The sequence below is a fragment of the Streptomyces sp. WI03-4A genome (genome assembly GCF_033792105.1).
Classification (GTDB): domain Bacteria; phylum Actinomycetota; class Actinomycetes; order Streptomycetales; family Streptomycetaceae; genus Streptomyces; species Streptomyces collinus_A.
Map to the genome: position 1 here is coordinate 54,949 of NZ_JARAUO010000001.1, position 56,867 is coordinate 111,815.

The 56,867-nt window shown below is 73.8% G+C and carries 50 protein-coding genes and 2 pseudogenes (2 of these 52 only partly in view); 17 read left to right on the forward strand and 35 right to left on the reverse strand.

All coding sequences use genetic code 11. The features are described from left to right. A protein-coding gene (locus PV343_RS00290; RefSeq protein WP_319144666.1) for a PadR family transcriptional regulator crosses the window boundary here: on the reverse strand, positions 1-249 show its start. It extends 321 nt beyond the left edge of the window; the window shows 249 of its 570 coding nt (coding positions 1-249); it begins with the start codon at positions 247-249; the stop codon falls past the left edge of the window. Positions 250-321: 72 nt separating this feature from the next. On the opposite strand from PV343_RS00290, the gene PV343_RS00295 reads away from it, so the two are divergent. Then, complete coding sequence (locus tag PV343_RS00295; protein WP_319144667.1) at positions 322-720, forward strand: nuclear transport factor 2 family protein; 399 nt, start codon at positions 322-324, stop codon at positions 718-720. 26 nt (positions 721-746) lie between these two features. Here the strand turns inward: PV343_RS00295 and PV343_RS00300 are convergent, their stop codons facing one another. Then, positions 747-1,787, reverse strand: coding sequence for a hypothetical protein (locus PV343_RS00300; RefSeq protein WP_319144668.1), 1,041 nt, complete (start codon positions 1,785-1,787; stop codon positions 747-749). Between the two features lie 427 nt (positions 1,788-2,214). Here PV343_RS00300 and rho point away from each other — a divergent pair, with 427 nt between their 5' ends. Then, entirely contained in the window at positions 2,215-3,360 is a 1,146-nt protein-coding gene (rho, locus tag PV343_RS00305) for a transcription termination factor Rho (protein ID WP_319144669.1), read from the forward strand. 174 nt (positions 3,361-3,534) lie between these two features. Beyond that, positions 3,535-4,416 (forward strand): annotated as a pseudogene (locus PV343_RS00310) (D-alanyl-D-alanine carboxypeptidase family protein); the annotation flags it as partial. 50 nt (positions 4,417-4,466) lie between these two features. Here PV343_RS00310 and PV343_RS00315 read toward each other — a convergent pair. The 12 genes from PV343_RS00315 to PV343_RS00370 form a co-directional block, all read right to left on the reverse strand. After that, positions 4,467-5,819, reverse strand: a complete 1,353-nt coding sequence (locus PV343_RS00315; protein WP_319144670.1) for a glycosyltransferase 87 family protein — start codon at positions 5,817-5,819, stop codon at positions 4,467-4,469. Next, positions 5,816-7,231, reverse strand: coding sequence for a polyprenol phosphomannose-dependent alpha 1,6 mannosyltransferase MptB (gene mptB / locus PV343_RS00320; RefSeq protein ID WP_319144671.1), 1,416 nt, complete (start codon positions 7,229-7,231; stop codon positions 5,816-5,818). The genes PV343_RS00315 and mptB overlap by 4 nt, the downstream gene beginning before the upstream one ends. 180 nt (positions 7,232-7,411) lie before the next feature. Beyond that, positions 7,412-8,350: a glutaminase gene (locus PV343_RS00325; RefSeq protein ID WP_319144672.1), complete on the reverse strand. Its 939-nt coding sequence runs from the start codon at positions 8,348-8,350 to the stop codon at positions 7,412-7,414. Positions 8,351-8,398: 48 nt separating this feature from the next. Further along, on the reverse strand, positions 8,399-9,808 hold the full coding sequence (aspA, locus tag PV343_RS00330) for an aspartate ammonia-lyase (RefSeq protein ID WP_319144673.1): 1,410 nt from the start codon (positions 9,806-9,808) through the stop codon (positions 8,399-8,401). An 85-nt stretch (positions 9,809-9,893) separates the two neighbouring features. Beyond that, the gene (locus PV343_RS00335) at positions 9,894-10,910 is read right to left on the reverse strand and encodes an asparaginase (protein ID WP_319144674.1); all 1,017 of its coding nucleotides are present in this window, start codon (positions 10,908-10,910) and stop codon (positions 9,894-9,896) included. Between the two features lie 865 nt (positions 10,911-11,775). After that, on the reverse strand, positions 11,776-12,450 hold the full coding sequence (locus PV343_RS00340) for a FadR/GntR family transcriptional regulator (RefSeq protein WP_319145155.1): 675 nt from the start codon (positions 12,448-12,450) through the stop codon (positions 11,776-11,778). Between the two features lie 171 nt (positions 12,451-12,621). Continuing rightward, positions 12,622-13,458 (reverse strand): undecaprenyl-diphosphate phosphatase, encoded by an 837-nt coding sequence (locus PV343_RS00345; RefSeq protein WP_319144675.1) that lies wholly within the window; start codon positions 13,456-13,458, stop codon positions 12,622-12,624. A 75-nt stretch (positions 13,459-13,533) separates the two neighbouring features. Next, complete coding sequence (gene crcB / locus PV343_RS00350; RefSeq protein WP_319144676.1) at positions 13,534-13,908, reverse strand: fluoride efflux transporter CrcB; 375 nt, start codon at positions 13,906-13,908, stop codon at positions 13,534-13,536. Beyond that, the gene (locus PV343_RS00355; protein WP_319144677.1) at positions 13,905-14,312 is read right to left on the reverse strand and encodes a DUF190 domain-containing protein; all 408 of its coding nucleotides are present in this window, start codon (positions 14,310-14,312) and stop codon (positions 13,905-13,907) included. Before PV343_RS00355 ends, crcB (PV343_RS00350) begins: the two co-directional genes overlap by 4 nt. Continuing rightward, a complete protein-coding gene (gene crcB, locus PV343_RS00360; protein WP_319144678.1) occupies positions 14,309-14,770 on the reverse strand; it encodes a fluoride efflux transporter CrcB in 462 nt (153 codons plus the stop codon). Before crcB (PV343_RS00360) ends, PV343_RS00355 begins: the two co-directional genes overlap by 4 nt. A gap of 66 nt (positions 14,771-14,836) precedes the next feature. Next, a complete protein-coding gene (locus PV343_RS00365) occupies positions 14,837-15,787 on the reverse strand; it encodes an SMP-30/gluconolactonase/LRE family protein (RefSeq protein WP_319144679.1) in 951 nt (316 codons plus the stop codon). 88 nt (positions 15,788-15,875) lie between these two features. Beyond that, positions 15,876-16,163 (reverse strand): helix-turn-helix domain-containing protein, encoded by a 288-nt coding sequence (locus tag PV343_RS00370; RefSeq protein WP_319144680.1) that lies wholly within the window; start codon positions 16,161-16,163, stop codon positions 15,876-15,878. Positions 16,164-16,632: 469 nt separating this feature from the next. Between PV343_RS00370 and PV343_RS00375 the strand changes: the two genes are divergently transcribed. After that, positions 16,633-16,983: a VOC family protein gene (locus PV343_RS00375; RefSeq protein WP_319144681.1), complete on the forward strand. Its 351-nt coding sequence runs from the start codon at positions 16,633-16,635 to the stop codon at positions 16,981-16,983. 72 nt (positions 16,984-17,055) lie between these two features. Next, entirely contained in the window at positions 17,056-17,478 is a 423-nt protein-coding gene (locus tag PV343_RS00380; RefSeq protein WP_319144682.1) for a MarR family winged helix-turn-helix transcriptional regulator, read from the forward strand. On the opposite strand, the gene pqqB is transcribed toward PV343_RS00380, so the two are convergent. The 4 genes from pqqB to PV343_RS00400 all read right to left on the reverse strand — a co-directional run bounded on the left by pqqB (position 17,475) and on the right by PV343_RS00400 (position 20,830). Then, positions 17,475-18,368 carry a pyrroloquinoline quinone biosynthesis protein PqqB gene (gene pqqB, locus PV343_RS00385; protein ID WP_319144683.1) on the reverse strand — a complete coding sequence of 298 codons (894 nt, stop codon included), beginning with the start codon at positions 18,366-18,368 and terminating at the stop codon, positions 17,475-17,477. The genes PV343_RS00380 and pqqB overlap by 4 nt on opposite strands. Positions 18,369-18,427: 59 nt before the next feature. Continuing rightward, entirely contained in the window at positions 18,428-19,549 is a 1,122-nt protein-coding gene (locus PV343_RS00390) for a hypothetical protein (RefSeq protein WP_319144684.1), read from the reverse strand. 37 nt (positions 19,550-19,586) lie between these two features. Then, complete coding sequence (locus tag PV343_RS00395) at positions 19,587-19,985, reverse strand: SseB family protein (protein ID WP_020938350.1); 399 nt, start codon at positions 19,983-19,985, stop codon at positions 19,587-19,589. 227 nt (positions 19,986-20,212) lie between these two features. Beyond that, positions 20,213-20,830 carry a phosphotransferase-like protein gene (locus PV343_RS00400; RefSeq protein ID WP_319144685.1) on the reverse strand — a complete coding sequence of 206 codons (618 nt, stop codon included), beginning with the start codon at positions 20,828-20,830 and terminating at the stop codon, positions 20,213-20,215. Between the two features lie 193 nt (positions 20,831-21,023). On the opposite strand from PV343_RS00400, the gene PV343_RS00405 reads away from it, so the two are divergent. The 3 genes from PV343_RS00405 to gap all read left to right on the forward strand — a co-directional run bounded on the left by PV343_RS00405 (position 21,024) and on the right by gap (position 23,897). Beyond that, on the forward strand, positions 21,024-21,791 hold the full coding sequence (locus PV343_RS00405; RefSeq protein WP_319144686.1) for an NPP1 family protein: 768 nt from the start codon (positions 21,024-21,026) through the stop codon (positions 21,789-21,791). A gap of 50 nt (positions 21,792-21,841) precedes the next feature. Next, a complete protein-coding gene (locus tag PV343_RS00410; protein ID WP_319144687.1) occupies positions 21,842-22,798 on the forward strand; it encodes a GlxA family transcriptional regulator in 957 nt (318 codons plus the stop codon). Between the two features lie 100 nt (positions 22,799-22,898). Then, positions 22,899-23,897, forward strand: coding sequence for a type I glyceraldehyde-3-phosphate dehydrogenase (gene gap / locus PV343_RS00415; protein WP_319144688.1), 999 nt, complete (start codon positions 22,899-22,901; stop codon positions 23,895-23,897). 71 nt (positions 23,898-23,968) lie between these two features. On the opposite strand, the gene PV343_RS00420 is transcribed toward gap, so the two are convergent. The 8 genes and pseudogenes from PV343_RS00420 to PV343_RS00455 all read right to left on the reverse strand — a co-directional run bounded on the left by PV343_RS00420 (position 23,969) and on the right by PV343_RS00455 (position 34,694). Then, complete coding sequence (locus tag PV343_RS00420) at positions 23,969-26,083, reverse strand: SpoIIE family protein phosphatase (protein ID WP_319144689.1); 2,115 nt, start codon at positions 26,081-26,083, stop codon at positions 23,969-23,971. Positions 26,084-26,328: 245 nt separating this feature from the next. Next, a complete protein-coding gene (locus PV343_RS00425; protein ID WP_319144690.1) occupies positions 26,329-27,516 on the reverse strand; it encodes a DUF2201 family putative metallopeptidase in 1,188 nt (395 codons plus the stop codon). A 10-nt stretch (positions 27,517-27,526) separates the two neighbouring features. Continuing rightward, complete coding sequence (locus PV343_RS00430; RefSeq protein ID WP_415923434.1) at positions 27,527-28,819, reverse strand: AAA family ATPase; 1,293 nt, start codon at positions 28,817-28,819, stop codon at positions 27,527-27,529. Continuing rightward, entirely contained in the window at positions 28,735-30,549 is a 1,815-nt protein-coding gene (locus tag PV343_RS00435; protein WP_319144691.1) for an ankyrin repeat domain-containing protein, read from the reverse strand. Before PV343_RS00435 ends, PV343_RS00430 begins: the two co-directional genes overlap by 85 nt. After that, positions 30,546-31,685: a gala protein gene (locus PV343_RS00440; RefSeq protein WP_319144692.1), complete on the reverse strand. Its 1,140-nt coding sequence runs from the start codon at positions 31,683-31,685 to the stop codon at positions 30,546-30,548. Before PV343_RS00440 ends, PV343_RS00435 begins: the two co-directional genes overlap by 4 nt. A gap of 109 nt (positions 31,686-31,794) precedes the next feature. After that, positions 31,795-31,867: pseudogene (locus tag PV343_RS00445) on the reverse strand. Between the two features lie 55 nt (positions 31,868-31,922). Beyond that, positions 31,923-32,573, reverse strand: coding sequence for a class I SAM-dependent methyltransferase (locus PV343_RS00450; RefSeq protein WP_319144693.1), 651 nt, complete (start codon positions 32,571-32,573; stop codon positions 31,923-31,925). An 84-nt stretch (positions 32,574-32,657) separates the two neighbouring features. Beyond that, on the reverse strand, positions 32,658-34,694 hold the full coding sequence (locus tag PV343_RS00455; RefSeq protein ID WP_319144694.1) for a SpoIIE family protein phosphatase: 2,037 nt from the start codon (positions 34,692-34,694) through the stop codon (positions 32,658-32,660). Between the two features lie 325 nt (positions 34,695-35,019). On the opposite strand from PV343_RS00455, the gene PV343_RS00460 reads away from it, so the two are divergent. After that, the gene (locus PV343_RS00460) at positions 35,020-37,392 is read left to right on the forward strand and encodes a SpoIIE family protein phosphatase (RefSeq protein ID WP_319144696.1); all 2,373 of its coding nucleotides are present in this window, start codon (positions 35,020-35,022) and stop codon (positions 37,390-37,392) included. 50 nt (positions 37,393-37,442) lie between these two features. On the opposite strand, the gene PV343_RS00465 is transcribed toward PV343_RS00460, so the two are convergent. The 5 genes from PV343_RS00465 to PV343_RS00485 form a co-directional block, all read right to left on the reverse strand. Continuing rightward, positions 37,443-38,423, reverse strand: coding sequence for an antibiotic biosynthesis monooxygenase (locus tag PV343_RS00465; RefSeq protein ID WP_319144697.1), 981 nt, complete (start codon positions 38,421-38,423; stop codon positions 37,443-37,445). Further along, positions 38,420-41,146, reverse strand: coding sequence for a molybdopterin-dependent oxidoreductase (locus PV343_RS00470; RefSeq protein ID WP_319144698.1), 2,727 nt, complete (start codon positions 41,144-41,146; stop codon positions 38,420-38,422). Before PV343_RS00470 ends, PV343_RS00465 begins: the two co-directional genes overlap by 4 nt. Next, positions 41,143-41,970, reverse strand: a complete 828-nt coding sequence (locus PV343_RS00475) for an FAD binding domain-containing protein (RefSeq protein WP_319144699.1) — start codon at positions 41,968-41,970, stop codon at positions 41,143-41,145. Before PV343_RS00475 ends, PV343_RS00470 begins: the two co-directional genes overlap by 4 nt. Positions 41,971-42,217: 247 nt before the next feature. Continuing rightward, positions 42,218-43,816, reverse strand: coding sequence for a M4 family metallopeptidase (locus PV343_RS00480; RefSeq protein ID WP_319144700.1), 1,599 nt, complete (start codon positions 43,814-43,816; stop codon positions 42,218-42,220). A 146-nt stretch (positions 43,817-43,962) separates the two neighbouring features. After that, positions 43,963-44,943, reverse strand: coding sequence for a LysR family transcriptional regulator (locus PV343_RS00485; protein WP_319144701.1), 981 nt, complete (start codon positions 44,941-44,943; stop codon positions 43,963-43,965). Positions 44,944-45,441: 498 nt separating this feature from the next. Here PV343_RS00485 and PV343_RS00490 point away from each other — a divergent pair, with 498 nt between their 5' ends. The 3 genes from PV343_RS00490 (at position 45,442) to PV343_RS00500 (ending at position 47,504) form a co-directional block, all read left to right on the forward strand. Further along, the gene (locus PV343_RS00490) at positions 45,442-46,101 is read left to right on the forward strand and encodes a CBS domain-containing protein (protein WP_319144702.1); all 660 of its coding nucleotides are present in this window, start codon (positions 45,442-45,444) and stop codon (positions 46,099-46,101) included. 167 nt (positions 46,102-46,268) lie between these two features. Continuing rightward, positions 46,269-47,147, forward strand: coding sequence for a universal stress protein (locus PV343_RS00495; RefSeq protein ID WP_319144703.1), 879 nt, complete (start codon positions 46,269-46,271; stop codon positions 47,145-47,147). A gap of 72 nt (positions 47,148-47,219) precedes the next feature. Beyond that, positions 47,220-47,504, forward strand: a complete 285-nt coding sequence (locus PV343_RS00500) for an SHOCT domain-containing protein (RefSeq protein ID WP_319144704.1) — start codon at positions 47,220-47,222, stop codon at positions 47,502-47,504. A 110-nt stretch (positions 47,505-47,614) separates the two neighbouring features. Here PV343_RS00500 and PV343_RS00505 read toward each other — a convergent pair whose 3' ends face one another. From PV343_RS00505 to PV343_RS00520, 4 genes are all read right to left on the reverse strand, one after another. Continuing rightward, a complete protein-coding gene (locus PV343_RS00505) occupies positions 47,615-49,339 on the reverse strand; it encodes an acyl-CoA dehydrogenase family protein (protein ID WP_319144705.1) in 1,725 nt (574 codons plus the stop codon). A gap of 62 nt (positions 49,340-49,401) precedes the next feature. Next, entirely contained in the window at positions 49,402-50,019 is a 618-nt protein-coding gene (locus PV343_RS00510; RefSeq protein WP_319144706.1) for a PadR family transcriptional regulator, read from the reverse strand. Between the two features lie 107 nt (positions 50,020-50,126). Continuing rightward, positions 50,127-50,933 carry an SDR family oxidoreductase gene (locus tag PV343_RS00515; RefSeq protein WP_319144707.1) on the reverse strand — a complete coding sequence of 269 codons (807 nt, stop codon included), beginning with the start codon at positions 50,931-50,933 and terminating at the stop codon, positions 50,127-50,129. Continuing rightward, entirely contained in the window at positions 50,930-51,937 is a 1,008-nt protein-coding gene (locus tag PV343_RS00520; protein ID WP_319144708.1) for an NADP-dependent oxidoreductase, read from the reverse strand. Before PV343_RS00520 ends, PV343_RS00515 begins: the two co-directional genes overlap by 4 nt. 296 nt (positions 51,938-52,233) lie before the next feature. Between PV343_RS00520 and PV343_RS00525 the strand changes: the two genes are divergently transcribed. The 5 genes from PV343_RS00525 to PV343_RS00545 all read left to right on the forward strand — a co-directional run. Further along, on the forward strand, positions 52,234-52,758 hold the full coding sequence (locus tag PV343_RS00525; protein ID WP_319144709.1) for a DUF485 domain-containing protein: 525 nt from the start codon (positions 52,234-52,236) through the stop codon (positions 52,756-52,758). Further along, positions 52,755-54,371, forward strand: coding sequence for a cation acetate symporter (locus PV343_RS00530; RefSeq protein ID WP_319144710.1), 1,617 nt, complete (start codon positions 52,755-52,757; stop codon positions 54,369-54,371). Before PV343_RS00525 ends, PV343_RS00530 begins: the two co-directional genes overlap by 4 nt. A 354-nt stretch (positions 54,372-54,725) precedes the next feature. Continuing rightward, complete coding sequence (locus PV343_RS00535; protein WP_319144711.1) at positions 54,726-55,607, forward strand: alpha/beta hydrolase; 882 nt, start codon at positions 54,726-54,728, stop codon at positions 55,605-55,607. A gap of 3 nt (positions 55,608-55,610) precedes the next feature. Continuing rightward, positions 55,611-56,432 carry an SCO6745 family protein gene (locus PV343_RS00540; RefSeq protein WP_319144712.1) on the forward strand — a complete coding sequence of 274 codons (822 nt, stop codon included), beginning with the start codon at positions 55,611-55,613 and terminating at the stop codon, positions 56,430-56,432. Positions 56,433-56,543: 111 nt separating this feature from the next. After that, positions 56,544-56,867: the 5' portion of a LuxR family transcriptional regulator gene (locus tag PV343_RS00545; RefSeq protein ID WP_319144713.1), read on the forward strand. 2,544 nt of this gene lie beyond the right edge of the window; the window shows 324 of its 2,868 coding nt (coding positions 1-324); its start codon is at positions 56,544-56,546; its stop codon lies off the right edge, out of view.

Sequence of the window (56,867 nt, forward strand, 5' to 3'; positions counted from 1 at the left end):
GGCGAAGGACCGCAACGCGGTCCGGCCGGTCTCGGTGAGGGTGAACATGCGCTTGTTGGGCCGGCGTTCCTGCTGCACCGTCCGGGCCTCGACGAGCCCGTCCTGCGCGAGGCGCTCCAGCTCCCGGTAGAGCTGCTGCGGGGTGGCCGGCCAGAAGTTCGCGAGCGAGACGTCGAACACCTTGGACAGTTCGTAGCCCGAGGCCTCGCCCTCCAGCAGGGCTGCCAGGACGGCGTACTTCAGCGACATGTGGACACGCTAGCAGCAGGCGACTAATCTCCTCCGCACCTATTCAATTTGTTGACTATGCGAGGTGATCCGATGCGCGCGTTCCGCGAGGCGGTCGAGGCGGGCGACCTGGACGCCGTCGAGGCGCTGCTGGCCGACGACGTCGTCTTCACCAGCCCGGTCGTCTTCAAGCCGTACCACGGCAAGGCGATCACCGCGGCGATACTGCGCGCGGTCTCCGAGGTGTTCCAGGACTTCCGGTACGTCCGTGAGATCGGCGTCCCGGACGGGCCGGAACACGCCCTGGTCTTCACGGCGCGGGTGGGCGACCGCGAGCTGACCGGCTGCGACTTCCTGCGGGTGAACGAGGCCGGTCTGATCGACGACTTCATGGTCATGGTGCGTCCGCTGTCGGGCGCCCACGCCCTCGCCGAGGCCATGGGCGCGCGGTTCGAGCGGATCGCCGAGGAGGCGGCGGCCCGGCCGGTGTGACCGGTGACGGGCCGCCGCCGTCGGCGTCAGTCCTTGAGCTGTTCGAGGGTGGCCCTGGTGTCCGTCTTCAGCCAGTCGGAGACGTCGCTGAGCCCGGGCGGGGTCTTGTCCTGGGAGTAGGTGCTGAGGTAGGCGCTGTAGCTCATCGTGTACGTCACCCAGCCGTCGCGCACGGCGAGGGTGGCGTAGCGCGAGCCGCTGGAGGACCCGCTGGTGGTGTCCTGGCTGACCAGGTACGCCTCGTCACCGATGCCCTTGACCTCGTTCACGTCGTAACCCGTGTGGCTGTCACCGTAGTTCTTCCAGGTGGCCGTGAACTCCGGCCCCGGGTCGGTGCTGCGGTGCAGGTCGACCTGGATGGACAGATAGGCGTCCGCGTAGGAGGAGCCGGTCTTCTTCAGGTTGACGCTGCAGAAACTCTCGTCCAGCGCCTTGTCCTTGAGGGAGTTGTGGGTCGGCGAGGAGTCGCTCTCGGGGTACTCGTCCTTGAAGGACGAGTAGTCGGCCCTCGAGCACATGTCGGCGGGCGCCGAGTAACCACGCAGGTCCGCGCTGTCGCCCCGGCCGCCGATCAGGAACACCCCGGCCGCCCAGGCGACGGAGGCCACGACCGCGCCGACGGCGACCCACAGCACGGCCCGCCCGGCCCCGCCGCCCGCGGACGGCGGGGCCGGCACCTGCGCGTACTGCGGCGGCTGCGCGTAGGGATTCCCCGGCACACCCACCTGCGGCTGACCGGGCTGACCCAGCTGACCCGGCTGCCCGACGAGCGTCGGCTGCGCGTAGAAGGCCCCCGCCGGGGGCGACTGCGGATGCGGGTAGGAGTAGGCCGCCGGCTGAGCCGGTATCGCGGGCTGGGGCGCGGGCTGCCCCGGCTGTGCGGCGGGGTGCCCCGGCTGCGGCGCGGGTTGCCCCGCCTGTGGTGCGGGCTGCGCCGTGGGCGGTACGGGCTGCGGCGCAGGCTCCGGTGTGGAGGGCCCCGGCTGCGGGGCGGGCTGCGGCGCGGACGCCCCGGGCTGCGGTGCGGGCTGGTCGGCCGGCTGCGGGGGCTGGGGTGGCGTGGACATGTCCTGACAATAGAGCAGGTCCACCGGTCAAGTCCCTTCCCGCCCGGGATCGTTATGGTGTGCGGACATCTGATGCGGACCGGTGACACCCCGGGACACGCGGCCCGGTAAAGCCGCCCCCTCGACGCCCCGGGAACAGGACGCGCACCAGCGGTGTTGACATGGTTCCAGCGGGGCCGTGCCGCGCAGTGGTACGGTGCTTGCGGTACTCGTGCTCGCCCCCTTGAGGGCGCCGGTGCCGTTCTCCTCTCTCCGCGTTGACCCGTCCGTCGTTCCGCGACCCGGCGCGTCAGCCGCTTCACACCACCTCGTCTCACGGGGTGCCGTTCCCGTGGCCGCCCGGAGGCGCGTACGCCCTCCCGTCGCGCGGCCCGCTTCCCTCCCCCCTTCTGCCTGCTTCCGTATCCGAGTCCGCGAAAGGACCACCATGACCACCACACTCGAACCCCCGCACGTACAGCGGGCACCGGCCGCGGCGCCCGTCGTCGGCGTCCTCGACGTCGACGCGCACGGGAAGGGGCACCTGCGGGCCGTGACCTGCCTGTCCTCCCCCGCCGACCCGCAGGTGCCGCCCGCGCTGATCCGCCGTCACGGCCTGCGCAAGGGCGACCTCGTCGAGGGCGTGCGCGGGGCGCAGCGCACGCTGACCGAGGTCACGCGCGTCAACGGGGGCGACCCGGACGGCTCGCGGGGCCGCCGCCGCTTCCAGGACCTCACCCCGCTCCACCCGCACGAGCGGATCCGCCTCGAACACCCCGCGTCCGGCGCGGCCGGCCGGGTCGCCGACCTGTTCGCGCCGGTCGGCAAGGGCCAGCGCGGGCTGATCGTGGCCCCGCCCAAGAGCGGCAAGACCGTGCTGCTCCAGCAACTGGCCGCCGCCGTGGCCGGCAACCACCCGGAGTGCCGGCTGATGGTCCTCCTGCTGGACGAGCGGCCCGAGGAGGTCACCGAGATGCGCCGCTCGGTGCGCGGCGAGGTGTACGCCTCCACCTTCGACCGGGCACCCAAGGAGCACATCGCCCTCGCGGAACTGGTCGTCGAGCGGGCCAAGCGATTCGTCGAGGCCGGTGAGGACGTCGTCGTCCTGCTGGACTCGCTGACCCGGCTGTGCCGGGCGCACAACAACGCGGCGGCCGCCGGCGGCCGCACCCTGAGCGGCGGTGTCGACGCGGGCGCGCTGCTCGGGCCCAAGCGGTTCTTCGGCGCCGCCCGCGCGGCCGAGGAGGGCGGCTCGCTCACCATCCTCGCCACCGTCCTGGTCGACACCGGCTCCCGCGCCGACGGCTACTTCTTCGAGGAGCTGAAGAGCACGGGCAACATGGAGCTGCGCCTGGACCGGGAGGCGGCAGCCCGGCGCCTGTTCCCGGCCGTGGACATCGACGCCACGGGCACCCGCCGTGAGGAACTCCTCCTCACCCCGGCGGAGTTGACGGCCACCCGGGGACTGCGCCGGGCGCTGCGCTCCCGGGACGGCGCGCCCGCCGCCCTGGAGACCCTGCTGGAGCGGATGCGGGAGACGCCCGGCAACGCCGCCTTCCTGCGTCGCGTCCAGCCGACGCTGCCCGCGGGCTGAGCCGCGCCCGGGGAGGCCCGCGTGCGGCGTCCCGCATCCGCATCCGGCGTCCGGCGTCCGGCGTCCGGCGTCCGGCGTCCGGGGAAGGTGCCGCGTGCGGCATCCGGGTTGCTCCACTGGGCCGTCCGGCCCGGGCAGCGCGCCACTTCACGCCACCCTTCTTAGGTTGATCGTATGATCACCGGAATCTCTCGTCGGACGGCCGTCTCCGCCTGTTCCCTGTGTGTGGCGGGCGTGCTGGCGCTCGCGCCGGCCGCCGCCGCGACCGCGCACCGTGCGGGGGATCCCGCACCCCCGCGCCCCCGGGCGGCGGTGCCGCAGCCGTCCTTGCTCTACCACTCGGGCCCCCAGGTCAGGGCGCGCCGCGGCGCCCCCGAGGTGCCGGAGGTCTCCGCGCTCTCCTGGGTGGTGGCCGACGCCGGCAGCGGCGAGGTGCTGGCCGCGAACTCCGCGCACCGCAGGCTGCCGCCCGCCAGCACCCTGAAGACCCTGTTCGCCCTCACCGTGCTGCCCGGCCTGCCCGCCACCCGGCAGCACACGGTCCGGTACGAGGAACTGGAGGACGTGGGCGAGGGCAGCAGCCTGGTCGGCGTCGAGGAGGGCCACACCTACCAGGTGGCCGACCTGTGGCGCGGCGTCTTCCTCAGCTCGGGCAACGACGCCGTCCACGTGCTCGCCTCCCTGGGCGGCGGCTGGCAGCGGACCGCCGCCAGGATGCAGACCAAGGCCCGCGCGCTGGGCGCCCTGGACACCCATGTGGTCTCCCCCGACGGCTACGACGCCGACGGACAGGTCTCCTCGGCCTACGACCTGGCGGTCTTCGGGCGCGAGGGGCTGCGCAACCCCGACTTCGCCCGGTACTGCTCCACCGCGCACGCCCAGTTCCCCGGCGACGGATGGCCGTACGCGATCGAGAACACCAACCGGCTGCTGACCGGCGAGGACGGCGTGGCGCCGTACCCGGGGCTGATCGGCATCAAGAACGGCTACACCAGCAACGCGGGCAACACCCTCGTCGCCGCCGCACGCCGGGACGGCCGCACCCTGGTCGTCACGGTGATGAACCCGCAGGACGGCGGCGGGTTCGAGGTCTACGAGGAGGCCCGTCAGCTGCTCGACTGGGGCTTCGCGGCGGCCGGGCGGGTGGACCCGGTCGGCTCGCTGGACGCGCTGCGCGCCGCCTCGGCCGCGCCCGCGTCCGCCGCGCCCGTGGCGGCGACCGCCGGCCCGGCGCCGGACGACGACTCGGACTGGCCGGGCACCGTGGCCGTCGCGGGGCTCGCCGGGCTCGGCGCATTCGCCGTGACACGGGCGCTCAGGGCCAAGAACGCCCGGGGCGCGGACGGCTGACCGGCCGGCAGGCCCAGCAGCAGGCCGAGCGTGATCCAGGTGTAGGCGTTGCTCCCGAGGAACCCGCCCGGTCCTGAGGCGTCGTCGAACCAGAGCCACACCACGCTGGTGCACAGCACCGCGTACAGGGCGCCCGCGAGCCGCGGGTGCCCGGCGCGCGCCAGGACCGTGAAGGCCGGCAGCAGCCACACCAGGTGGTGCACCCAGGTGATCGGGCTGACCAGGCAGGCCGCCGCGCCGGTGAGGGCGAAGGCCGCCGCCCAGTCCCCGGCCGCCACGGCCCGTCCGGCGCGCCACGCCCACAGGCCGAGCACCAGCAGGACCGCCGCGGCCCACGGCGCGCGGTCGGGTTCGCCGAGGCGGGCGAGGACGCCCTGCAGCGACTGGTTCGAGACGTAGTCGAGACGGCCGACCCGGCCGGTGTCCCACAGCGCCTCGGTCCAGTAGTAGCGCGACGCGCCCGGGTCCGCCCAGGCGGCGAGGCCGGTCGCGGCGAGCGCCACGACGGCCGCCACCGCCGCCGCGCGCCACCGACGGGCGAGCAGCAGGAGGCCGATGAAGAGCGCCGGCGTGAGCTTCACGGCCGCCGCGAGCCCGATCCCGGCCCCCGCCCAGCGGTCCCGCCCGGCCGCGAGCAGCCGGCAGTCGCCGAGGACCAGGGCGAGCAGCACCAGGTTCACCTGGCCGAAGCTGAAGGTGTCCCGCAGCGGCTCGAACAGGGCCAGCGCGCACAGGGCGAGCGACCACCGGTACCAGCCGTGGCGCCGCCACCCCGGCCCGGCCAGGATCCGCAGTACCACCGCCAGCGCGGCCAGGTTCACCAGCAGGGACGCGGCGATCGCGGCCGGCCTGCCCAGCGCGGCCAGCGGCAGCAGCGCGAGGGCGGCGAACGGCGGATAGGTGAAGCCGTACGCCGTCCCCGGCACCCGGTAGTCGTAGATACGGCCGCCGTGGGCCAGCCAGGTGTGCACGGTGCCGTAGTAGACGCGCAGGTCGAAGAAGCCACGCAGCAGCGGCACGGTCGCCGTGAACGCGGTGACGGCGGCGGCGAGCGCGAGGACGAGCAGCAGCCGTCCCCGGTCGGTGCGCGGCGCCGGACGGACGCTCACGCGGTGCGTCCCGGCGCGGGTGTGCGGGCGCTCTGGCGGGCCTGCCACAGGACGACCAGACCGAGCAGCGCGCCGGATACGGCGAGCACCAGCAGGCCGGGGTCGGCCGGTCCGCCGCTGGGCAGCACGGCGAGGGCGAGGACGCCGGCCAGGGCGGCCACCCGGTGCCGTACCGGGGCGCTGGGCCCGGCGGCCGCGATGAGGAACAGGCCCCAGAGCACGTACCAGGGGCGGATCGCCGGGCCGAGGACGGCGACGGCCAGCAGGCTCAGGCCGAGGGCGTACACCGGGTGCGGGCGCAGTTGCAGCCAGATCAGCGAGACGGCGGCCGCGGTGGCGGCCAGGCCGAGCAGGTGCCAGGCCGGGACGGCCAGCGGGGCCAGGCCGCTGCCGAGGTGTTCGAGCGCGGCGCGGGTGGCCCGGCCGAGCAGGCTGGTGAGGGCCCAGTTGTGCGGCGAGACGGGGGTGGTCAGGGCGTGGATCCAGCCGTACCCCGTGCCGGCCACGGCGGTCGCGGTGACCGTGGTGGCCGCGGCGGCGGCCGTGGTGAGCGCGATCGCGTGCGCCGGGCGGCGGCCGGAGCGGACCAGCAGGGCCACGACGGCGACCAGGCCGAGCGCGGCGGGCGCCTTGACCAGGGCCGCCGAGGTGACGAGCGCGGCCCCGAGGACGGGCCATCGGCCGCACGCGGCGACCAGGCCGAGCCCGAGCAGGCCGAGCATGAGCGCGTCGTTGTGGGCGCCCGCGACGAGGTGCAGCAGGACCAGCGGGTTGAGGGCGCCGAGCCACAGCGCGGCGGCCGGGTCGGCGCCGCTGTGCCGGGCGAGACGGGGCAGCGCCGCGGCCATGAGGGCCACGCCGAGCAGCGCGAGCAGGCGCATGCCGAGCAGTCCGGCGGGCAGCCGGCCGTGGGTCAGTCCGGACAGCGCGGAGGCCAGGGCCAGGAAGGCCGGCCCGTAGGGGGCGGCCGTGTGCTGCCAGACGGGGGCGACCTCGTCGGCCAGCGGGCCGCCGAGCTGTGCCGGTCCCTGGGTGTACACGTCCATGTGGGCGTCGACCATGGCGCCCTGCGCGAGGTAGCTGTAGACGTCCCGGCTGAACAGCGGCGGGGCGAGCAGCAGGGGCGTCGCCCAGACGGCCAGGACCAGCAGCAGGGACCGCTGGGACGGTGGGCGCGGGCCGCGGACCAGCCGTCCGAGCAGCATCCAGGCGGCGGTCAGCAGCACGACCCCGAAGTAGACCGCGACCAGTCCGAGCGCGGCCTGTGCGGAGGCGGGCGCGAGGTGGTCCCGGACGGGCAGGGCGCCCGCGGTCTCACCGCCCAGGGCGAGGAAGGCGGTACCGGCCAGGCCCAGCACCTGGCAGCGGCGGAGGTCGACGGGGTGGTCGACGGGGATGGTCTTGGCCGGCACGCGGGCAGCGTGGCAACGCGGGATGGCCGCGAGACGACGCGGGACCTTCCTGGCCTGGGCCGCCGGGTGACCGGTCGGTGGCCCGTGCGGTCCGGCGACGGGCCGGGACGACGACGGCAGGCCCCGGGACGACGAAGGCAGGCTCCGGAACACCGGCCGGCCCCGCGAGGACGTCGGGGTCTAGAACACCGACAGGCCGGTCAGCGTCGTGAACCGGTCGAGGGCAGCCACTCCGGCCACCGAGTTGCCGCGCTCGTCCAGCCCCGGGCTCCACACGCACAGCGTGCACCGGCCCGGCACGACCGCGATGATCCCGCCGCCGACCCCGCTCTTGCCGGGCAGTCCGACGCGGTAGGCGAAGTCGCCGGCCGCGTCGTAGGTGCCGCAGGTCAGCATCACGGCGTTGACCTGCTTGGCCTGGCTGCGGGTGAGCAGCCGGGTGCCGTCGGAGCGGATGCCGTGCCGGGCGAGGAAGGTGGTGGCGAGGGCCAGGTCGCCGCAGGAGGCGGCGATGGAGCACTGGCGGAAGTACTGGTCGAGCAGGACGGGCACGTCGTTGTCGATGTTGCGGTAGGACGCCATGAAGTGGGCGAGGGCCGCGTTGCGGTCGCCGTTCGCGGTCTCGGAGGCCGCGATCTCCTTGTCGAAGTCCAGCGCGGGGTTGCCGCTCTCGGCGCGCAGGAAGGCCAGCAGTTCCCCGGCCGCGTCCCCGGTGCGGGTCTGGAGGCGGTCGGTCACGACGAGCGCGCCCGCGTTGATGAAAGGATTCCTCGGGATGCCGTTCTCGTACTCCAGCTGCACCAGCGAGTTGAACGGGTTGCCGGAGGGTTCCCGGCCCACGTGCTCCCAGAGTTCGTCGCCCTCGCGGGCCAGGTCGAGGGCGAGCGTGAAGACCTTGGTGATGGACTGCGTCGAGAAGGGCTGCCGCCAGTCCCCCACCCCGTAGACCGTGCCGTCCAGCTCGGCGACGGCCATGCCGAAGCTGCGCGGATCGCGGGCCGCGAGGGCCGGGATGTAGTCGGCGGGACGCCCGCGGCCGGGCGTGCGCTCGATCTCCTCGGCGATGCGCTCCAGGACCGGCAGGAAGGCGAGGGACGACGTCGTTGTCATGATCACCATTGTGCCTCCGGCCGGTCCGGGCGCGTAACCGCACGGGCCCCGCAGGGGTCAGGCGGCGGATGCCCCGCTGCCGGCGACGATCTCGGGACGCAGCAGGTCGGCCAGCCGCTCGGCGGGCAGCAGGCCCTTCTCCAGCACCAGCTCGGCCACTCCCCGGCCGGTGGCCAGGGCCTCCTTGGCGATGTCGGTGGCGGCCGTGTACCCGATGTACGGGTTGAGCGCGGTGACCAGGCCGATGGAGTTCTCGACGGTCGCACGCAGCACCTCGGTGTTGGCGGTGATGCCGTTCACGCAGCGCTCGGCCAGGACGAGACAGGCGCGGCGCAGGTGGGTGATCGACTCGGACAGGGAGTGCAGGATGATCGGCTCGAAGGCGTTGAGCTGGAGCTGCCCGGCCTCCGCCGCCATGGTGATGGCCACGTCGTTGCCGATCACCTCGAAGGCGACCTGGTTGACGACCTCGGGGATCACGGGGTTGACCTTGCCCGGCATGATCGACGAACCGGCCTGGACCGGCGGCAGGTTGATCTCGCCCAGGCCCGCGCGCGGGCCCGAGGAGAGCAGGCGCAGGTCGTTGCAGCTCTTGGAGAGCTTGACGGCGATCCGCTTGAGCACGCCCGACATCTGCACGAAGGCGCCGCAGTCCTGGGTGGCCTCGACCAGGTTGGCCGCGGTGACCAGGGGCAGTCCGGTGATCGCGGCGAGGTGCCTGCGGGCGGCCTCGGCGTAGCCGGCCGGGGCGTTGAGTCCGGTGCCGATGGCGGTGGCACCGAGGTTGATCTCCTGGACCAGCTCGACGGCCTCGGCGAGCCGGCTGCGGTCCTCCTCCAGCATCACGGCGAACGCCGAGAACTCCTGGCCGAGGGTCATCGGCACCGCGTCCTGGAGCTGGGTGCGGCCCATCTTCAGCACGTCGCGGAACTCGACGGCCTTGTGCGCGAAGGAGTCCTGGAGGACGGCCATCGCCTTGAGCAGGCCGCGCACCGCGAACACCGTCGCGATCTTGACGGCGGTGGGGTAGACGTCGTTGGTCGACTGGCCGAGGTTGACGTCCTCGTTGGGGTGCAGGTGCGCGTAGTCGCCCTTGGCGTGGCCGAGCAGCTCCAGCGCGCGGTTGGCCACGACCTCGTTGGCGTTCATGTTGGTGGACGTGCCCGCGCCGCCCTGGATGACGTCCACGACGAACTGGTCGTGGAGCTCGCCGGCGCGTATCTCGCGGCAGGCGGCGACGATCGCGGCGGCCTTCCGGGGCTCCAGCAGGCCGAGTTCCTCGTTGGCGAGGGCGGCGGCCTCCTTGACGGCGGCCAGGGCGTCGATCAGGTGCGGGTAGGCGGAGATCGGGGTGCCCGTGATCGGGAAGTTCTCCGTCGCGCGCAGGGTGTGGACACCCCAGTAGGCGTCGGCGGGTACGTCTCGGTCGCCGAGCAGGTCGTGCTCGCTACGGGTGGCGGCGGTCATGAGGGTGCGGGACCACTTTCTGGTTTCTGGGGTACGGGGGTGCCGGCGCCCCGGGCGGGGGGCGCCGGGCGTCACCGGCGGGAGGTCAGGCGCAGGCCGGCAGCTCGACGGGGTCCAGCGCGCGCACCGGCCGCACGGAGCCGACCGGCTCCCCGCCGCCGAGCAGCGGCTCGCCGGCGAACCCGGTCAGCAGGGCCGGGTCGACGCCCACCCGGGCCAGCGCGGCCGCCGCGACCGGAACGCGCGCCCGGTTCGCGCCGTCGGCGATCTTGACGGCGACGGCCCGGCCGTCGGGCAGCGCGGCCACCTGGACGCCCTCGAAGCCGTCCTTGGCGAGCAGCCCGGGGACGGCCCGCATCAGCGCGGCCACGTCGCGCCGGGTGCCGGAGGCCGTCTCGGGGTGCTCGCGCATCGCGTTCGCCACCCGGGCCTCGGGCGTGCCCGGGGCGGCCGAGGTGATGCGGGACAAGGCGCGGGCGAGCCCGTGCAGGGATATGGCGAACAGCGGCGCGCCGCAGCCGTCCACGGTGACCCCGGCCGCTCGCTGGCCGGTCAGGTCCTCGACGGTGTCGGCGACGGCCCGCTGGAGCGGGTGCGCGGCGTCCAGGTAGTCCGTCAGCGACCAGCCGTTGAGCTTGGCGGTCCACAGCATGGCGGCGTGCTTGCCGGAACAGTTCTGGGCGAGGCGGGAGGGCTGCCTGCCGTCGCGGACCCAGGCGTCCCGCTCGACGGGGTCGTACGGCATGTCGGGCACGTTGCGCAGGTCGTCCTCGGTGAGGCCGGCGAGGTCGAGGATCCGCCGGGTGCCGGCGAGGTGCCGTTCCTCGCCGGAGTGGCTCGCGGCGGCCAGCGAGAGCAGGTCACCGTCGAGCGGCAGCCCGGCCCGCAGCATGGCCACGGCCTGGACGGGCTTGAGGGCCGAGCGCGGGTAGAACGCGGCCTCGATGTCGCCGAGCTGGAGCTGGACCCGGCCGTCGGCGTCGAGGACGACGACGGAGCCGTAGTGGATGCCCTCGACGACCCCGCCGCGGACGAGGTGGGCGACGGGGGCGTGGAGGGGCTCGCGGACCAGGGGTGCGTCCACGGGGGAACCGTTGTACATGGCTGCCTGCTTGTCGGGGGTCGCGGCGCGGATCACGCGCCGCCGCCGGTGGGGTACGTGCGCGCCGGAGCCCGGTGATGGCTCGTGCGCGCGGGGTTCTGAGGAGTCGGGCCACCCCTCCCCGCCGGGTGCGGGACGGGGCCGGTGGGGTGTGGGGCGTGGCTGGTGGGGCGGGGAGCGCGGCTGCTGGGGTACGGGCTCGGGCCGCCCGTCGCCACCGGGCGCGGGGCCCGGCCGATGGGGTGCGGGGTCGGGCCGCCCGAATCCGCCGAGCGCGCACCGCGACCGGTGAGGTGCGGCCCGCGGCCGATAGGCCACCGGCCCAAGCCGCCCGACGCCGCCGAGCGCGAACCGCGACCGGTGGGGCGCGGGGCGCGGCCGATGGGGTGCGGGGTCGGGCCGTCCGTCGCCATCAGGCGCGAAGCACGGCCGGTGGGCCGCGGGCCCAAGCCGCCCATCGCCGCCGGGCGCGCGGCGCAGCCAGCGGGGTGGGGAGCGTGGCTGGTGGGGTACGGGCTCGGGCCATCCGTCGCCACCGGGCGCGAAGCACGGCCGGTGGGCCACGAGCCCAGCCCACCCGTCTCCGCCGGCCGCGGGGCGCGGCCGGTGAGGTGCAGGGCGCGGCCGCTATGGCGGGAAGCGCGGCCGATGGGCCACGAGCGCAGGCCACCCATCGCCGCCGGGCGCGAACCGCGACCGGTGAGGTGCGGCCCGCGGCCGATAGGCCACCGGCCCAAGCCGCCCGACGCCGCCGAGCGCGCACCGCGACCGGTGGGGCGCGGGGAGCAGCCGGTTGGGTGCGGGGCGCGGCCGGAGCGGTCCGGGCCCGGGCCCGCCGCGGGCCCCGTCGCGGTGCGCGGAGCGCTCATGCTCCGGTTCCGGCTTCCGCCGAGTCCGGGCGGCCGGCGCGCACGATGTCGGTGAGGGTCGTCTCGACGCGGTCGAGGTGGTGGCTCATCGCCTCGGCCGCGTCGTGCTCGGAGCCGTCGACCAGCGCCTCGACGATCGCCCGGTGCTCCCGGTTGGACTGCTCGCGGCGCCCGCCCAGCTCGTTGAGGAAGGCCGACTGGCGCGCCAGCGCGTCGCGGATCTCCTCGATGACCCGGCGGAAGACCGGGTTCTGGGCGGCCTCGGCGACGGCGAGGTGGAAGAGGCTGTCCATCGCGACCCACGCGGTGGTGTCCGTCTCCCGCTCCATCCGGTCCAGGAGGTGGGCCAGGCGGTCCAGGTCCTCCGGGGTGCGGCGCACGGCGGCGTACCCGGCGACCGGGATCTCGATGTGGCGGCGCACCTCCAGCAGGTCGCTGGCCGCGTAGTCGCCGAACGTGGGGTCCTCGACCGCGCTCGCGACGACGAAGGTGCCCTTGCCGGTCCGGGAGACCGTCAGGCCCATCGTCTGCAGCGCGCGCAACGCCTCCCGCAGGACGGGCCGGGACACCTCGAGGGTGCGGCACAGCTCGGCCTCGGACGGGAGCTTGTCGCCGATGGTGTAGTCGCCGCGCTCGATGGCGCCGCGGAGGTGTCCGAGGACCGCTTCCATGGCGCTGACGCGCCGCGGTGCCGGCACACCTGTCTGGCTGTCTGACAGGTTCACGGGAGTGATCCTGCGTCGCGCGGCGGCGGACTGTCAAGCCGGTCGTATGAAAAAATTCACGGGGTGCGGTACCTGAATGCAGGTATCCGCACCCCGTGGGTGATCAGCGGTCTTCGCTCAGCTGCTGAGCGTGCCGGTGGCGAGCAGGCCGAGGAGCGCGCCGCCGATGACGATCCGGTAGATCACGAAGGCGTTGAAGGAGTGCTTGGCGACGAACTTCAGCAGCCAGGCGATGGAGGCGTAGGCGACCACGAAGGACACGATGGTGCCGACGGCGAGCGGGGCGGCGCCGACGCCCGCGCCGAGGGCGTCCTTCAGCTCGTAGATGCCGGCGCCGGTGAGGGCCGGGATGCCGAGGAAGAACGACAGGCGGGTGGCGGCGACGCGGTCCAGGTCCAGGATGAGCGCGGTGGACATGGTGGCGCCGGAGCGGGAGAAGCCGGGGAACAGCAGGGCGAGGATCTGCGAGCAGCCGACCCACATCGCGTCCTTGAACGAGGTGTCGTCCTCACCGCGCTTGTGCCGGCCCATCTGGTCGGCGGCCCACATCACGCCGGAACCCACGATCAGGGAGGCGGCGACCACCCAGAGCGAGGCTAGGGGGCCGTCGATCAGCGGCTTCGCGGCGAGGCCGACCACGACGATCGGGATGGTCGCGGCGATCACCCACCAGGCGAACTTGTAGTCGTGGTGGTAGCGCTCCTCGCGGTTGGTCAGACCACGGAACCAGGCCGAGACGATCCGCTTGATGTCCTTGAAGAAGTACACGAGCACGGCGGCGATGGCGCCGACCTGGATGACGGCCGAGAAGCCGACGACGGACTTGTCGTCGACGGGGATGTTCATGAGCCCCTCGGCGATCTTGAGGTGGCCGGTGGAGGACACGGGGAGGAACTCGGTCACCCCCTCGACGACTCCGAGGACGACGGCTTGACCGACGGAGATGGCGCTCATGGGATCCAGTTCTGAGGAGAGTTGGTCGACAGTGCTGTAGACAGTACTTACTATGCCCGGCCGTACGCCAAGCGCCTAGCTCCAGAGGGTGCCGGCGAGGGCGACGCCCGCGAAGGCGGCGGCAAGCCCCGCCACGAGACTCGCGACGACGTTGGCGGCAGCGTAGAGCCCCGCGCCCGCCTCGGTCAGCCGCAGGGTCTCGTAGGAGAAGGTCGAGTACGTCGTGAGGGCTCCGCACAGACCGGTGCCGATCAGCAGCTGGAGGTGCGGACCTGCGGCTCCGGCCGACACGGCACCGGTGAGCAGACCCAGGATCAGGCTGCCGGTGACGTTCACCACGAAGGTGCCCCAGGGGAAGACCGAGTCGTGCCCGGCCTGGACGGCGCGGTCGGTGAGATAGCGCAGGGGCGCGCCGACCACGGCCCCGGCGATGACCAGCAGCCAGTTCACTCCGACTTCTCACCCTTCGGCTTCCGGCCCTTCGCCTTCGGGCCCTTCGTGTCCCCGCCCGGGCCGGGCGGGCGGCCCACGTAGCGGATGACCTCGCACTCGTCGAGGGTCACCAGACCCTCCGTGACCAGTTCGTCGAGCTGCGGCAGGAAGGCTCGGACACGCTCCTCGGTGTCCACCACGACGATCGCCACCGGCAGGTCCTCGCTCAGGGAGAGCAGCCGGGCAGTGTGGATGCGGGAGGAGGCGCCGAACCCCTCGATGCCGCGGAAGACGCTGGCCCCGGCGAGGCCGGCCGCGTGCGCGCGGTGCACGATCTCGGAGTAGAGGGGCTTGTGGTGCCAGGTGTCGTCCTCGCCGATGTGGACGGTGAGCCGCAGGGCCCGGCCGCTGAGCGATGTCATGGCTGCCTCCGGACGAGGACCGTGCGGGCGGCGGCCGAGGCCAGCCACACCGCCGCGAGCGCCGCGACGAGGGTCGCGGCGAGGTAGGCGAGGCCGGTGCCGGGACGACCGGCGCCGACCAGCTTGCGGATGTCGACGGCGTAGGTGGAGAAGGTGGTGAAGCCGCCGAGCACACCGGTGCCGAAGAAGGGGCGCAGCAGGCGGTGCGCGGCCCAGACGTCGGTGATCAGCACCATGAACACACCCATGACCGCGCAGCCGATGACGTTGGTCCAGAAGGTCGCCCAGGGGAAGCCGCCGGCCGGTGTGGGCCAGGCCAGGGTGAGCCCGTAGCGGGCCACGGCGCCGAGGGCGCCGCCCGCGGCGACCACCGCCACGACGGGGGCCTGGGCGCGCCACTCGGACCGCCGTGCGGAGGCCTGGCGGGCGCGGAGGCTCTCGGCTTCCGGGGCTGTCATGGTGTGCGTCTCCTGTCCGGCCCGCCCTCTCGGGTGATCACGGCCGGGCACCAGCGTACCGCCGGGTCAGCGGACGGCGGGCAGCGCGCAGACGGCGACGCCGGGCTCCCAGAGGCTGCCGAGCACGAGGTGCCGGCCGGCCCGGCAGACGCTGGTGACCATGCGGAAGCCGGACCGGCGGCGGGTGAGGCGGTGGACGACGGTGCCGTCGTCGTTGAGAGCCATCACCCCGATCGTGCCGCCGGGCCGGAAGGGGGCGTGCACGGCGGCCCGGGCGGCGGTGCGGCGCACGGCGGCGGGGGCGCGGTGCAGCAGGTCGAGCGGGGGGACCCGGGGGCCGGCGAGGGCCACCCAGACGGGTCCGTCCGGGCCCTCGCGCCACAGGTTGTCGGGCATGCCGGGCAGTTCGGCGAAGGGTTCGGCCCGCCCGGCGCGCGGCCCGGTGAGGTGGTAGCGGGTGAGGCGGCAGGCTCCGGTCTCGGCGATCACCAGGAACGAGCCGTCGGCGCTCGGGGCGAGGCCGTTGGCGAACTGCAGCCCGTCGAGGAGGACTTCGGGTGCCGAGGCGTCCGGGGCGAGCCGGAGCAGGCGTCCGCTGCCGGAGTGTTCCACGATGTCGCCGATCCAGTGGTCCAGCGGGTGCCGGCGGCTGGAGACGGTGAAGTACACGCTGCCGTCGGCCAGGGCGACGACGTTGCTGCAGAACCGCAGCCGCTCCCCCGCGACCGAGTCGGCGAGGACGTGCACGGCGCCGCCGGGCTCCACGCGCAGCAGGCCGCGTTCGGCGTCGCAGACCAGCAGGGCGCCGTCCGGGAGGAGTTCCAGGCCGAGCGGGCGGCCGCCGGTGTCGGCGAGCGTCTCGACGCGGGCCGTGTCCGGGTCCCCGAGGTGGCGGAGGCGCAGGATGCGGCCGTCCTCCATTCCGGTGAGGACCCGCCCTTCGGGGTCGGCCACCACGTCCTCGGGGCCGCGGCCGCCGAGGGCGACGTAGTGGAGGGGGACGAGTGCGGTCGTCATGGGTTCCTGTCCTTCGCCGTCCGTGCGGTCCGTCCTCGTGGCCGGCCGTGTGTTCACGAGGCCGTTTCCTAGCAGGCGGCGCCGGTTGTCACCACCCCTTCTCGAACATCCTGGCCACCTCGGCGATGCGGACCTCGTCGCGCCGGTAGTGAGTGCGGCAGCGGATCCGGTGGGTGCGCAGCAGGCCGAGGCGGACGAGGAGGTCGAGGTGGGCGCGTGCGGTCCGGCGCGGCACCCCGAGCTTGGCGGCCAGGGGCCGCGCGGTGACTCCCCGCCCACCGGGATCGCCGGGTCCCGGTCCGGGGAAGTGCACCGCGGGGTCCTTCAGCCAGTCCAGGATGTCCTGCCGCGTGTGTCCCGAGGGAGTCCTCAGCATGGGTCCCGCCTCCGTCCGGCCTCCTCCTGCGCGTGCTCCCACTGTGTCGCAGCCGGGGCGGTCGCGTCCGGGAGTCGGCGTCCCTTTGTCCGGTAGCGAACGGGCGTACGGCCGAGGCCGGCCGGGCCGTCCGGCCCGGAGCAGCGGGGAGGGCCCGGCCGTCGCCGCAGGGCCGGGCCCGTGGGGGTTCAGCGGTGGCCGAACCACGTCATGGAGGACGGCGCCCGGTCGTCGTAAGAAGAGGACACCGAGGCCGCGGCCGTTCGGGACCGCCTCCACGATGCCGGCCATTCGTGGCCTCCGACCTGATGGCGCAGGGCGTGCCGCGAATCGGCGTGAGCGGGCCCGGCACGGGGAGAGCCCTCCGCCGCGACCGGTCAGGATCGGAGAAGCGGCCGGGGCCCGCCCCGTCCTAGCGTGGAAGCACCGACGGGAAACCCGTCGGCACCGCACCGCGAAGGAGAGTCCCATGACCGCCGGCCTGCAGACGATCATCTACCCCGTCAAGGACCTGGAGAAGGCCAAGTCGGTGTTCGCCGCCCTGCTCGGGGTCGAGCCGTACGCCGACGAGCCGTACTACGTCGGGTACAAGGCCGAGGGCCAGGACGTCGGCCTCGACCCGAACGGGCACGCCAAGGGGCTGACCGGGCCGGTGCCGTACTGGCACGTCACCGATCTGCGCGAGCGGCTCGGGGCGCTGCTGGAGGCGGGCGCCGAGCTGCTGCAGGACGCCCAGGACGTGGGCGGCGGCAGGCTGATCGCCTCCGTGAAGGACGCCGACGGCAATCTGGTGGGCCTGCTCCAGGACCCGTCCGCCTGAGCCGGTGCGGCGCCTTGCACCCGCACTAGTTGCACACTCAACGATTGGCCGGTTCGGTGCTACGGTGCGGGTATGGCAGTCAAGACGGCCGACGCCCGGCTCGAGGAGCGCTGGCGTGACATCCTCTCGGTCCACGCGCGCACGATGTGCGAGATAGACCGCGTACTGCACCCGCACGGGCTGGGCGCGAGCGACTTCGAGGTGCTGGACCTGCTCGCCGCCGAGTCGCCCGCGCACGGCGACCAGTGCCGGGTGCAGAACCTGGTCGGACGGGTCCATCTCAGCCAGAGCGCGCTGTCCCGGCTGATCGGCCGCCTGGAGAAGGAGGGCCTGGTCGAGCGCTCGGTGTGCGCGGAGGACCGGCGCGGGGTGTGGGTCGCCCTCACCCGCAAGGGCCGCGACCTGCACGCCGAGGTGCTGCCGCTGCAACGGGCCGTGCTGGAGCGAACGCTGGCCGAGCGGGCGGACCAGGGCCTGTCGCGAAGGTGGCCCTAACAGGTCAGCTCCGTCCCGTCCGGCAGCACCTCCACCCCGAGAGCGGCCACCCGCGCGTGTTCCGGTGAACCGGGGTCGAGCAGCGGATTGGTGTTGTTCAGGTGGGTGTAGACCCGGCGCGCGCCGGGACGGCGGGCCAGTGCCTCCAGTGACCCGCCGGGGCCGCTGACCGGCAGATGGCCCATGGCCGCCTGCCCGGCACCTTTGCGCACCGCCGTGCCCATCTCGTCGGCCGCGAAGAAGGTCCCGTCCACCAGCACGCAGTCGGCCGACGCGCACAGGCCGTCCAGCACCGGGCTCCAGGCGCCGACGCAGGGCGCGTACACCAGCACTCCCCCGCTCGCCAGGTCCTCCACCCGGTACGCCGTGACCCACGGGCCGGGCGCTGACGCGCCGGACGGCACGTACTTGGGGATCTTGCCGCCCACCTGGTGGGCGGTGACGACCAGTCCGCCGGACAGCACGAAGCCGCCGTCGGCCAGGCTGTCGGGCCACTCCCAGGCGGCGTAGCGGCCCAGGGCCGCGCGTGCGGGGGCGAGGACGGAGCGGACCGGCCGGGCCGCGTAGACCGTGAGCCCGGCCGCTCCGCGCAGTTCGGACAGTCCGGTGACGTGGTCGGCCTCGGCGTCGGTGAGCAGCACGCCGCGCAGCGGGGTGTCGCGCGGGCCCGGGCCGGGCCACAGGGCCGGGGTGGCGGTGAGCTGGGCGCGCAGGTCGGGCGAGGCGTTGAGCAGCCACCAGTCGCGCCCGTTGCCGCTGACGGCGGCGCACTCCTGGGTCCGGGAAGGCAGTTCGCCCCGCCGGGCCGCCGCGCACAGCGCGCAGGCGCAGTTCCACTGCGGGAAGCCGCCTCCGGCGGCGGTGCCCAGCAGGACGATCCTCACGGCCATCGGCTCCTTCGCACGCGTGCCCATCCTCCGCCGGGGTCTTCCCGGCTGGGGGTGGGGAACTACTCGAACACGGGGGGCAGTTCCGGCCGTCCTGGGCCGGGCCTGCGGTCCACCGGGCGCCGGGGCGGGATCGGCGCGGCGGAGAAGTCGCGGGGGCCGGTCCACAGCGCGGGCACGGCGTCGCAGCGACGGCACAGCTCGTAGGCGACCGCCTCGTAGTTGACCCGCCAGCCCCGGAAGTGCGGCCATGCCTCCCGCGTGCCGCGTTCCGCACGGAAGCCGGCCTCGGTCATCATGGCCACCGCCTCGTCGAACTCGGCGAAGGTCAGCAGGATCGGGCTGCCGGGAGAGGGGTCGGCCTCGAAGGGGATGCGCAGCGCGCGGGCAATGTCGCGCAGGGCGCTGAACCCGGCGCGCAGCACCAGGCGCGCCTCCGGCGGTGCCTGGCGCGGGTCCAGCGCGAGCTGGAGCGCGGCCGCGTCCATGACGGCGACTAGACCGACCAGCCAGCTGCGGTGCGGGCGCGGGGAGCGGAAGGTCAGCAGGATCGGGTAGGTGGAGTGGCTCTCGCCCATGTCCGAGGCCAGGCGTTCCCAGTCGCGGTACAGCTGGGGCAGCGCGGTCTCGGTGTCGACCAGCCACTGCCGGGCGAGGATCTCCGGCCCCCAGGCGGGTTCGCCGGCCCGCGCCTGGAGCAGGGTGACCTCAAGTTCGCGGCGGTTGTAGGCGCCGTACAGGGTGGGCAGGTAGGCGATCTGGAGGGCGATCAGCACAGGTCCGGTGGCCGCGGCGACGAAGTCGAGCACGGACAGCTTCAGCCGGGCCCCGCCGGCGAAGCCGAGCGTGAACAGGCTGGATCCGGCCTCGCGGAACGCGGTCGCCCAGGAGAGCGGGGACAGCGCGTAGAGCAGGAGGCCGTATCCGAGCAGCGCCCCGCCGAGCCAGGTGCCGAGCATGCCGATCAGCATCAGCGGGGCGAGCCAGGTCTGCACGCGGTCGATCGCGTCGTACCCGCCGCGCGGGGCGGTGAGCCGCAGGACCCTGCGCAGCAGCCACCACAGCCGGAAGACCAGCACGGAATAGAGGCCCCTGGGCACCACCAGGGTGCGCAGGACACTGCCGAACACCAGGACGAGGACGACTGCGCCGAGTCCGCCGGTCACCCCGGAGATCCATTCCATGGGGGCATTCTGACGCCTGCGCGCGGCAGGCGGCGGCTCACCTCGCCAGCAGGGTGCGCACCCCCTGGGAGGTCAGCGTCAGGCCGTGCTCGGAGCTGCCGTCGATGGCCAGCGAGAGGTCGTCGGCCGGCCACTGGGAGGCGAGGGCGCCGAGCGGGATCAGGCGGTAGCGGGAGACGAACGGCAGCAGGTCGGCCATCGTCCCCTCGGAGGTGAACACGGGGACGACCTGGTCGCCGTCGCTCTGTTCCAGGACGGGCAGGGCGACGGTGGTGGGTTCGGCGCCGTCCCCGTCCAGCGCGTCGTCCGGCACCGGGACGAGGACGTCGCTGTGCGCGAGGGTGTCCAGGGCGGCCTGGTCCTCGGCGTTCACGGCCAGCGCGTCGAGCGCCTGCTGGGCCGGCGTCGGAAGGTCGTCGTGTGCGGGTGTCTCCATGGCAGGTCCCCAGGTAGCGGTGGTCGTACGGTCACGCACAGGCAGAACACACCCGGGCGTGCTTCCGCGTCGCGTACCCAGGGGGGAGGGGGGCATGCGTGGGGATCCGGCGGAGGGACGGTGCCCACCGCACACACCGTCCCGGGACGGCCGAACGGCCCCTACCGGTGCGGGCAGCGCCGGTCACGGTGAGCAAGGCCGTCGCGACCAGAAAGCCGGGCCGCCGGTCAGGCCGGGGCCGGCAAGGTCGCCCGAAGCCGTTCGAAGGCGGTGGGGCGCGGGCGGTCCGCGAGGAGGTCGCGGACGCGCAGGGCGCACTCCTCGGGGGACAGCAGGGCGGTGTCCACGTCGAGGTCGTGCGGACCGTGCGCATGCACGACCGCGTACTGCATCGCCGCCAGACCCGGCTGCCGGTCACCGCGCTCGCGTTCACGACGCTCCAGCTCGGGCAGCGGGCAGCGGACACCGACCAGGACGGTGTCCTCGGGCACGAGCAGCCCGAGGAGGTCGAGCAGCCGCCAGCGGCGGCTCAGCGGGTTGTCCACGACGACGTTGTTGCCGGCCTGAGCCATCCCGGCGACGGCGCGGTTGAAGCCCTTCACGGTGCGGTCGATCTCCGGCTGGAGGTCCTCGGCGCTGATGGGCCGGTCGCAGCGCATCGCGTGGAAGGCGTCGACGGGCAGGTGGAACCAGGTGCCGTCCAGCAGGTCGAGCAGGGCCCGGGCGATGCTGGACTTGCCGGAACTGGACGTGCCGTTGAGGACGACGACCGTGCCCCCGGCCGGGGTGCCGGGGATGCGCGCGTGGTCCGGGCCGGCGGTGCCCGGTGACGCCTCGGCCGCCATGGCGCTGTCCTCTCCGTCGGCGCGGGTCCGGCCCGCAGGGTTTTCGCGATCATCGCACGGATGGTGTGCCACGGCCCGGTCCTCTTCTGCCGGCGGTGAGCGACGTGCCGTCAACTCCCCTCATGACAGGGTTACTTGACGCGGTTGGTGCAGACCTTCTAGGTTCCAGCTCGCCGCCCGACAAGGAGCCCCCATGCGCCGTCCGTCGTCCCTGGTCCATGCCCTCCTCGGTGCGCTCGGGGCGCTGACGCTCGTCGTCGCGGTTCCGGCGAGCGCCCACGCGAACGTCCTCCAGCCGCTGCCGCAGAACGCCGACGGGCTGGAGCAGACCTTCTCCCCCGCCTACGACTACGACGGCGACGGCTGCTACGCGACCGCGGCCATCGGGGCCGACGGCACCCTCAACCCCGGTCTGAAGCTGGGCGGTGACGTCAACGGCCACTGCCACGACTACGCCCAGCTCGCCAACGCCAACACCTACGCGCGCGAGAAGTGCGACCACGACTGGTGCGCGGTGATGTACGCCAGCTACTTCGAGAAGGACCAGGCGACGCTCGGTCCCGCGGCCATCGGCCACACCCATGACTGGGAGCACGTCGTGGTGTGGGTCCACGACGACGCGGTCCAGTACGTGTCGGTGTCCCAGCACAGCGGCTACCAGGTGGCCGCCCGCTCCTCGGTCCGCTTCGACGGCACCCACCCGAAGGTCGTCTACCACAAGGACGGGGTGTCCACCCACTGCTTCCGCTTCGCGAGCAGCCACGACGAGCCCCCGGAGAACGCGACCGGCGGCTGGTTCCACCCCCGCCTGGTCGGCTGGAACGGCTACCCGGCCGGTTACCGCGACAAGCTGCTGAGCGCGAACTTCGGCGCGGCCACCATCAAGATCAAGGACGGCGACTTCGCCTACGCCCTGGCGCACTCCATGCCGTCCGGCATCCCGTTCGACCCGAACGCCTGACGCCCGGCACGCGTCGGGGCCCGTACCCGCCGGCGCGTACGCTGATCACCGTGCCTGAGTCCCGCCTGCGCCGCGTCGCCGTTCTCGTGCTCGAAGGGGCCAAGCCGCTCGACGTCGGCATCCCGGCGCAGGTCTTCACGACCCGCGCCAGCATGCCGTACGAGGTGCGGGTCTGCGGTGCCGCCCCCGGCCTCGTGACCGGGGGTGACGGGCTGTCGTACCACGCGGCGCACGGCCTGGACGCGCTGGCGTGGGCGGACATCGTCTTCATCCCCGGCTACCGGTTCCCGGACCGCGAGGACCCGCCGCCCCCCGTCGTGGACGCGCTGATCGCCGCCCACCGCCGGGGCGCACGGCTCGCCGCCATCTCCACCGGCGCCTTCGCGCTCGCGGCCACCGGCCTGCTCGACGGCCGGCGCGCCACCACCCACTGGCACTACGCGCGGGCGCTCGCGGCGAAGCACCCGCTCGTCCGGGTCGACGAGAACGTGTTGTTCGTCGACGAGGGCAGCGTGCTGACGTCGGCGGGCGCCGCGTCGGGCATCGACCTGTGCCTGCACATCCTGCGCGGCGACCTCGGCGTCGCCGCCTCGAACCACGCGGCCCGGCGCCTGGTCGCGGCCCCGTACCGCAGCGGCGGCCAGGCCCAGTACGTACCGCGCAGCGTGCCCGAGCCGCTCGGCGAGCGGTTCGCCGCCACCCGCGAGTGGGCGCTGCACCGGCTCGGCGAGCCGCTCGGTCTCGACGCGCTGGCCCGGCACGCCGGGGTGTCGGCGCGCACGTTCTCCCGGCGGTTCGCCGAGGACACCGGGTACACGCCCATGCAGTGGGTCATGCGCGCCCGCATCGACATGGCCCGGGAGCTGCTGGAGCGTTCGGAGCGCAGCGTCGAGCAGATCGCCGCCGACGTCGGTCTGGGCACCGGCGCGAACCTGCGGCTGCACTTCCAGCGCATCCTCGGCACCACCCCGAGCGAGTACCGGCGCACCTTCGCCCAGGGCGAGTAGCCGGCGGCTGGCGCGATCCTTTCGAACCATGGCGATCGCGCCGCTGTCCCGTCCGGGGCGCCGCGCGCGACCCTGGTGGCGAACCGAAGGGACACCATTCATGACGCGTATCGCCATCAACGGATTCGGCCGCATCGGACGCAATGTGCTGCGCGCCCTGCTCGAACGCGACAGCGACCTCGAGGTCGTGGCCGTGAACGACCTCACGGAACCCGCCACCCTCGCGCGGCTCCTCGCCTACGACACGACGGCCGGCCGGCTCGGCCGCCCGGTGACCGTCGACGGGGACACCCTCGTCGTGGACGGCCGTCGCATCAAGGTGCTCGCCGAGCGTGAGCCGGGCAAGCTGCCCTGGGCCGAACTCGGCGTGGACATCGCGCTGGAGGCGACCGGCCGCTTCACCTCGGCCGAGGCCGCCCGCGCCCACCTCGACGCGGGCGCGAAGAAGGTGCTCGTCAGCGCGCCGTCGGACGGCGCCGACGTCACCCTCGCGTTCGGGGTCAACACCGACGCCTACGACCCGGACCGGCACACGGTCGTCTCGAACGCCTCCTGCACCACCAACGCGCTCGCGCCGCTGGCCGCCGTGCTCGACGAACTCGCCGGTATCGAGCACGGGTTCATGACGACGGTGCACGCCTACACCCAGGAGCAGAACCTCCAGGACGGCCCGCACCGCGACGCCCGCCGGGCCCGCGCCGCCGCGGTCAACATCGTGCCCACCAGCACGGGCGCCGCGAAGGCGATCGGCCTGGTGCTGCCGAACCTCGACGGCAAGCTGTCGGGCGACTCGATCCGGGTGCCGGTCCCCGTGGGCTCCATCGTCGAGCTGAACACGACCGTCGCGCGCGACGTGACCCGCGAGGACGTCCTGGCGGCGTACCGCGCGGCGGCCGAGGGGCCGCTCGCCGGGGTCCTGGAGTACTCGGAGGACCCGCTGGTGTCGGCGGACATCGTCGGCAACCCGGCCTCCTCGATCTTCGACTCGGCGCTCACCCGCGTCGAAGGCCGCCACGTCAAGGTGGTCGCCTGGTACGACAACGAGTGGGGCTTCTCCAACCGGGTGATCGACACCCTGCGGCTCCTCGCCACCCGCTGACCGCCCGGGACGGCCCCCGCACGCCGGGGGCCGTCCCGCTGCGTCACGGTCCCCGCGCCCCCTGCGCACGCTCAGGTGCCGGTCGCGCCCCCGGCCGGGCGGCCACCGCCGTCGCCCAGCGGCAGCGCGCGGGCGACGAGGAGCGCGACGTCGTCGTGTCCGGCGGGGTCGCGGAGCTGGCGCAGGAGCCGGTCGCAGGTCTCCTCCACGGAGGAGTACGGCGGTGACAGCAGGCGCAGCAGGTCGGCCAGCCGTTCGTCGATGGGGTCGTGGCGGGTCTCGACCAGTCCGTCGGTGTACAGGACGAGATGGTCGCCCGGTCGCAGGTCGAGCGTCGTGGTCTCGAAGGGCACGCCGCCGACGCCGAGCGGGGTGCCGGTGGGCAGGTCGAGGAGTTCGGGCGGCTGGCCCGCACGCACCAGCACCGGAGGCAGGTGCCCGGCGGAGGCCACCTGGATGCGGCGGTGGTCCGGGTCGTAGACGGCGTAGACGCAGGTGGCGATGTACGGGTCGAGACCGTGGGTGATCTTGTCGAGGTGGGTGAGGATCTGGGCGGGGTCCAGGTCCAGGTCGGCCAGGGTGGACGTGGCGGTGCGCAGCCGGCCCATGGTGGTCGCGGCCGGGATGCCGCTGCCCATGACGTCGCCCACCGTCAGAACGGTCCGGCCGCCGTCGAGCGGGATGACGTCGTACCAGTCGCCGCCGACCTCGCTGAAGGCCTGCGCCGGCAGGTAGCGGGCGGCGACCTCCAGGCCGGGGTGGTGCGGCGTGAGCTGCGGCAGCAGGCTGCGCTGGAGGGTCTCGGCGGCGCTGCGGATGTGCTGGTGCAGTACGGCGTTGTCGATACTCAGCGCGGCGGACGAGGCGAGCTCGCAGGCGAGGGTGAGGTCGTCCTCGTCGAACGGCAGCGGATTGCGGGCGCGGGCCAGGCCCATGACGCCGATGACCTGGCCGCGGGCGATGAGCGGAACCGCCATGTCGGTGTGCACCCCGGCCTTGGCGAGCAGGCGGGCGGCGTCGGGGTCGGTGGCGATCCGGGGGATGTCGCGCCGCTCCAGATGGGTGATCAGCTGGGGGCGGCCGGTGCGGATGCAGTAGGCCGCCGGGTGGTCGGCGTGGTAGGTGGTGAGGCTGCCGGGCGGGACGATCGCCTCGGTGGCGTCGGTGGGGTAGGCGGTCTTCACCGCCAGGGCGCGGAAGAGCGCCGGACCCTCGCCGACGTCCCCGCGGCCCGTCTGCAGGACGGAGTCCAGGAGGTCCACGGCGACCATGTCGGCCAGGTCGGGCACCACGACGTCGGCGAGTTCCCGGGCGGTGCGCCCCACCTCCAGGGTGGTGCCGATCCGTGCCGAGCCCTTGGCGATCAGGCGCAGGCGCTGCTGGGCCTGGTCGGCCTTCACGGCCGCCCGGTAGCGGTCGGTGACGTCGACCACCACGGTGGCGAGGCCCAGGACGCTGCCGTGGTGGTCCTCCAGCCGGTAGAACGACGCCGCCCACGCGTGGTCCTGGTCCGGGTCGGCGGCGGTGCGCCCCACCACCTGCTGGTCGACCACCGGCAGGCCCGAGACCAGGACCTGGCGCATCACGGTCTCCGCGCCGAGGAACGGTGTGCCGGGCAGGATCTCGCGGAAGCCGCGGCCGATGTGCTCGTCCTCGGGGACGCCGTGCATGGCCGCGAGCGCCGGGTTGATCGCCAGGTACCTCAGGTCGGGGTCGAGGACGGCCAGCCCGATCGGCGCCTGGGTGACCAGCCGGGTGGACAGGGCCAGGTTGCGCTCCACCTGGCGCAGGGTGGTCCGGTCGGTGGCCAGGCCCAGGGCGTAGTGGTCGCCCTGGTTGTCCGTGAGGCGCATGTTGCGGAATTCGACCATCCGGGTGCCGCCGTCCTTGTGCCGGACGGGGAACGCCCCCGCCCAGCCGCGTCCGGTCGCCATCACCTCGGCGAACAGCGTGATCGCCGCGTCCTGGTGTTCGGGGTGCAGGAGCAGCGGGGCCGCGTACTGCCCGACCGCCTCGCCGCGGGTGTAGCCGAACAGTTCCTCGGCCTGCGGGCTCCACATGTCGACCCGGCCGTCCGCCTCCAGCAGCACCGCGGCGACGCCCAGCAGGTCCATCAGCCCGCTCGGCTCGACCGGGCCGGCCTGCGGAAGCTCCGCCGGCCCCGGGCGCTGCTCCGTTCGCCTCATCGCACTCGCTCCTTCCACCTGCCCCGCCCCAGCCGGTGTACCCGCTCACCGCGCGGATCAGGTGAAACGCTTTTCCCGCAGGTCAGCACCCCCCATCCACCATGCGGCACGGGGGCGTCGGCGGCCACGGGAGGGCCGACCCGGATTCCGTACGGCGGCGTACCGCGGCGTGGCGGGGGCGAGTGGCGGCGCACTGCGGCCCGGCGGGGACGTGCGGCGGCGTACCGCGGCGTACGGCGGGTCGGTCAGGCGGGAACGCGCACGGTCTCCACCCAGCCCGGCGGCTGGGGCGCGCCGGGGCCGATCAGAGCGGCGATGACACGGCAGGGCGGCCGCTCGTCGGGCCAGGGGGTGTGTCCGTCGGTGAGGACGACGACGACGCTCGGGCGCTCCCGGGCCGTGAGCGCCGCCTCGATGCCGACGCGCATGTCCGTGCCGCCACCGCCGCCCAGGGTGATCTGCTCGGCGGACGTCACCCGGGACACCGCGTGCACGTCGGCGTCGCAGGCGAGCACGGTCACCCGGTTGCCCCGGATGCCCACCTCCCGCAGGACGCCGGTGACCTCCGCGAGCGCGGCGGCGAGTTCCGCGTCGCCCATGGAACCGGAGGTGTCGACGACGACGGCGACCCGGGGCAACGGGCGGCGCAGGCTCGGCAGGACGACACCGCGCAGCGCCGGGGTGCGGCGCGAGGGGCGGCGGTAGGTGTAGTCGACGGCTCCGCCGGCCCACGCGGCGGCCTCCCGGACCGCGCCGGTCAGCGCCCGCCGCCAGTCGATGGTGGGCTCCAGGACCTGGTCGGCCCAGCGCTGCCAGCCCGCGGGCAGCGAGCCGCGGGCGCGCCGGTGGGCGCGCATCGCCTCGGCGGTCCGCCGGCGCAGGGCCTCGGCCTCCACGTCGCCCAGCCGTGCGGGACCTGCGGACCCGGGGAGCTCCCAGGGCACGGGGGTGCCGTGGGCGCCCGAGCCGCAGTCCGGCGTGCGGACGTGCGGCGGCAGCAGGTCAAGGTACGCCTCGAACAGGCCGCCCGCGGGGAGGCCGAAGAGGCGGGGCTCCATCCGCCCCTCGGGCAGGCGCAGGCCGTCGGCGAGGAGGTCGTCGTTGATCTCGCAGTCCTGTGCGACGTTGACGCGGTGCGGGTCGCGCTGGGCGGCGGCCGGGAGCCGGTCGGCCCGGCCGTGGTGGTCGCGCAGCAGGTGTGCCGCCTCGTGCGTCCACACGCCCGCCAGCTCCGGCACCGGGGTCGCGTCGACGAAGGCGGGCGACACGTAGCAGCGCCAGTGCCGGTCCACACCCATCGTCGGGACCTCCGTGCTCGCGACGACGGTCAGCGCGTACAGCGCCGAGGCCAGGTACGGCCGGTCGGTCGCGGCCCGGTAGCGGGCGGCGAGCAGTTTGGTCGTGTCCAGGGCGCGGCGGGCGTCCTCCGTCATCCCCGGCGCCTCAGCGGCCGGCGCCGGGCAGCGCCCCGGACATCTGGAGCAGGTCGAGGAACCCGTCGATGCCGGGCGGTACGGGCCAGTCGAGCCGGCGCATCGCCGCGAGGTCGGTGGCGGCCCGGGCGGCCACGTCCGGTACACCCGCGTCCACGGCCTTGGCCAGGACCGCCCAGCCGGCCTCCCAGCGGGGCCGGGTGAGGTCGCTCTGGATCGCGGCGACCACCGCGATGAGGAACGCGAGCTGCCGGTCGCCGCGTTCGGGCAGCGCGAAGGCGTCCGGGTCGGCGAGGACCCGGTCGGGGTCGGGCAGGTCGAGGTGTTCGAGGTAGGACAGCAGCTCGAGGCCCGCGCCGTCGCCGACGGCGCCGGTGAGCGCGGCGGCCAGCGCCTCGCGGCCGGCCCCGGCCGCGTAACCGGCGGCGAGCAGGGTGAGCGCCATCTCCCAGGTCCGCGGGGACGGCCAGGACCGGCCCCGGCTCTCGGCGTCGCCGGGGATGTGGTGGACCAGGCCGGGCCGGGCGGTGAGGAAGCCGGAGACCGCGCCCCGGGCGCGGGCGACCGCGCCGGGCACCCTGCCCGGGTCGACGACCGGCACGGCCGCCTCGGGCCAGGTGCCGGCCATGCCGCGGGCGACGGTCCGGGGGTCGTGGGTCCAGTCGAGGTGGACGAACCGGTTGGCGAGCGGCGGGCTGAGGTGCCAGCCGTCCGCCGCGCTGGACGGCGGGTTGGCGGCGGCGACGATGCGCACCGGCTCCGGCAGGACCAGGCTGCCGACCCGGCGTTCCAGCACCACCCGCAGCAGCGCCGCCTGCACGGCCGGCGGGGCGGAGGAGAGTTCGTCGAAGAAGAGCAGGCCCGTTCCGGCCCGGGCGAGGCGGACCGCCCAGTCCGGCGGGGCCATGGGTACGCCGGTGACGGCCGGGTCGTCGCCCACGACGGGCAGTCCGGCGAAGTCGGAGGGCTCGTGCACGCTGGCGATGACGGTCTCCAGCGGCAGGCCGAGCCCGGCGGCGAGCTGCTCCAGTGCCGCCGACTTGCCGATGCCGGGCTCGCCCCACAGCAGGACCGGCTGATTGGCCGTCACCGCGAGTGCCAGCGCCTCCAGTTGCGGGTTGGCGGCCGGTTCGGTGCGCCGGGTGCGCAGCCTGCGGTTGAGTTCGTCCGCGGCCGCCAGCGGTCCGGGGGCGACGGTCGGGGCGGTACGGTCGGTGCTCAGAACGGCAGCTCCTCCTTGTCGTCGCGGCCGTCCGCCGCGTCGGCGTCGTCCGTCCGGTACTCCTCCTGCTCCTCCATCCATTCGTCCCACCAGTCGGCGCCGACGTCCGGATGTTCGCGCTGGACGCGTTCGCGGAGGAAGGCCAGGTCGGGCCGCTGGTAGCGGCGGACGAGCTGGGCGAGCGACAGCTCGGAGGCGTCGGTGACGTCGAGCCGCGCGCCGGCGGCGACGAGCGCCTTCACCAGTGCCGTCGAACCGAGGTCGTTGACCGCGACGAACAGCGGGGTGCGCTCCCGCTGGTCGCGGGCCTCCAGGTCGAGTCCCGCGGCCAGCAGTCTGGGCAGCAGCGCCTCGTGGTCGAGCTGGTTCAGCACGTGCAGCAGGGTGCGCCCGGCGGCGTCCCGCACGCGCGGGTCGACGCCCGCGTCCAGGAGTTCCAGCACGCCGGGTGTGTCACCGTGCTGCGCGCGCAGGAACAGCTCCTGGCGCTGGGCCCGCAGCGCCCTCGGCAGGCGGCCGGCTCCGGAGGTCCACGTCTGCTCCACGGCGAAGCATCCGGCGACGGCGCCGCCGAAGGCGCGCAGGGCGCGCTCGCGCTGCTGTTCCTCGTCGGTGTGCGGCATGCTCAGCAGGCCGCCGGGCCGGAAGGCCACCTCGTGCCATGCGCCCCGGCACCGGACCCGCACGGGGGCCGGAGCCGTCGGCGCGGGCGGACCGCTCCGGTCTTTCGGTGCCCGCAGGGCGGGGAACAGGGCCTCGCGGACGAGGGGATGCAGCGCCCCGGCGGTGACGCCGCCGACGCGCAGCAGGTCGAGGTCGGGGAGCCTGCGCCAGAGGGCCTCGGCGAGGAAGGGCTCGTCCTGGACCTCGTCCTGGTCGACGGCGCGTAGCCGCAGGGTGCCGGTGTCCGTGGGCTCCAGCAGGACGTGGGTACGCCAGTGCGGCGTGGCGATCAGGAAGCGCCGGCCCGCGCCCACGGCCGTGAGCCGGCGGACCTCGGACTCCAGCCGGCTGTGGTCGAGCGCCATCCGGGGCAGCAGATCGTCCGGCCCTGCCCGGTACCAGCCCTTCCGCTGCGGGGGTGTCGGGTCCACCTCGATGCCGGCGGCGGCGAACGCGCCCGCCGTGTCACCGTTCTCGTGCAGCAGGGTGGTCCACTCGGCGCGCGCCGCCGGGTCGCCGTCGCCGGGGTCGGCCGCCGGGAGTTCGTGCGCGGCCCGGGGGGTGGCGTCGGCGTGGAAGAACGGGGGCCGTCCGGCGCCGCCGCCGCACCGCTCGGCCAGCTCGCCGGTGTGCCGTGTGTCCCACAGGTGCCGTGCGTGGCGCCAGTCCTCGGTGTTCCGCCCGAAGACGCCCGGGCCGCGCTCGCCCCGGAGGGTGCCGAACCGCAGGACGACGCGCTGCGGTCCCTCGGTCATCGGCGGGGTGGTGCAGTACAGGTAGGGCGTGGTGCCGGGGCGCTCGTCCGGTGCCGTGGGGCGGTAACGGGCGAGGACGACCGTCGTGTTCGTGGCGAGTGTCGTGCGTCCGCCGAGCAGCCGCGGCAGGTGCCAGCGCAGCAGGTCGGGTGCGAGGTGGCGCAGGTCGTCCGCCAGCGCCTCGGCGACATCGTCGCCGCAGTGTTCGGCCACCTCGGCGAGGTCGAGGGCGATGTGCACGTTCGCCGCCGCGCAGGCGCCCCGCCAGTCACCGGCCAGCCGGTGTGCGGTGGCGCGCTCGATCATCCAGCGGGGCACCGCGTAGCGCCGGATCCGGCGCCGGCACGCCGCCTCCTCCGGGGACAGCGGGGGGACGTGGGCACGGGTGCTCAACGGTAGACACTCCCTATCGCGCGCAGGTCGGGGTGCGCCCGGCCGGCGGGCCGCAGCCGTTCGGTGAAGGACCGCTTCACCCGGCGGGGCAGGCCCGGGCCGAGACCGACGTACTCCAGCGGGGTGCCGTCGGGCACCGCCGCCAGCAGTGTCTTGGCGCCCCGGCCGGTGAGGCCGGTGTGGCTCAGCTCAAGGCGGCGCAGCGGGCTGCCCGGCAGGGCGGCGGCCAGCGCGTGGGCGCCTTCGTCGCCGGTGGTGTTGGCCGGGGCGCCGAGGCTGCGTTCGGAGGGCGGCCGGCCCAGGTCGAGGGCCTCGATGCCGGCGAGCGAGCCGGCGAGGGCGCGGGCGCCGGCGGGGCCGATGCCGTTGCCGCCGAGGCCGAGGCGGAGCGGGGCGGTGGGGTCGGCGGCGGCGGCGAGGACCGCCGCGCCCTCGTCCCCGAGGTGGTTGGCGGGCAGGTACAGCTCGCGCACGCCCGCGTCCCGGACCAGTGCCGCGAGCAGCGGGGCGGCCTCGGCGGTCAGGCCGTTGCCGCCGAGGAAGAGGCGTTCCACCGGTGCGGGCCGGCCGGTGAGGGCGTCGTACAGGGCGCGCAGACCTCGGATGGTCAGACCGGTGTTGACGAGGTCGAGGGTGCGCAGGGTGGTGTTGCGGCGGAGCATCCCGGCGAGCGCGCGGGCGCCTTCGTCGCCGACCGGGTTGCGCTTGAGCCACAGCGCGCGGACGGTGCCGTCCGTCACCAGCGCGTCGGCGAGGGCGGTGGCGCCCTCGGGGCCGATGCGGTTGCAGCCCAGGTAGAGCGTGCGCAGACGGTGGGCGGCGGCGCCGGTGAGTGCGCCGGCGACCGTGCGGGCCCCGTCGTCGCCGATGGCGTTGGTGCCGAGCAGGACGTGCGCGGCGTGCGCCGAGGCGGTGGCGACGGGCATCAGCCGGGCGGCGCCGGCCGCTCCGAGGCCCTGCTTGCACAGGTCGATCCGGCCGTCCGCGCGCACCGTGCCGAGCGGGAAGGCCTCGTCGGTCTCGACCGGCCGCGCGGACCGCAGCCGGGTGAGCAGCGGTTCGAGCGCGGCGGGGTCGCTGATCGGGATGTCCGGGTGCTCGATCGCGGGGCAGCGTACGGGTGTCGGCTGCGTCATCACCACTCCACCGGTCCATCGCCGGTGCCCGGCCCGCCGAGGGCGGCACCGCCCTCCGCCCGCCCAGGACGAACCGACGCCAATCGACTTTCCTCCACGACAAGGGCGGCAAGACTGGTCGGATTCGAACCGACGTCCTCCAGCTTGATGCGTGGGCGCGACGACCTCTGCGCTACAGCCTTGCCGCGGAGATCATAGCGGCTCTCGGTCTTGTGTTCGGTCACGGATGATCTCGCTTCAGCCGGCCGTGCCCGTGAAGCCGGCGACCGGCCCCTTCATCCCCTCGCCGGGTTCCTGGACCAGCCGGGCGGTGACGACGAGGCCCGCCCGGCCCAGGAGTTCGGCGATCCGGTCCGGAGGCAGCCGGTAGGAGGTGTAGGACACGGGGTGGCCGCCGTAGGCGTGGGACGGGCGCGTGTGCTCGCCGTTTCCGGCGTGGCCGACGACCATGAACGGTCCGCCGGGCGCCAGGGTCCGGTGGAACTCGGCGAAGACGGCGGGGAGCAGTTCGGGGGGCGTGTGGTGGGTCGAGTAGTGGGCGAGGATGCCGCCCAGTTCGCCGTCCCCGAAGGGCAGCGCGGTCATGGAGCCCACGACGAACCGCAGTTCGGGGAAGGCCCGTCGGGCCAGTTCGGCCATCTTCGGCGACAGGTCCAGGCCCAGCGCCGGGACGCCGAGTGCGGCCAGATGCGCCGTCACCTTGCCGGGGCCGCAGCCCAGGTCCGCCACCGGCCCCAGGTCGGCGGCCGTCACCACCTCGGCGAACGCGGACAGCATGGCCCGCGACAACGGGTCGAGCTCCGAGGGGGGCTTGACGTGTGCGGCGTAGGCGGCGGCGACGGTGTCGTACGACTCCTGGACCGCGGCCAGGTGGGCGGACTCGGTCATGCGGTGAATCTAGACGGCGGCACTGACAACGGCCTTGCCGCCGACGGCGTTCGGGGCCTCGGCCGGCTCAGGGCCCCGGCCCGTTCAGGGCAGGGCGCGGGCGATGAGCAGGGCGACGTCGTCCTCGCCGCCGGGGGGCCGCAGGATCTCCAGGATGCGGTCGCAGGTGTGCTCGGGATCGTGGCCCCGGGTCGTGGTGAGGGCGTCGAGAAGGGTGTGGAGGCGGGCGTCGATCGGTTCGCTCCGGGTCTCCACCAGGCCGTCGGTGTAGAGGACCAGTTGGTCGCCGGGCCGGAAGGCGACGGTGGCCGCCTCGAAGGGGACTCCGCCGACGCCCAGCGGCGCCCCGGTGGGCAGGTCGAGGAGGTGCGCGGCGTGACCCGCGCGCATCAGCACCGGGGGCAGATGGCCGGCGAGGCAGATCCGGCACTCGCCGCGGTGCGGGTCGTACACGCAGTAGATGCAGGTGGTGATGGACTGCTCGATGCCCTGAGTGAGGTGGTCGAGGTGGCGCAGGGCCTCGTCCGGCGCGAGGTCGAGTTCCGCGAACGCCCGTGCCGCGGTACGGAGTTGGCCCATGGCGGCGGCGGCGTTGATGCCGCTGCCCATGACGTCCCCGACCACCAGGGCGGTCTTGTCCCCCTGGAGGGGGATGGCGTCGAACCAGTCGCCGCCGACCTCGCTGGTGGCGCCCGCGGGCTGGTAGCGGCATCCGACGCCGAGCCCCGGCAGGCGCGCGGGCGGCTCCGGGAGCAGGCTCCGCTGGAGGGTCAGGGCGGCGTGGCGCTGGGTCTGGTAGCCGCGGGCGTTGTCGATGCACACGGCGGCGCGGGCGGCCAGTTCGGCGGCGAGGAACGCGTCGTCGTCGCTGAAGGGCACGGGGTTCCCGGTGCGTCTGAGGTCGAGGGCGCCGAGCACCTCGCCGCGGGCCACGAGCGGCACCGCCAGGTAGGAGTGCACGCCCGCCGCCGCGAGGAGGGCGGCGGACTCGGCGTGCCCTGCTGCGGCGCCCGGCTCCCGGCGGGCGGTGCGGGACACGAGCACCGGCCGGCGGGTGCCCACGCAGTGGGCGATCAGGCGGTCGTCGCCCGGGCCGTCGAATCCTCGGGACGGACCGGCCGCCGGGGTCGCCCCGGTCGGCCCGGTGCGCTGGACCCCCCGGACGGCGAGGGCCCGGAACACCGGGGAACCGGCCGGCGGCGCGCCGTGGCCGTGCGGGGCGCTGTCGAGGACGACGACGGCGGCCTCGTCGGCCAGGACCGGCACGACGACGTCGGCCAGCTCGCGTGCCGTGGTCTCCAGGTCGAGGGTGGTCCCGACCCGGGCCGAGGCGGCGGCGATCAGGTCGAGCCGCTGCCGGGCCCGCGCGGCCTCGGTGGCGGCCTGGTAGCGCTCCGTGACGTCGATGACGGAGTAGGCCATGCCCAGCACCCGCCCGCTGGGGTCGTCCAGCCGGTAGTAAGAGACGGACCAGGCGTGCTCGTGGTCCGGGTCGGCGGGCGGACGGCAGACGATGTCCCGGTCCACGACCGACTCGCCCGTCTCCAGGACGCGGCGCAGCCGTGCCTCGGGGTCCGTGTCCAGGAAGGTCAGCACCTCGCCCGCCGACCGGCCGATGCGGTCGGCCGCCGGCTGCCCGGTGATGCGTTCCAGGGCCGGGTTCATGGCCACGTAGCGCAGCTCCGGGTCGAGGATGGCCAGCCCGACCGGGGACTGGGACACCAGGCGCATGGCCAGCGCGGCGTCCCGCTCGACCTGTTCCACCGTGGCCTGGTCGGCGGCGAGCCCGAGGACGTAGGTGTCGCCCAGGTCGTCCAGCAACCGCATGTTGCGGAACTCCACCAGCCGCGTGCTGCCGTCCTTGCGCCGGACCGGGAAGGCCCCGGCCCAGTCGGCGCCGGACTCCAGCAGCTCGGCGAACAGCCGGACGACCTCGTGCTGGTGCTCCTCGTGGACGGTCAGCCGGGCCGCGTACTCCCCCAGCGCCTCCTGCGAGGTGTAGCCGAACAGCTCCTCGGCCTGGGGGCTCCAGAAGACGACGCGGCCCTCCGCGTCCAGCACCACTGCGGCGACGCTCAGCAGGTCGAGCAGACCGCTGGGCGGCGCGGCACCCGCCGCCACCCGGCCCGTACCTGTGCCCGTACCCGTGCCCGCGGCCGTACCTGTGCCGGTACCCGTACCCGTGCCCGCGGCCGTACCTGTGCCCGAGCCTCTGCTTGCACCCGTGTCTGTGCCCGTCCGGGAGGAGTCCGTCGTGCCCATACCTCATCCTCCTCCCGGCCGTCCCTCCATGGTGGTCCCGCGGTGGCGGCGGCGCACGCCTCGGGGTGCGTCCCGCACCGGTCCCCGCACCGGTCGCACCGGCGCCGGCGCGGGTGATCGTGTGTGCGGTTGTCGTCCGTCGTGCGGCACGGGATGCTGAGGGGGCACGAAGGGAAGCGGTGTCATGGATCGTTTTCCGAATGCGGCCAACGTCGATTTCCACAGTCCTCTGGACCTCTCCAAAGCGGCCGCCGCGGTACTGGACGCGGACGGCCGGATATCCGGGTGGAGCTCCTCGGCCCAGCGCCTGCTCGGGCACACCCCCGACGACGTGCTCGGCCGGCCGGCCGAGCACCTGGTGGCGGCGTCCCGCGGGCAGCGGCTGTCCGGACTGTGCAGGGCGCGCGCGCCCCGCGGCACCGTCCTCGACCTGTGCTGTCTGGACGGGCGCGCCCTGCGCGCGGCCGTGACATTCAGCCCGCTGGCGCACCGGGGCGCCGCGGCGACGGTGGTGGTCGCCGCCGAACTGGAGGCGCAGCGCGGCTGGGAGGCGCAGCTCGCGATGCTCCAGGGGCTGGCGACCGAGTCCTCGGTGGGACTGACCATCTTCGACACCGAGGCACGCGTCGTGTGGGGGAACGTCTCCACCGATCTTGAGCTCGGCGGGATCGCCCAGTATGTCGGCCGCCCGGCCGGGGACCTCTTCCCCGAGGGGGAGTTCGTCTCCCGCCACCACCCCCCGGACGAGGACCAGATCATCGAGCACGTGATGGCGACGGGCGAGCCGATCACCGGCATGCACTACCGCGGGCGCGCCCCCGCCGACCCGGTGCGCGAGCACGTCTGGTCCTGCTCGTACCACCGGCTGCTGGACGCCCGGGGCGAACCGCTGGGCCTCTTCGAGGAGTCCCTGGACATCACGGATCGCTACCGGGCCCAGGAACGCCTGTCGTTGCTGGTGCGGGCGGGCAAGCGGATCGGCGCCTCGCTGGACGTGCGGCGCACCGCGGCGGAGCTGGCCGACGTGGCGGTGCCGCAACTGGCCGACGAGGTGCTGGTGGACCTGCCCCCGGCGGTCATCGAGGGGCGGCAACCACCGACGGGCTCCGCCCCGGGCCACAGCCTGCTGCGGATGCACGGCCGCACCCCTGAGGAGTTCCGGACCAGCCCGGTCTCCTACCCGCCCGCGTCACCGCAGGCCCAGAGCCTGGCCTCCAGCCGCCCGGTCCTCGACGCCCCGCCGCCCGGGACACCGGACGGGGCGGGGCCGGCCGCGTCGGACCACAGTCTGTTCGTCCCGCTGCTCGCCCGGGACGCGGTCCTGGGGCTCGCCACGTTCCGGCGCAACAGCAATCCGGACCCCTTCGGCGCCGAGGAGCAGACGCTCGCCGTGGAACTGGCCGAGCGGGCGGCCGTCGGCATCGACAACGCCCGCCGCTACACCAGCCAGCACGCGGCGGCCCTGGTGCTCCAGCGCAGCCTGCTGCCGCAGCACCTGCCCGAGCTGAGCGCGCTGGACGTGGCGTACCGCTACCTGCCCGCCGACAGCCGGGTGGGCGTGGGGGGCGACTGGTTCGACGTGATCCCGCTGTCCGGGGCCAGGGTGGGCCTGACCGTCGGTGACGTGGTGGGCCACGGCGTCCACGCGGCCGCCACCATGGGCCGGTTGCGCGCCACCGTACGGACCCTGGCACTGCTCGACCTCGACCCGGCCGAGCTGCTCACCCGCCTCGACGACCTGGTCGCGCAGGACTCGGAGACCGAGCCGCATGACGGGCTGAGCGACGAGGCGCTCGGGGTGACCTGCCTCTACGCGATCTACGACCCGGTCAGCGGCCGGTGCGTCTGGGCGAGCGCGGGCCATCCGCCGCCCATCGTGGCGGATGCCAACGGCGCGGTGGCGCTGTCCGCGCTGGCGCCGGGGCCGCCGCTGGGGCTGGGCGGCCTGCCGTACGAGAACGTCGAGCTGAGCCTGTCCAGCGGCAGTCTGGTGGCGCTCTTCACCGACGGTGTGGTGGAGGACCGGCGCACCGACATCGACAGCGGGATCGACCGCCTTGCCCAGGTCCTGTCCTGGCAGCGGTGCCCGGTGGAGGAGCTGTGCGACCGGGCGCTGTCGGCGCTGCCGCCGGGGCCCCAGGCGGACGACGCCACGCTGCTGCTGGTACGCACCCGGCGGCTCGGCTCCGGCCGGGTGGCGGACCTGGAGCTGCCGCCGGACCCGGCCATGGTGGCGCGGGCCCGCACGGTCACCGAGCGGCAACTGGAGAGCTGGGGGATGTCCGAGCTGGCGTTCACCGCCGAACTCGTGGTGAGCGAACTGGTCACCAACGGCATCCGGTACGCCACGGGGCCCGTCACGCTGCGGCTGATCAGGGACCGCTGTCTGCTGTGCGAGGTCTCGGACAACGCGCACACCGCGCCCCACCTGCGACGGGCCCGCCGGGACGACGAAGGGGGCCGCGGCCTGTTCCTGGTGGCCCAGGTGTCCCAGCGCTGGGGCACCCGGTACACCGCGTCGGGGAAGACGATCTGGGCCGAGCTGGCCGTCCCCTGAGGGCAGGGCCGTTCGGTGGGCCGTTCCCCTGGTGAGGCCGGCCCGTGCGGTCAGGGCAGCGTCCACCACCGGATGGTGACGAAGTAGAAGACGACGGCCCAGACGACGATCGCCGCGACGACGACGGCGAGGCCGCGGAGGTTGTCCCTGACCGGTTCGTCCGGCGGTGGCCGAAGCCAGCGCCCGAGCAGCGGGTTCACGTAGAACGGCATGGTCAGGAAACTCATGAGGAAGCTCGACAGCAGGTTGCCCACGAGCAGCCCGATCCAGAGCTTCAGGTGCAGCGGGGACAGGGCCAGCGTCAGCAGGACGACGGTCGGGTACAGGCCGACCCACACGGCGAGCGACGTCCTGGTCTCGGAGGGCGGCGGCGGAGCCTGCGCGCCGTTGCCCTCGAAGGCGAACCAGCTTCCGAACGAGTTGTCGATCGTGTGCAGCCGGAAGTCGCTGAACCTGGCGCCCTCGGCCAGGATCCGGTGCCGCTGCGGCGAGGTCAGCCAGGCGTCGAGGTGCTCGGCGCTGTCGTAGCGGTACAGCGTGGTCCACTCCTCCTGGAGCCCCTCGATGGGGCGGAAGAGCTCGGTGCCGCGGAACCCCTCGAACTTGCCCTCCTCCTCCACCATGCGGTGCTGCCAGTCGAGGAAGTCGCCGACCTGGTCGGGGTGGACGCGGTGCGTGACCACCACGGTGACCAGCGGGTCCAGCATCTGGGTCCCGCTGCTGACCACCTGCTGGGTGGCGGGGCCCGCGAAGTACTTGGAGCCGACGTCGAGGTACGTCTGCCGGGTCGCGCTGTTGATCCACGCCTGGAGGTGGGCGACCGAGTCGAACCGGTACACGACGACCCAGTCGGCCTGCAGCCGGGTCGGCGGGGAGACCTCGGCGCCCAGGAAGCCGGGGTAGTAGGCGGCCGCGGCGTTGAGGTCCTGCTGCCACGACTCGAAGTCCCGCTCCATCCCGGGCAGGACCGCCTGGCCGATGATCGCCGTCGCCGCGGCGGCGATGTTCCGCTGGGTCTTCTCGGCGTTCATGGTGCTCGGCCCGCCGGCACCGACCGCTCCGCAGGGAGTCGGCCGTACACGCGTTCAGGAGTCAGCGGCAGCGCGCGGAAGCGGACGCCCGTGGCGTCGTGCACCGCGTTCGCCAGGGCGGGGGCCACCGGGTTGATGCAGCACTCCGCCATCCCCTTGGCCCGCATGGGCCCCACCGAGTCCGCCGAGTCCACCAGGAGGACGTCGGTACGGGGGATGTCGGCGTAGGTGGGGATGCGGTAGTTCCTCAGGTTGGGGTTGGTCATGGCGCCGTGGTCGTCGACGTGGTGGTTCTCGGTCAACGCGAAGCCGATCCCCTGGGCGACACCGCCCTCGATCTGTCCCCTGACCTGCGCCGGGTTGATGATCACCCCGGCGTCCGCGGCCTGCACGCTGTACAGGACGCGGATCTCGCCCGTCACGCGGTGCACGGCGACCCGGAAGCCCTGGGTGTTGGAGGTGACGCTCCGGGGCGAGCCGTACGCCTTGCGTGCGGCGGTGAAGCGGATCCCGCGCCCGCGGGCCAGCGCGACGAGTTCGGCGAGCGGCACCCGCCGGTCCCCGCAGAGGACTCCGTCGTCGTCCATCGCGCACATCACGACGTGGACGCCCGTGTGCGCCGCGGCGAACTCCAGGATGCGGTCGCGCACGGCGCCGGCCGCCCGCAGCACCGCGTTGCCCGCCACGAAGAGGCCCGCGCTCGCGAAGGCCCCGGTGTCGAACCCGGTGCGGTCGGTGTCGGACTGCACCAGCCGGATGCGCGAGGGCGTCGTGCCGAGCTGGCCGGCAGCTATCTGCACATGGGCGGTGGAGGTGCCCTCCCCGAACTCGACCGTTCCGACGGCCAGTTCGTAGATCAGGTCGTCGCCCAGCGTGACCCATGCCTCGGAGAGGTGCTCGGTCGGTGGCGCGGTCTCGTGCAGGGAACTCGCCACGCCGGTGCCGACGAACCACTCGGGTCCGGGAGCCGCCTGGCCGGCCGTACGGGCCAGGGCCTCGCCCACCAGGTCGATGCACTCGGCGAGCCCGTCCTCGGTGAAGACCACGTCGTCGGGACCGTCGTGCAGGGCGACCAGGGGGTCGCCGGGCCGGACGATGTTGCGCCGGCGCAGTTCCAGCGGGTCGAGGTGGAGGGCGCGGGCCAGTTCGTCCATCGCCGACTCCACGGCGAACGCCGGCTGCGTCATGCCGTAGCCGCGCAGCGCCCCGCTGGGCACCGTGTTCGTGTAGACGGAGTACGCGTCGTACTTCTTGTTGGGGCAGCGGTAGATCATGACGGCGGCTCCGCCCGCGTACAGCGTCTCGCCGCCGTGGTTGCCGTAGGCGCCCGTGTTCGACACGTTGCGCACCTGGAACGCGGTGAGCGTGCCGTCAACCTTCGCGCCGAGCCTGACCGTCAGACTCATCGGGTGCCTCGGCGAGGCCGTGGTGAACTCCTCCTCGCGGGTGAACTCGAGGCAGGTGGGCCGCCCGGTGTCCAGGGTGGCGAGGGCGACGAGGTCCTCGGTGATCACCTCCTGCTTGCCGCCGAATCCGCCGCCGACGCGCTCGCAGAACACCCTCAGCTGGTCGGAGCGCAGCGCGAACAGGTACTCCAGTTTGACCTTGGCGATCGACGGCGACTGCGAGCTGGTGCGGACGTTCAGCCGACCGTCCTCCACCCAGGCGATCGAGCCGTGGGTCTCCAGGTGCGCGTGCTGCACCCGCGGGGAGAAATAGGTGCCCTCGTGGATCACGTCGGCGGCGGCGAACCCCGCGTCCACGTCCCCGATGTGCGTGTGCAGCTCGACGAGGATGTTGTGGACGGGGTCGCGGACGAACGGGTCGTCGGGGCCGTGCAGTTGGGGTGCGCCGTCGGCCATCGCCGCCTCGGGCTCGAACACCGCGGGCAGCACCTCGTACTCCACCGCGAGCCGCCGGCAGCCCTCCTCGGCCGCTCCGACGGTGTCGGCGAGGACCGCGGCGACGCGCTGGCCCGCGAAGCGGACCGTGTCGTCGAGGACGTAGGTGTCGTCCGGGTCGACCAGGTGGTCGGTGTGGATGGCCGTGGTGAAGCGCCGGCGGGGCACGTCCCGCCAGGTGTAGACCCGGTGCACGCCGGGCACCGCGAGGGCGGCGCTCTTGTCGATCGAGCGGATCAGGGCGTGCGCGTGGGGTGAGTGGAGCACCTTGAGGTGCAGCATGCCGTCGACGTGGGTGTCCATGGTGAACTCGGCGTGCCCCGTCACCACGTCGCGGGCCGCGGGGGCGCCGACACTCGTGCCGACGGCCCTGCCCGGTGCCGCCGTCTCCACGGCACCGACGCCCTTCACGGCGTCCTCGATCGCCCGGTAGCCGGTGCAGCGGCAGAGGTTGCCCTTCAGGGCCCGTGGCAGGTCGGCCTTCTGCTCCTCGGTGAAGGTCGCCGACGTCATGATCATCCCGGCGGTGCAGAAGCCGCACTGGAACCCGGGGGCGTCCTCGAACTGCCGCTGCACGGGGTGCGGGGCGCCGGGCCGTCCCAGGCCCTCGATCGTGGTCACCTCGCGGCCGTCCGCGCGGAACGCGGGGGTGATGCAGCTGTGCACCGGCGCGCCGTCGAGCCACACCGTGCAGGCGCCGCAGTCGCCCGCGTCGCAGCCCTTCTTCACGCCGAAGTGGCCGAGTTCGCGCAGGAAGGTGCGCAGGCACTGGCCGGGGGCCGGCTCCCGGTCGAATTCCCTGCCGTTGACGAGGTAGCTCATGCGAGGTCCCCAGCCGTGAGTTCACGGCAGATCTCCTCGGCGAAGTGCCGTGTGAGGTGCCGGCGGTGGTCGGGGGTCCCGTTGGGGTCGGCGAACCAGACGTCGGCCGGCACGGCGTCGAGGCGCTGCCGCAGCGCGCGGGTGTCGGGCAGGGAGTCGAAGGCGATGCGCAGCGGCCGGGTGGTCCCGGCGGTGATCGTCAGCAACAGGTCGTTCCCGCACGGTCGTTGGGTGCCGACGAGGAACACCGTCGACCGGCCGAGCCGGGTCAGGGTGAACCGGCGGTGCGCGGTGCGCTTGCGCAGCGCGTGCTCCGGGACGGTGATCCGCCGCAGGATCTCCCCGGGGGCGAGCACGTTGCGGTGGTCGCCGGTGACGAAGTCGAGGGCGTCGACGAAGCGCACGGAGCCGTCGGGCGCCCAGAGTTCGTAGCGTGCCTCCAGCGCGACGGTCAGCGTGATCATCGGCCCGGCGGGCAGGGACGTGCAGATGTTGCCGCCGACGGTCGCCGCGTTCCAGACCTTGAACGAGGACAGGAATGCCTCGCAGCTCACCCGGACGAGGATCCCGGCGGTCCAGCGCAGTGGCCATCGGAAGGCGTACAGGTCGTGGATGGTGCAGGTGGCGCCGATCTCCAGACCGTCGTCGGTCGGGACGAGCGGTTCCCAGGGCAGCGCCGTCAGGTCGATCAGCCGTCGCAGGTCCGGTTGCTCCGCGGAGTAGAGCCACGTTCCCCCGGCGAGCCAGGCGTCGCCCTCGTGCCAGTCCGTGCCCGGCCGCTCGGAGGGCCGCCGGACTACGTGGGTGATGGTGTTGAGGTCCATGAGAACCGGCCTGGAGGACGGAAACAGGCGCTCTGGTCACTTCGGTCGTATTTTATCCCAGCCGGTGGGCGCGGGCCCGGGGAAGCGGGATCGCCTCAGGCGGAAGCGGACCGCCGGAAGTAGCCGGGACACTCCCGACAGTCACCACTGCTCCTGGACCCGGGCGGCGACGGTGAACTCCTCGTCGCCGCCCGGGTAGCTCTTGGTCCCGGGGGACCGGGGCGCGGTCGGGGGCCGCGCCGGTGGGTCAGGAGACGCTGACCGCGCTCCAGGCCGCGGCCGTGGCGGCGTACTCGGGACTCGAGGCGCCGTACAGGTCCTTCGCCGCGTTCAGGGTCGCGGTGCGGGCGCCCTTGTAGTCGGTGGTGGAGGTCATGTAGACGGTCAGCGCCCGGTACCAGATGGCGGAGGCCTTCTGGTTGCCGATGCCCGTGACGGTGGAGCCGTTGCAGGTGGGGCTGTTGTAGGCGACTCCGTTGACGGTCTTGGCGCCGCTGCCCTCGCTCGCGAGGTAGAACCAGTGGTTGGCGACGCCGGAGGAGTAGTGCACGTCGAGCCGGCCGACCGACTTCGACCAGCAGTCGGCGGAGCGGCCGTCCAGGGACGGCTTGTCGAAGCGGCGCAGCCACGGCGGGGTGGACTGGTCGCTGAAGAGGTAGTCGGGGGTGTCCACCGGGTTGTCGGCGTACCACTCGACCATGGTGCCGAGGATGTCGCTGGTGGCCTCGTTCAGGCCGCCGGACTCACCGCTGTAGCGCAGGTTCGCGGTGGCCGAGGTGACGCCGTGGGTCATCTCGTGGCCCATGGTGTCGAGGTCGACCTGCTCGGGGTCGGTGACGCCGTCGCCGTCGCCGGTCATCATGCAGAAGCAGGAGTCGGACCACTGGGCGTTGTCCCAGTGGGTGCCCACGTGGACGAAGACGGTGGCGCCGCGGCCGTCGTTCTTGATGCCGTTGCGGCCGAAGGTCTTCTTGTAGTAGTCGAACGTCTCGGCGGTGTTGACGTGCGCGTCGACGGCGGCGGTGGCGCGGTCCGTGGAGAACTTCCTGCCGTCGCCCCAGATGTCGTCGGCGTCGGTGAACAGGGTGCCGGAGGAACTCTTCACGGACGAGGACGAGAGGTTGTGGGCGTCCTTGGTGACGTGGCCGCGCACCGGGTCGATCAGGGCGAAGGAGCCGTCGGCCTGCTGGGTGGTGTCGATGGCGACGTCACCGGTGTACTCGGAGTGGCCGGTGCCGGTCGCCTCGCGCTCGGCGTCGTAGTTCTCGATCGCCTTGCCGGTGGTGGCGTCGGTGACGAAGACCTCGCCGTGCGGCTGGCCCTGGTCGCCCACGCCCTGCACGGTGGTGCGCCAGGCCAGGCGCGGGGTGCCGTCGGCGGCCCACACGATCAGCTCCGGGGTGGACTTGGCGTCGCGCACCAGCCCGTGCGCGCGCTTCAGCGCGCCGGCCGCGGTGCCCTTGGCGCCGACGGCCGGGGTGACGGAGGCGAGCTTCACCGCGTGGGCTCTGGCGCGGGTGGATCCTCTGAGCGAGCCGTCGGCCTTCTGGTGGACGACGAAGTCGCCGCCGACGACGGGGAGTCCGCGGTAGGTCCGCTCGAAGCGGACGTGCTGGGTGCCGTCCGCGTCGATGACGACGTCCTTGACGTGCAGCCGCTGGCCGGCGCCGAAGCCGAAGGTGCCGGCGTGCCGGGTGACGTTCGCCCTGGCGTGGGATATCGCGGTGTCGCGGACGGATGCGTGCCGCACGGTGTCGGTCTGCGAGTGCGCCGGCAGGGCCGTCGCTCCCGTGGTGATGACGCCGGCGGCGACCATCGCGGAAAGGGCAAGAAGAGGACGGGACATGAGGGGGAGATTCCTTCGCTCGTCGTGGGGTGACGACGTCCTGGGACGTTGACGCGAAGTGTTCACCCGGTGACATGTTCCTGACGCGACTCCAGCTGGGATATAACCGCGGGGTTATAGGGGTCCGGGGCACGCGCCCGGGCGGGTCAGTGATCCTCGCCGCGGGCGAACTCCTCGCCCCCGGCCTCCCACCAGGCCAGGTACCGCGGCCGCTGCCGCACCAGCGCCAGATAGGCGGCCAGCAGCCGCTCGCCGGCCGCGTCGGCGAGTTCGGCGGGCACCGTACGGGTGTTTCTGGCCAGCAGCAGCCGCCGGTGCAACGGCACGCCGGTGAGGGGCCGTTGCACGGTTCCCGGGGCGGAGACGTCGGCGGTCGGCCACACCCCGCAGACGGCGCGCCGGCCGGCGACCAGGAGCTGGGCCACGGACAGGTCCGGCGTCACATGGGCGATGCGCGGCGTGAACCCCGCCGCCCCGCAGGTGAGTCGCAGGTACGCGTGCACACCGCTCTCGTCGGCCTCCGGCATGACCCACTCCTCGTCCGCCAGTTCGTCGAGGCCCACCGTGTCCTGACGCGCCAGCGGATGGTCCTCGGCGAGCAGGACGAAGACCGGCTCACGCAGCAGCGTGTGCGTCGCCACCGACTCGCCCACCGTCAGGGGGAATCCGGGGAACTCGCCGTACACCGCGATGTCGCACTTCGACAGGCTCAGCGACTTCACCAGGGCGTGCACGGAGCGGCGGGCGTCTATGGTGAGCCGGCGCTCCGGGACGAGTTCGAAGAGGGCGGAGACCAGCAGGGACACCAGCGGGCCCGCGGTCCCGCCCGCCCGCAACGGCGCGGCGGCCTGCCGGTCCGCCTCGGCCGCCGCCCGCGCGTACTCGCGCAGCCGGTCGAAGCCGCCGACCAGGTCACGGGCGCAGCGCAGGACGTACTCGCCGTTCTCGTTCGGCGTCACCCCGTCCGCGCCGCGGACGAACAGCGGCCCGCCCAGCTCGTGTTCGATGCGTTTCAGCTGGGCGCTGGTGGCCGGCTGGGACAGCTGCAGCCGGGCGGCGGCCTTGCGGATGCTGCCGGCCTCGGCGACGGTGAGCAGGACACGGAGGTGCCGGAACTCCAGGTGCATGACACTCCCCCGCTCCACGCGGAGGGACCCCGTCGCACCCCCCGTGACCAGCAGAACCCGCTGCCCGAGGGCATGGTGACCAAGAATCCGACGGACCTGCGGGGGCGACAAGCACGGGACGGTAAAACCTCGGTGCGAACCCGTGAGCCCGGGGACCGGGTGTGACGGCCTCCGCCTCCTGCTGCGGGGCAGCGCCCCATGAGCCCCTCATGATCCGACGGCCGCACCGGGCACCGGCGCCAGGGGCCGCCTGGTCCCGCGGCTCCCGCCCCGTGACGCGCCCGCCCGGCGTCGCGCCGTCGGCCGTCAGGCGAGGGCCGACCCGTGCGCGTCCGGCAGGCCGGCGTCGAGATCCTGGGCCAATGGGCCGCAGGGGCCGCACGACCCCACCGGAGGCCGGGCGGCCCCACCGGAGGCCGGGCGGCCCTTTGCCCGCCCCCGCCTTCCGGCGCACCCTGGAAGGAGCCGGACACCCCTCGACGCTCCCCCGGAGTCACCATGTACGGCGCTCCCCACCTCGTCAGCGACGTGATGACCGGGACGGTCGCGACCGTCGGCCGCCGGGCACCCTTCACGGAGATCGTGCACCTGTTGCGGGACTGGGAGATCAGCGCCCTGCCCGTGATCGAGGACGAGGGCCGGGTGATCGGTGTGGTCTCCGAGGCGGACCTGCTGCCGCCCGCGCAGGAGTGCCCGGACGGGCCGGACGCGGGCCGTCCGGTGCCGCGCGGGCCCGTCGACGCGGCGACGGCCGGTGCGCTGGTCGCGGGGGACCTCATGTCCTCCCCCGCCGTCACGGTCCGGGCCGACGCCACCCTCGCCGAGGCCGCGCGCCTCATGGCACGCGAGGGGGTCAAGCGGCTGCCCGTGGTGAACGACGCCGATCTGCTGGCGGGTGTGCTCAGCCGGGCCGACCTGCTCAAGGTCTTCCTGCGCGACGACGAGGACATCGCCGAGGAGGTACGCCGCGAGATCGTCCCGTTCCTCTTCCCGCCGCCGTCGTCGGCCGTCCGGGTGGAGGTGCGCGACGGTGTGGTGACACTCACCGGCCGGGTCTGCGACACCGCCCTCGTCCCGGTGGCCGCGCGCCTGGTCAGGGCGGTCGAAGGGGTGGTGGACGTCGAGTTCGACCTCGCGCACGCCGGCGCGACGCCCTGACCGGCGGCCCGGCCGGCCGTGCCGGGACGGCCACGGAATCGGTGGCGGCGTCCTTCGGCGCCGCCACAGGAAGGAGACGAGGGCGATGCCCGCACCCGCACCCGCACCCGTGAGAAGGAACGACCCGGCCGGACCGGCCACCCGCTCCGAGGCGACCGGAGGCGACCGTGTCCGGGCCCGGTGACCACGGCCCGATCGTGGTGGGCGTCGATCCCGATCCGGCCCACCGGACCGCACTGGCCTGGGCCGCCGACGAGGCGGACCGCCGGCACCTGCCGTTGCGCGTCGTCCACGTCGAGGGCGTGCCGACCAGGGGCTACCGGGGCCGGGAGGTCCCGCCGTCGTGGGAGGAGTGGAACGAGTCGCTGCACAAGACCGGGCGCCGGGTGCTGGAGGAGGCCACGGGGTTCGTCGCGCTCCGGCGGCCGGGGCTCGATGTCGAGTCCCTGCTCGCGGAGGGCGATCCGGCCTGGGTGCTGCGCGAGCAGAGCCGCGACGCCACCGCCGTCGTGCTGGGAACGCGGCGGCCCGGCCGCAGGCAGGAGGTGTTCGGCTCGGCGTCGGTCGCCCTGCCGGTCATGGCCCACACCGAGTGTCCCCTGGTGGTCGTGCCCGAGCCGGCACACGTGGCCCAGGAGCCGGCGCACTTCGTCGTCGGCGTCGACGGCAGCGAACGCTCCGGGGCCGCGGTGGACGTGGCGTTCGAGGAAGCGGCGCTGCACGACGCCGCGTTGTGGGCGCTGCTCGTGTGGGAGCCCGGGCCGCTGCGCGTCTTCGACGAGCACGAGCCGCAGGAGGAGCACCGGCGGCTGCTCTCCGAGATCGTGGCCGGCCGCCACGCCCGCTACCCGGAGGTGGAACTGCGCCAGGAGGTCCGGGTGGGGCACCCCGTCCAGGTGCTCGCGGAGGCGTCGGCGCGGGCGCTGGGGCTCGTGGTCGGCACCCGCGGCCGCGGCGGCTTCACCGGCATGCTGCTGGGCTCGGTCAGCCAGGGCGTACTGCACCACGCGGACTGCCCGGTCATCGCGGTCCCGACCCGCGGGTGAACCGCTGGACGGGCGCGCGAACCTGGCCGCGCGAAGAGCGCGCAGAGCGTGAGGAAGAGGAGGTGGGCGGTCATGTACGGGTACGGCGGCTGGGGCTGGATACCGTTCATGCCCCTGCTGTGGATCGCCCTGATCGTCATCGCCGTGTGGGCCGTGATCCGCCTGACGCGCGGCCCGTCCGGCGGCGCCCACGGACGCGGCCACGGGTGGACGGGCGGCACGCCCCCGGGGACCCCCGGGAGTCCGGAGAGCCCGGAGGAGATCGTCGACCGGCGCTACGCCTCGGGCGAGATCGACACGGACACCTACACCGAGATGCGCGAGCACCTCGCCGCCCACCGCCCGAAGCCCCGCTGACCGGGCACGGGCCAGGCCCCTCGCCACCGCTGACCGGGCACGGGCCAGGCCCCTCGCCACCGGTGACCGGCCCGTGCGGCCCGGCCACCGGTGGTGCGGGGATCCGCCGCCTACGGGGCCATCTCGTAGGCGCCGGACAGCGCCTCGACCCGCTGCCAGACGCGCTCCGTGCGCCCCTCGTCGACGACCGGCCGCCGGACCGCGCCGAGCGCCCACGCCTGCTGCTGCTCGGTCGCCGAGTCCTTGCCGTGCAGTTCGACGGCGTGCGCGGAGAAGTCGCGTACGAGGACGGCGAAGAGCTCGTCGAGCACGTCCTCGTCGAGTCCGGTCAGGGCGGCCTGCTCCAGGACGAGCTGCCCGTGCACGACGAGGGCGAAGAGCTGGCCGACCGCGAGGACCAGGTCGAGGTCCCGGCTCTGCTCCGCGTCGGGGGCGGCGGTGGCGACGAACGCGCAGAGCTCGTCGGCCTGTTCGCGGAAGCGGGCCACGTTGGGCAGGTGCGTGTACGTGTCGTAGGCGGGCCGCCAGTCGTGGAAGCGCACCGAGCCGAGGCCGCGGGCCGGCCCCTGCCGGAACAGGAAGTCGTCGTCGGCCGCGTCCAGCCGGGTCGGCACGGCGGGGTGGTCGGCCGGGTCGAGGAGGTGGCTGCGCAGGAACTTCAGGATCAGCGCCAGGTTGACGTGGACCGTGCCCTCCAGCTTCGGCAGGCCGCGGATCTCCACGGCCGCCTGGCCGAAGTAGTTGTCCCTCTCGAAGCCCTTGGCCGCGATGACGTCCCACATCAGGTCGATGACCTTCTCGCCCTCCGTGGTCACCTTCATCTTCGTCATCGGGTTGAAGAGCAGGTAACGGCGGTCGTCCGGGCCGGCGGAGCGGAAGTAGTCCACGGCGCGGTCGCTGAAGTGCTTCATGCCGACGAGCCTGACGTAGGCGTCGGTCAGCTCCCGGCGCACGTGCGGGAACGCGGTGACGGGGCGGCCGTAGAGGACGCGGTTGTGGGCGTGCGTGACGGCCTCGTACATCGCGTGCTCGCAGATGCCGATCGAGGCGGTGCACAGGTTGAACTTGCCGACGTTGACGGTGTTGAGGGCGGCGTCGAAGGCGGCACGCCCGGTGTGCAGGACGTCCTCGGCCGCGACGGGGTAGTCCTCCAGCCGGAACTCGCTGACGAACTTGGAGGAGTCGACGACGTTCTTGACCAGGTGGTAGGCCGGGTGACGGCTGTCGGCGGCGAAGAAGACGTAGCCGTCGGGTCCCTCGACGTCGGTACGGCGGCCGAAGACGGAGACGAGCCCCGCGGCGTTGCCGTTGCCGATGTAGTACTTGGAGCCGGTGGCCCGGAAGCCGCCGTCGGCCTCGGGTTCGAGCAGCATGTCGGTGGAGTAGATGTCGGCGCCGTGGGCCTTCTCGGACAAGCCGAACGCGAACACCTCTCCCTGGTCGAGGAGTTCGGCGGCGCGGGCGCGGGCGGCGGCGTTGTCGCTCTGCCAGACCGGTCCGAGGCCGAGGATCGTCACCTGCCAGGCGTACCAGTAGTCCAGGCCGTAGAAGCCGAGGATCTCGTTGAGCGCGGCGATCCGGGCCGTGTCCCAGCGCTTGTCCGGTTCCCCCTCGCCCGCGGCGGACGACGGCGTCAGGAAGGTGGCGAACAGGTTCTCCTTCGCCGCGAAGGCGAGGAAGTCGGCGAGCCAGGCGCGGTTGCGGTAGTCCTCGAGCAGCCGCCCCTTGCCGCGCTCCTCGAACCAGTCGACGGTGGCACGCAGCAGACGGCGCGTCTCGGGGTCGAAGTGCGCGGGGTCGTACGTACGCGGGTTGAACAGCAGCTGGTCAGCCATGCTGAGTCGCCTTTCGGCTGGTGGAGGGTGGGAGTCGGGAGGACCGGCGGAGGGTGCGGCGGTCAGCGGTCCGGACCGAACCCGGCCAGCGTGGCGAGCACGTCGTCCAGCCAGTCGATCATCATCCGCTCGTACGCGATGCCGCCGCGCAGCACGACGTGCTGGAGCTCGCGCTCCGCGTCGGGCGGTGCCGACGGACCGGCCGCGCCCGCCTCGGGCGCGCTCGCCCCGGCCGCCGCGGAGCCCGGCGCCCCAGAGCCCGGCGCCGCGAAGTCCCGTGCCTCTCCCGCGAGATAGCGCGCCAGCCGGTCCCGGTGCGCCTGCCGGTGCCGCTCCACCTCGCGGATCAGTGCGGCGGGGTCGTCGAAGGCGGCGCCCCGGATCTTCACGGCCAGGTCGTGGCGGACGCTCTCGGGCTCGATGGGGTCGTGCAGCCAGGAGGACAGCGCCGCCCGGCCGAGGTCGGCGACGCTGTACTCCTTCTTGTCCGGCCGGCCCTGCTGCGGGACGGTCCGGGCGTCGACCCAGCCGTCGTCCTCCATGCGCTTGAGCACGCGGTAGATCTGCTGGTGCGTCGCGGTCCAGAAGTAGCCGATGGACCGCTCGAAGCGCCGGGCCAGCTCATAGCCGGATCCCGGCTTCTCCAGAAGCGACACCAAGATCGCGTGTTCGAGCGCCACGGCACGGATCCTGCTATGCAACTCGTTGCATAGCAAGCCCCCGCCGCCCCGGTGCGACGCGGCTCACCCTCCGCCCGTGGTCCGGCCCCGCCTCTCCCGGAACCCCCTCAGACCGCGACGGGCGCGCCCGGGCCGGGGACGTTGCGGAAGCGGAACGGTTCGGGCTCGCGGCCGGCCTGGATGAACCAGCACTCCCCCGTGCCGTCCCCGGTGAGGATCCGCAGCACCGTGTCGGCCACGGTCTCGGCCGGGATGACGGGCATGCCCTGCTCGGAGAGCATGCCGCGCAGCGGGTCGATGATCCGCGACTCGGCGAACCCTGGGCAGACCGCGTTGAAGCGCACGTTCGCCGGCGCGAGAGCCGGCCCCAGGGAGCGGGCGAGCCCCACGACCGCGTGTTTGTTGGCCGCGTACAGGGGATCGAGCGGTACGGCCGCCAGGCCCGCCAGGGACGCGGTCGCCACGATCGATCCGCCGCCGCGGGCCCGCAGCGCGGGCAGCACCGCGTGGGTGCCGAAGACCACGCCGTCGAGGTTGGCCCCCATCGCCCGGCGGTAGAGCGCGGGGTCGAAGTCCTCGCCGACGCCGCATCCGGTCGCCACGCCCGCGTTGAGCAGCGCGATGTCGACACCGCCGTACGCCTCCTGGGTGAACTCCACCAAGGCGCGGTTGGCGTCGAGGTCGGAGACGTCGCAGGCACGGAACCGGCCGCCGACCAGGTCGGCCACTTCCCGGCCGCCCCGCGCGTCGAGGTCCGCGACGACCACGCGCGCGCCCGCCCTCGCCAGTCCCAGCGCCGTGGCCCGGCCGAGCCCACTGGCGGCGCCGGTGACGATCGCCACCTTCCCCCGGAGCACGCCGTCGCCGTCCTGTTCCCGCCGCGGGGCGCCGGCCCCGCCCTCACCGGCGGTCACGCCAGCTCCAGCACGAGCTTGCCGACGTTCTCGCCGCGGAAGAGCATCTGGAAGGTCTCGGGGAAGTCGTCCACGGTGCCCCGCACCACGTGCTCCTTGACCTTGACGCGGCCGGCGCCGATCCAGCCGGAGATCTCCCGCGCCGCCTCCGCGTAGCGCTTGGCGTAGTCGAAGACGACGAAGCCCTCCATCCGGGCGCGACGCACCAGCAGCGAGAGGTAGTTCGAGGGGCCCTGGACGGGTGTCGCGTTGTTGTACTGGCTGATCGCGCCGCAGACCACCACGCGCGCGTGCATCGCGAGCCGGGTCAGCGCGGCATCGAGGATGTCCCCTCCGACGTTGTCGAAGTAGACGTCGATGCCGTCGGGGGCATGCTCGCGCAGCGCCTTCCTGACATCGTCGGCCCGGTAGTCGATCGCCGCGTCGAATCCGAGTTCGCCGGTGAGCATCGCGCACTTCTCCGGACCTCCGGCGATGCCGACGACCCGGCACCCCTTGGCCTTCGCGATCTGCCCCGCGATGGTGCCGACCGCGCCGGCGGCGCCGGACACCACGACGGTCTCGCCGTCCTTCAGCGCCCCGACGTCCAGCAGGCCGAAGTAGGCGGTCATGCCGGGCATGCCCAGCGCGCCGAGATACGTCGAGGGCGGGGCGAGGGAGGTGTCGACCTTCATCGCGCCCCGGCCGTCGGAGACCACGTACTCCTGGACGCCGAACGTGCCGACCACGTGGTCGCCCGGCTGGAAGTCCGGGTGGCCGGAGGCGGTGACCTCGACGACCGAACCGGCGCGCATCACCTCGCCGATGCCCACCGGCGGCAGGTAGGAGGGGCGGTCGTCCAGCCAGCCGCGCATGGCCGGGTCCAGGGAGATGGCGCGGGTCCGGCCCACGAACCGGCCCGGGCCCGGTTCCTCGAGGGGCACACCGCGGTGCTCCCAGTCCTCGGGCTTCACCTCGCCCACGGGGCGGGCTGCCAGACGGATCTGCCGGTTGGTCGCGGTCATCGCGCCTCCTGTCGTCAGCGGTGTCCCGGCGACCATACCGACCAGTAGGTACGACTGCGGGCGTGATGTTCCCCACACACCACCCCCATGGTCCAGGGGCTACGGTCCCGGAGCCGGGATCGCCGATCGCCGGACGATCACCGTCCGACGGCGACTGCGAACGATCACCACTTCGACCTCGAAACGTGACACTCGGCGGCCTTACCAGGCATTCCAACCAGTCGGTATCGTGCGCCGTCGCACTCAGCTTCACCGCCGACCTCCCACGCACCCTCGCCGCCCCGGAAGGCCTTGCGATGACACTTCCCGACGACGGCCCGTACCCGCCACCGGCACAGCCGGGATGGCCACGGCCGCCTGCCGAATCCCCCGCCCACGCCCCCTGGCGCGCGGCACCCGAGCGGCAGACGCCGTACGGGCACAGCGTCGCGCAGGGGCACTCGTACGGCTACGACGCCCCCTGGCCCGACCCGTACGGGCAGCCGGCCCGGCACCGACCGCCCGCGCCCGACCGGTACGACGGGGACCTCGACGCCCTGCGCTCGGCCTACCGCGTGCTGCGCCGCGTCTCCACGCTCACCGCGCTCGGCTCCTTCGTGGTGTACGTCCTGCTGTCCTGCTGCGCTCCGGACCTCATGGGGGCCGAGATCGCCGGGGACCTCAGCCTGGGCATGGCCGTGGGGATCCTCCAGCTCGTCGTCACCTTCGCGGCGGTCCTCTGGTACGGCCGCAGCGCCCGGCGCTCCGTGGACCCGCTGGCGCGGGCCGTGCGGGAGCGGTCGGTCAGGCGGCCGGAACGGGAAGCCGGGGTGGCGAGATGAACGACTTCGGCTCGGGGACGCAGACCGTCGTCCTGGTCCTGTTCACCACACTGGTGACCCTCACCCTGCTGATGTGCGTGATGGCGGGACCGGACCGCGACGACCTGACGAACTTCTACACCGGGTACCTCTCGCTCACCCCCCTCAAGAACGGCCTGGCGATCGCGGGCGACTACATCTCGGCGGCCACGGTGCTGAGCACCACCGGCATCATCGCGCTCGCCGGATACGACGGTTACGTCCTGGCGGTCAGCACCGCCCTGTCCCTGGTGCTGCTGATGTTCCTGCTGGCCGAACCGTTGCGCAACGCCGGCAGTTTCACCATGGGCGACGTGCTGGCGCGCACCCTGCCGGGGCGTGCGACCCGTATCGCCTCCTGCGCGGTGACGCTCTGCGCGACCCTGCCCTTCCTGGTCGTCCAGCTCTCCGGAGCCGGGTCACTGCTCACCTTCATCCTGGGCATCCCGCACGTGGCGGGCGCCCGGACGATCTGCATCGTCCTCGTCGGCAGCCTGATGATCATCTACGCGGCACTCGGCGGTATCAAGGGCACCGCGCTCATCCAGATGATCAAGATCGTCCTCCTGCTCGGCACCAGCGCCACCGTCGCCCTCCTCGTCCTGAACCGCTTCCACTGGAGCCCGGACGCGGTGCTGCGGGCCGCCCGGCGCGGCAGCGGAGCGGGCCCCGCCTTCTTCCAGCAGGGCCTCCAGCTGGGCACCTCGGCCGTCGACCGGCTGGACTTCGCCAGTCTCCAGATCACCGTCATCCTCGGCGCCGCCTGTCTGCCCCACATCACGATGCGCCTGTACTCAGCGCGGGACGTGCCGGCCGTGCGTCGCTCCATGTCCTGGGCGGTCGGCACGGTCACCACGTTCTGCCTGCTCGTGATCGTCATGGGGACGGGCGCGGCGGCGCTGGTGGGCTCGCGGTACATCACCGCGGCCGACCCGCACGGAAGGACGTCCGTGCTCATGCTGTCCCGGGCACTCGGCGACGGAGCCGGCACCGTGGGCACCACGGTTCTCTACGCGGCCATGGCCGGAACGGTGTTCATCACGCTGCTGTCCTCGGTCGCCGGGATGACGCTGGCCGCGGCCTCGTCGCTCGCCCACGACCTGTTCGCCCACGTCGTGCGGCGGGGCCGGGCCGAGCCGCGTACGGAGATGACGGTGGCGGCCTGGACGAGCGCGGCCGTGGGTGTCGCCGCCATCGCGCTCTCCGTCCTGGTCCAGGGCTGGGACGTCGCCGTACTGACCACGCTGGCGATCTGCATAGGGGCGTCGGCCGTGGCCCCCGCGCTGACGTACTCCCTGTTCTGGCCCGGCTTCACGCGCACGGGCCTGCTCGCGAGCCTGTACGGCGGCACGGCCTGCGCGCTGGTGCTGATGGCCTTCTCCAAGGCCGTCTCGGGCACCCCGGCCGCGGTCTTCCCGCACGCGGACTTCCACTGGTTCCCCATGCAGTCCACCGGACTGGTATCCGTCCCGGTCGGCTACCTGGCGGGCTGGCTGGGCAGCCGTCTGGAGCACCGGCGCCGCGCCGCCGACGGCCTGGAGAGCCGGCGCCGGTACGAGGAGAGCGAGGCACGGCTGCTCGCCGCGGCCGAATGACCACACCGGCCCGGGCGGGCCACGCGGGCGGCCTGCGGGTCGCCGCCGTGGTCCGCCCGGTGGCCAGGACCCGACGGTCCGGGGCGCGCTCCTCGCTCTGCGGGAGGAGTTCCGGGAGGAACAGGAGCACCGGACCGCGGCCACGCTGACCGCCGAGCGCGGCCGACGTCATCGGAGGGGCGGCGCGCGAGCAGGTCAGCGTCATGGCCTGCAACGCCTTCGTGCCCGGCGAACCGACGTCAAGTTCAACTGCGTCCTCGCGTACGCCCCTGCGTGCGTCACGCCTTGACAGGCGACCCTTCCACCTGAAGGCTACCGACCAGTCGGTATGAGCGGTACGAGGAGGCGGAGGGCGTGCGCGAACTGAGCATCTCCACCGACGCGGGCGTGTTCGACGCGATGGTGGCGGGTCCCCCCGAGGGCCGCCCGGTGCTGTTGCTGCACGGGTTCCCGCAGACGGGGCTGGTGTGGCGACGGCAGATCGCGGCGCTGGCCGCGCACGGCTACCGCGTGGTGGCACCCGACCAGCGCGGATACTCCCCCGGCGCCCGCCCGCGGCGGGCCGAGGACTACCGCATGAACCTGCTCGTCGACGACGTGGTCGCGATCACGGAGGAGCTCGGCTGGCCGGCGTTCGACCTGGTCGGCCACGACTGGGGAGGCGCGGTGGCCTGGTGGACCGCAGACGCCCACCCCGGCCGCGTACGCACCCTGACGGTGGTCTCGACGCCGCACCCCGGCGCCCTGGCCACCGCCCTGCGCGGCGACGAGGACCAGCGCGAGCGCTCGCGCTACATGCGCGACTGGCGCGAGACGCCCGCCACCGAGGAGCGCATGCTGGCCCACGACGCCCAAGAGCTCCGCGCCCTCTACGCCGGGAAGGTCCCGCGGGACAGTGCCGAGGCCTACCTCCGGCACCTGTCCCGGCCGGGGGCTCTCACCGCCGCGCTGAACTGGTACCGGGCGGGCCGCCCCGACCACGCGATCGGCGTCGTCGAGGTGCCCACGCTGTACGTCTGGAGCACGCAGGACAGCGCGTTCGGCGCGGTGGCGGCACAGGGGACGGGGCGGTGGGTCGACGGGCCGTACCGGTTCGAGACCCTCCAGGGCGTCAGCCACTGGGTCCCCGAGGAGGCGCCCGAAGCGCTGAGCCGCCTGCTGCTCGACCACCTGCGAACGCACGGCGCGTACCGGACCGCGACCTACACCCCGACCGCCGACTCCCCGAAGAGGTGACCCGTGAAGGCAGCGCACGCGGCCTGGCGCCGGCTCGAGGCCGTACACGGCATGATCTATTTCGTCCCCGAGGCGAGGCGACGGTACCGGGACCTCGGACTGAGCGGACGCGCCGGGTACTTCACCTCCCGGAGCGCCGCGTTCGGCCGGGCGTCCGCCGAGCTGATCATCGCGACCTTCTACAACTTCCACCCCGATCTCGTACGGCGGACGGTCGAGGGGGCCTGGGACGCGACCACGCCGCAGCAGGTGCTGGACGCCCGGTACGCCGCGGCGGAGGAAGCCCTGCGGCGGGCGGGGATCCACGAGCTGCCCGGCCTGGACGAGGTCGTGGCGCTGACCCGTTCCGCCGCCGAGGCGGCCTGCGAACACGCGCAGGGCCGCCCGCTGTTCGCCGCGCACGCCGCGCTGCCCTGGCCGCAGGAGCCGGTGCTGCGGCTGTGGCACGCCCAGACGCTGCTCCGGGAGTTCCGTGGAGACGGCCATGTCGCCTGCCTGCTCAGTGAGGGCGTCGGGGCCGCGGAAGCCCTGGTCCTGCACGCCGCGACCGGCGAGGTCCCCGGCGACTTCCTCAGAGCGAGCCGCGCATGGCCCGAGGAGGAGTGGGCCGGTGCCCGGGAGCGCCTGCGCGAGCGAGGTCTCCTCGACGGCGACTCCCTCAGCCCGCAGGGGTCCGTCCTGCGCCGGCACATCGAGGACCGCACCGACCGCCTGGCCCTTCCCGCCTACGCCGTCCTGGGTGACACCGGCTGCGAGCGGCTCGCGGAACTCGCGAAGCCCTTCGGCCGCGCCGTGGTCGAGGCCGGCCTGCTCAGGACCGGCTGAACGCCGACTCACGGTGCCTGTCGTGTCGCCCCGTAAGGTGAGCTGTGGGGAACGAAGATCGACGCGGGTGAGCAGGTCACCGGTCGGGCGGGGGGCGTCAGCGTGGCGGGAATGGTGGGCAGGTCGGCGGAACTCGCCCGGCTGGACGCCCTCTTGACGGACCTGGGCCGGTCGGGTCTGCCGAAGGTCGTCGACATCGTCGGTGAACCCGGCATCGGGAAGAGCAGGTTGCTCGACGAGGTGTGCGCGCGGGCCCGCGCGGCCGGGATCACCGCATTGCGCGGCCGGGCCACCGAGTACGAACAGCACGTCCCCCACCGCCTGTTCACCGACGCGTTGGCCGACCCCGGCCCCCTGGACGCCGACCCCGCCCTCGCCGAAGCGCGCTCGGTGCTGTGCGGCATCGGGAAGGAGCCGGGCGACGGCCGCGCCGAA

Coding starts and splice junctions, on each gene's coding strand:
- PV343_RS00345 (WP_319144675.1), bottom strand. CDS start 13,458: ATGAGCGCCATCTCCGTCGGTCAAGCCGTCGTCCTCGGAGTCGTCGAG.
- aspA (WP_319144673.1), bottom strand. CDS start 9,808: ATGACCGCCGCCACCCGTAGCGAGCACGACCTGCTCGGCGACCGAGAC.
- PV343_RS00525 (WP_319144709.1), top strand. CDS start 52,234: ATGACACTTCCCGACGACGGCCCGTACCCGCCACCGGCACAGCCGGGA.
- PV343_RS00390 (WP_319144684.1), bottom strand. CDS start 19,549: ATGGAATGGATCTCCGGGGTGACCGGCGGACTCGGCGCAGTCGTCCTC.
- pqqB (WP_319144683.1), bottom strand. CDS start 18,368: ATGGCCGTGAGGATCGTCCTGCTGGGCACCGCCGCCGGAGGCGGCTTC.
- PV343_RS00380 (WP_319144682.1), top strand. CDS start 17,056: ATGGCAGTCAAGACGGCCGACGCCCGGCTCGAGGAGCGCTGGCGTGAC.
- PV343_RS00485 (WP_319144701.1), bottom strand. CDS start 44,943: ATGCACCTGGAGTTCCGGCACCTCCGTGTCCTGCTCACCGTCGCCGAG.
- PV343_RS00430 (WP_415923434.1), bottom strand. CDS start 28,819: ATGGATGGAGGAGCAGGAGGAGTACCGGACGGACGACGCCGACGCGGC.
- PV343_RS00340 (WP_319145155.1), bottom strand. CDS start 12,450: ATGGAAGCGGTCCTCGGACACCTCCGCGGCGCCATCGAGCGCGGCGAC.
- PV343_RS00465 (WP_319144697.1), bottom strand. CDS start 38,423: ATGAACGCCGAGAAGACCCAGCGGAACATCGCCGCCGCGGCGACGGCG.
- PV343_RS00460 (WP_319144696.1), top strand. CDS start 35,020: ATGGATCGTTTTCCGAATGCGGCCAACGTCGATTTCCACAGTCCTCTG.
- PV343_RS00480 (WP_319144700.1), bottom strand. CDS start 43,816: ATGTCCCGTCCTCTTCTTGCCCTTTCCGCGATGGTCGCCGCCGGCGTC.
- PV343_RS00440 (WP_319144692.1), bottom strand. CDS start 31,685: ATGACGCAGCCGACACCCGTACGCTGCCCCGCGATCGAGCACCCGGAC.
- PV343_RS00500 (WP_319144704.1), top strand. CDS start 47,220: ATGTACGGGTACGGCGGCTGGGGCTGGATACCGTTCATGCCCCTGCTG.
- PV343_RS00425 (WP_319144690.1), bottom strand. CDS start 27,516: ATGACGGAGGACGCCCGCCGCGCCCTGGACACGACCAAACTGCTCGCC.
- PV343_RS00395 (WP_020938350.1), bottom strand. CDS start 19,985: ATGGAGACACCCGCACACGACGACCTTCCGACGCCGGCCCAGCAGGCG.
- PV343_RS00370 (WP_319144680.1), bottom strand. CDS start 16,163: ATGCTGAGGACTCCCTCGGGACACACGCGGCAGGACATCCTGGACTGG.
- PV343_RS00375 (WP_319144681.1), top strand. CDS start 16,633: ATGACCGCCGGCCTGCAGACGATCATCTACCCCGTCAAGGACCTGGAG.
- PV343_RS00295 (WP_319144667.1), top strand. CDS start 322: ATGCGCGCGTTCCGCGAGGCGGTCGAGGCGGGCGACCTGGACGCCGTC.
- gap (WP_319144688.1), top strand. CDS start 22,899: ATGACGCGTATCGCCATCAACGGATTCGGCCGCATCGGACGCAATGTG.
- PV343_RS00335 (WP_319144674.1), bottom strand. CDS start 10,910: ATGTACAACGGTTCCCCCGTGGACGCACCCCTGGTCCGCGAGCCCCTC.
- PV343_RS00520 (WP_319144708.1), bottom strand. CDS start 51,937: ATGACCGCGACCAACCGGCAGATCCGTCTGGCAGCCCGCCCCGTGGGC.
- PV343_RS00325 (WP_319144672.1), bottom strand. CDS start 8,350: ATGGTGATCATGACAACGACGTCGTCCCTCGCCTTCCTGCCGGTCCTG.
- crcB (WP_319144678.1), bottom strand. CDS start 14,770: ATGACAGCCCCGGAAGCCGAGAGCCTCCGCGCCCGCCAGGCCTCCGCA.
- PV343_RS00505 (WP_319144705.1), bottom strand. CDS start 49,339: ATGGCTGACCAGCTGCTGTTCAACCCGCGTACGTACGACCCCGCGCAC.
- PV343_RS00355 (WP_319144677.1), bottom strand. CDS start 14,312: ATGACATCGCTCAGCGGCCGGGCCCTGCGGCTCACCGTCCACATCGGC.
- PV343_RS00450 (WP_319144693.1), bottom strand. CDS start 32,573: ATGACCGAGTCCGCCCACCTGGCCGCGGTCCAGGAGTCGTACGACACC.
- PV343_RS00365 (WP_319144679.1), bottom strand. CDS start 15,787: ATGACGACCGCACTCGTCCCCCTCCACTACGTCGCCCTCGGCGGCCGC.
- PV343_RS00400 (WP_319144685.1), bottom strand. CDS start 20,830: ATGGCGGCCGAGGCGTCACCGGGCACCGCCGGCCCGGACCACGCGCGC.
- PV343_RS00470 (WP_319144698.1), bottom strand. CDS start 41,146: ATGAGCTACCTCGTCAACGGCAGGGAATTCGACCGGGAGCCGGCCCCC.
- PV343_RS00300 (WP_319144668.1), bottom strand. CDS start 1,787: ATGTCCACGCCACCCCAGCCCCCGCAGCCGGCCGACCAGCCCGCACCG.
- rho (WP_319144669.1), top strand. CDS start 2,215: ATGACCACCACACTCGAACCCCCGCACGTACAGCGGGCACCGGCCGCG.
- PV343_RS00530 (WP_319144710.1), top strand. CDS start 52,755: ATGAACGACTTCGGCTCGGGGACGCAGACCGTCGTCCTGGTCCTGTTC.
- PV343_RS00490 (WP_319144702.1), top strand. CDS start 45,442: ATGTACGGCGCTCCCCACCTCGTCAGCGACGTGATGACCGGGACGGTC.
- PV343_RS00475 (WP_319144699.1), bottom strand. CDS start 41,970: ATGGACCTCAACACCATCACCCACGTAGTCCGGCGGCCCTCCGAGCGG.
- PV343_RS00420 (WP_319144689.1), bottom strand. CDS start 26,083: ATGAGGCGAACGGAGCAGCGCCCGGGGCCGGCGGAGCTTCCGCAGGCC.
- PV343_RS00405 (WP_319144686.1), top strand. CDS start 21,024: ATGCGCCGTCCGTCGTCCCTGGTCCATGCCCTCCTCGGTGCGCTCGGG.